Annotated in this window: 51 protein-coding genes (1 of these 51 running past the window's edge); 11 read left to right on the top strand and 40 right to left on the bottom strand. The window is 72.7% G+C overall.

Annotated elements, in window-relative coordinates; all coding sequences use genetic code 11:
• Positions 1-269 precede the first annotated feature (269 nt).
• On the top strand, positions 270-1514 hold the full coding sequence (locus ACH47X_RS24250) for a DUF4032 domain-containing protein (protein ID WP_020017978.1): 1245 nt from the start codon (positions 270-272) through the stop codon (positions 1512-1514).
• A 3-nt stretch (positions 1515-1517) separates the two neighbouring features.
• Here the strand turns inward: ACH47X_RS24250 and rlmB are convergent, their stop codons facing one another.
• The 4 genes from rlmB to ACH47X_RS24270 are packed head-to-tail and all read right to left on the bottom strand — an operon-like array spanning position 1518 to position 6521.
• Positions 1518-2507: a 23S rRNA (guanosine(2251)-2'-O)-methyltransferase RlmB gene (gene rlmB / locus ACH47X_RS24255; protein ID WP_397407665.1), complete on the bottom strand. Its 990-nt coding sequence runs from the start codon at positions 2505-2507 to the stop codon at positions 1518-1520.
• A 33-nt stretch (positions 2508-2540) separates the two neighbouring features.
• Positions 2541-3968: a cysteine--tRNA ligase gene (cysS, locus tag ACH47X_RS24260; RefSeq protein WP_397407667.1), complete on the bottom strand. Its 1428-nt coding sequence runs from the start codon at positions 3966-3968 to the stop codon at positions 2541-2543.
• Positions 3969-3987: 19 nt separating this feature from the next.
• Positions 3988-5268, bottom strand: a complete 1281-nt coding sequence (locus tag ACH47X_RS24265) for a low temperature requirement protein A (RefSeq protein ID WP_397407669.1) — start codon at positions 5266-5268, stop codon at positions 3988-3990.
• Between the two features lie 32 nt (positions 5269-5300).
• Positions 5301-6521 carry an amino acid deaminase/aldolase gene (locus tag ACH47X_RS24270; protein WP_397407671.1) on the bottom strand — a complete coding sequence of 407 codons (1221 nt, stop codon included), beginning with the start codon at positions 6519-6521 and terminating at the stop codon, positions 5301-5303.
• 56 nt (positions 6522-6577) lie between these two features.
• Between ACH47X_RS24270 and ACH47X_RS24275 the strand changes: the two genes are divergently transcribed.
• A complete protein-coding gene (locus ACH47X_RS24275) occupies positions 6578-7915 on the top strand; it encodes a D-arabinono-1,4-lactone oxidase (RefSeq protein ID WP_397407674.1) in 1338 nt (445 codons plus the stop codon).
• Between the two features lie 22 nt (positions 7916-7937).
• Here ACH47X_RS24275 and ACH47X_RS24280 read toward each other — a convergent pair whose 3' ends face one another.
• The 4 genes from ACH47X_RS24280 to ACH47X_RS24295 all read right to left on the bottom strand — a co-directional run bounded on the left by ACH47X_RS24280 (position 7938) and on the right by ACH47X_RS24295 (position 10377).
• Positions 7938-8534: a TetR/AcrR family transcriptional regulator gene (locus ACH47X_RS24280; protein ID WP_051432605.1), complete on the bottom strand. Its 597-nt coding sequence runs from the start codon at positions 8532-8534 to the stop codon at positions 7938-7940.
• The gene (gene ispF, locus ACH47X_RS24285) at positions 8531-9073 is read right to left on the bottom strand and encodes a 2-C-methyl-D-erythritol 2,4-cyclodiphosphate synthase (protein ID WP_397407675.1); all 543 of its coding nucleotides are present in this window, start codon (positions 9071-9073) and stop codon (positions 8531-8533) included. The genes ACH47X_RS24280 and ispF overlap by 4 nt, the downstream gene beginning before the upstream one ends.
• On the bottom strand, positions 9070-9786 hold the full coding sequence (gene ispD, locus ACH47X_RS24290) for a 2-C-methyl-D-erythritol 4-phosphate cytidylyltransferase (protein WP_397407677.1): 717 nt from the start codon (positions 9784-9786) through the stop codon (positions 9070-9072). The genes ispF and ispD overlap by 4 nt, the downstream gene beginning before the upstream one ends.
• Positions 9787-9894: 108 nt before the next feature.
• Positions 9895-10377: a CarD family transcriptional regulator gene (locus ACH47X_RS24295; RefSeq protein WP_020017968.1), complete on the bottom strand. Its 483-nt coding sequence runs from the start codon at positions 10375-10377 to the stop codon at positions 9895-9897.
• Between the two features lie 304 nt (positions 10378-10681).
• Here ACH47X_RS24295 and ACH47X_RS24300 point away from each other — a divergent pair, with 304 nt between their 5' ends.
• On the top strand, positions 10682-11215 hold the full coding sequence (locus ACH47X_RS24300; protein ID WP_397407679.1) for a hypothetical protein: 534 nt from the start codon (positions 10682-10684) through the stop codon (positions 11213-11215).
• A 70-nt stretch (positions 11216-11285) separates the two neighbouring features.
• On the opposite strand, the gene pstB is transcribed toward ACH47X_RS24300, so the two are convergent.
• The 7 genes from pstB to ACH47X_RS24335 form a co-directional block, all read right to left on the bottom strand.
• Entirely contained in the window at positions 11286-12065 is a 780-nt protein-coding gene (gene pstB, locus ACH47X_RS24305; protein ID WP_020017966.1) for a phosphate ABC transporter ATP-binding protein PstB, read from the bottom strand.
• Positions 12066-12110: 45 nt separating this feature from the next.
• Positions 12111-13070, bottom strand: coding sequence for a phosphate ABC transporter permease PstA (pstA, locus tag ACH47X_RS24310; RefSeq protein ID WP_397407682.1), 960 nt, complete (start codon positions 13068-13070; stop codon positions 12111-12113).
• Positions 13070-14074 carry a phosphate ABC transporter permease subunit PstC gene (gene pstC, locus ACH47X_RS24315; protein WP_036964068.1) on the bottom strand — a complete coding sequence of 335 codons (1005 nt, stop codon included), beginning with the start codon at positions 14072-14074 and terminating at the stop codon, positions 13070-13072. The genes pstA and pstC overlap by 1 nt, the downstream gene beginning before the upstream one ends.
• Positions 14075-14208: 134 nt before the next feature.
• A complete protein-coding gene (pstS, locus tag ACH47X_RS24320) occupies positions 14209-15276 on the bottom strand; it encodes a phosphate ABC transporter substrate-binding protein PstS (RefSeq protein ID WP_142043128.1) in 1068 nt (355 codons plus the stop codon).
• A gap of 236 nt (positions 15277-15512) precedes the next feature.
• On the bottom strand, positions 15513-16655 hold the full coding sequence (gene pstS, locus ACH47X_RS24325; RefSeq protein ID WP_397407684.1) for a phosphate ABC transporter substrate-binding protein PstS: 1143 nt from the start codon (positions 16653-16655) through the stop codon (positions 15513-15515).
• Positions 16656-16774: 119 nt separating this feature from the next.
• Positions 16775-17473 (bottom strand): response regulator transcription factor, encoded by a 699-nt coding sequence (locus ACH47X_RS24330; protein WP_020017961.1) that lies wholly within the window; start codon positions 17471-17473, stop codon positions 16775-16777.
• Positions 17470-18741 (bottom strand): sensor histidine kinase, encoded by a 1272-nt coding sequence (locus ACH47X_RS24335; protein ID WP_397407685.1) that lies wholly within the window; start codon positions 18739-18741, stop codon positions 17470-17472. The genes ACH47X_RS24330 and ACH47X_RS24335 overlap by 4 nt, the downstream gene beginning before the upstream one ends.
• A gap of 273 nt (positions 18742-19014) precedes the next feature.
• Here ACH47X_RS24335 and phoU point away from each other — a divergent pair, with 273 nt between their 5' ends.
• Positions 19015-19662: a phosphate signaling complex protein PhoU gene (gene phoU / locus ACH47X_RS24340; RefSeq protein ID WP_020017959.1), complete on the top strand. Its 648-nt coding sequence runs from the start codon at positions 19015-19017 to the stop codon at positions 19660-19662.
• A 106-nt stretch (positions 19663-19768) separates the two neighbouring features.
• On the opposite strand, the gene ACH47X_RS24345 is transcribed toward phoU, so the two are convergent.
• The 23 genes from ACH47X_RS24345 to dacB all read right to left on the bottom strand — a co-directional run bounded on the left by ACH47X_RS24345 (position 19769) and on the right by dacB (position 47466).
• Positions 19769-20509, bottom strand: coding sequence for a phosphoglyceromutase (locus ACH47X_RS24345; protein ID WP_036964059.1), 741 nt, complete (start codon positions 20507-20509; stop codon positions 19769-19771).
• A 92-nt stretch (positions 20510-20601) separates the two neighbouring features.
• On the bottom strand, positions 20602-21930 hold the full coding sequence (gene mshA / locus ACH47X_RS24350) for a D-inositol-3-phosphate glycosyltransferase (protein WP_397407688.1): 1329 nt from the start codon (positions 21928-21930) through the stop codon (positions 20602-20604).
• Complete coding sequence (locus ACH47X_RS24355) at positions 21930-22964, bottom strand: lactonase family protein (RefSeq protein ID WP_397407690.1); 1035 nt, start codon at positions 22962-22964, stop codon at positions 21930-21932. The genes mshA and ACH47X_RS24355 overlap by 1 nt, the downstream gene beginning before the upstream one ends.
• Before the next feature lie 112 nt (positions 22965-23076).
• The gene (locus tag ACH47X_RS24360; RefSeq protein WP_020017955.1) at positions 23077-23406 is read right to left on the bottom strand and encodes a histone-like nucleoid-structuring protein Lsr2; all 330 of its coding nucleotides are present in this window, start codon (positions 23404-23406) and stop codon (positions 23077-23079) included.
• Positions 23407-23580: 174 nt separating this feature from the next.
• Positions 23581-23763, bottom strand: coding sequence for a hypothetical protein (locus tag ACH47X_RS24365; RefSeq protein ID WP_036964055.1), 183 nt, complete (start codon positions 23761-23763; stop codon positions 23581-23583).
• Positions 23764-23801: 38 nt separating this feature from the next.
• On the bottom strand, positions 23802-25355 hold the full coding sequence (lysS, locus tag ACH47X_RS24370) for a lysine--tRNA ligase (RefSeq protein WP_397407692.1): 1554 nt from the start codon (positions 25353-25355) through the stop codon (positions 23802-23804).
• Positions 25356-25433: 78 nt separating this feature from the next.
• Positions 25434-26363: a carboxylating nicotinate-nucleotide diphosphorylase gene (gene nadC / locus ACH47X_RS24375; protein ID WP_397407694.1), complete on the bottom strand. Its 930-nt coding sequence runs from the start codon at positions 26361-26363 to the stop codon at positions 25434-25436.
• Complete coding sequence (locus tag ACH47X_RS24380; RefSeq protein WP_397407695.1) at positions 26360-29968, bottom strand: hydantoinase B/oxoprolinase family protein; 3609 nt, start codon at positions 29966-29968, stop codon at positions 26360-26362. Before ACH47X_RS24380 ends, nadC begins: the two co-directional genes overlap by 4 nt.
• Positions 29969-29983: 15 nt before the next feature.
• Entirely contained in the window at positions 29984-31657 is a 1674-nt protein-coding gene (locus ACH47X_RS24385; protein WP_397407697.1) for an L-aspartate oxidase, read from the bottom strand.
• Positions 31654-32160, bottom strand: a complete 507-nt coding sequence (gene panD / locus ACH47X_RS24390; RefSeq protein WP_142040562.1) for an aspartate 1-decarboxylase — start codon at positions 32158-32160, stop codon at positions 31654-31656. Before panD ends, ACH47X_RS24385 begins: the two co-directional genes overlap by 4 nt.
• A gap of 4 nt (positions 32161-32164) precedes the next feature.
• Positions 32165-33085 (bottom strand): pantoate--beta-alanine ligase, encoded by a 921-nt coding sequence (gene panC / locus ACH47X_RS24395; RefSeq protein ID WP_397407698.1) that lies wholly within the window; start codon positions 33083-33085, stop codon positions 32165-32167.
• Positions 33082-34056 carry a Rossmann-like and DUF2520 domain-containing protein gene (locus ACH47X_RS24400; protein WP_397407699.1) on the bottom strand — a complete coding sequence of 325 codons (975 nt, stop codon included), beginning with the start codon at positions 34054-34056 and terminating at the stop codon, positions 33082-33084. Before ACH47X_RS24400 ends, panC begins: the two co-directional genes overlap by 4 nt.
• A gap of 3 nt (positions 34057-34059) precedes the next feature.
• A complete protein-coding gene (locus tag ACH47X_RS24405; protein ID WP_397407700.1) occupies positions 34060-35616 on the bottom strand; it encodes a PH domain-containing protein in 1557 nt (518 codons plus the stop codon).
• Positions 35613-36104, bottom strand: a complete 492-nt coding sequence (locus tag ACH47X_RS24410) for a PH domain-containing protein (RefSeq protein ID WP_036964042.1) — start codon at positions 36102-36104, stop codon at positions 35613-35615. Before ACH47X_RS24410 ends, ACH47X_RS24405 begins: the two co-directional genes overlap by 4 nt.
• A gap of 34 nt (positions 36105-36138) precedes the next feature.
• A complete protein-coding gene (locus tag ACH47X_RS24415) occupies positions 36139-36624 on the bottom strand; it encodes a DUF3180 domain-containing protein (RefSeq protein WP_397407702.1) in 486 nt (161 codons plus the stop codon).
• 1 nt (position 36625) lies between these two features.
• Entirely contained in the window at positions 36626-39277 is a 2652-nt protein-coding gene (gene folK, locus ACH47X_RS24420) for a 2-amino-4-hydroxy-6-hydroxymethyldihydropteridine diphosphokinase (protein WP_397407704.1), read from the bottom strand.
• Positions 39274-40332, bottom strand: a complete 1059-nt coding sequence (gene folP / locus ACH47X_RS24425) for a dihydropteroate synthase (RefSeq protein ID WP_397407706.1) — start codon at positions 40330-40332, stop codon at positions 39274-39276. The genes folK and folP overlap by 4 nt, the downstream gene beginning before the upstream one ends.
• On the bottom strand, positions 40329-40952 hold the full coding sequence (gene folE, locus ACH47X_RS24430; RefSeq protein ID WP_397407708.1) for a GTP cyclohydrolase I FolE: 624 nt from the start codon (positions 40950-40952) through the stop codon (positions 40329-40331). Before folE ends, folP begins: the two co-directional genes overlap by 4 nt.
• Before the next feature lie 13 nt (positions 40953-40965).
• A complete protein-coding gene (gene ftsH, locus ACH47X_RS24435) occupies positions 40966-43005 on the bottom strand; it encodes an ATP-dependent zinc metalloprotease FtsH (protein WP_397407710.1) in 2040 nt (679 codons plus the stop codon).
• Positions 43006-43187: 182 nt separating this feature from the next.
• On the bottom strand, positions 43188-43742 hold the full coding sequence (hpt, locus tag ACH47X_RS24440) for a hypoxanthine phosphoribosyltransferase (RefSeq protein ID WP_020017934.1): 555 nt from the start codon (positions 43740-43742) through the stop codon (positions 43188-43190).
• 3 nt (positions 43743-43745) lie between these two features.
• Entirely contained in the window at positions 43746-44876 is a 1131-nt protein-coding gene (tilS, locus tag ACH47X_RS24445; protein ID WP_397407712.1) for a tRNA lysidine(34) synthetase TilS, read from the bottom strand.
• Positions 44877-44892: 16 nt separating this feature from the next.
• Positions 44893-45981: a zinc-dependent metalloprotease gene (locus tag ACH47X_RS24450; RefSeq protein WP_397407714.1), complete on the bottom strand. Its 1089-nt coding sequence runs from the start codon at positions 45979-45981 to the stop codon at positions 44893-44895.
• Between the two features lie 33 nt (positions 45982-46014).
• The gene (dacB, locus tag ACH47X_RS24455) at positions 46015-47466 is read right to left on the bottom strand and encodes a D-alanyl-D-alanine carboxypeptidase/D-alanyl-D-alanine endopeptidase (protein ID WP_397407716.1); all 1452 of its coding nucleotides are present in this window, start codon (positions 47464-47466) and stop codon (positions 46015-46017) included.
• Between the two features lie 257 nt (positions 47467-47723).
• Between dacB and ACH47X_RS24460 the strand changes: the two genes are divergently transcribed.
• Positions 47724-48224: an inorganic diphosphatase gene (locus ACH47X_RS24460; protein WP_020017930.1), complete on the top strand. Its 501-nt coding sequence runs from the start codon at positions 47724-47726 to the stop codon at positions 48222-48224.
• 158 nt (positions 48225-48382) lie between these two features.
• Here the strand turns inward: ACH47X_RS24460 and ACH47X_RS24465 are convergent, their stop codons facing one another.
• Positions 48383-49807, bottom strand: coding sequence for a C40 family peptidase (locus ACH47X_RS24465; protein ID WP_397407718.1), 1425 nt, complete (start codon positions 49805-49807; stop codon positions 48383-48385).
• A 421-nt stretch (positions 49808-50228) separates the two neighbouring features.
• Here ACH47X_RS24465 and ACH47X_RS24470 point away from each other — a divergent pair, with 421 nt between their 5' ends.
• The 6 genes from ACH47X_RS24470 (at position 50229) to ACH47X_RS24495 (ending at position 57357) form a co-directional block, all read left to right on the top strand.
• Positions 50229-51563: a bifunctional o-acetylhomoserine/o-acetylserine sulfhydrylase gene (locus ACH47X_RS24470; RefSeq protein ID WP_397407720.1), complete on the top strand. Its 1335-nt coding sequence runs from the start codon at positions 50229-50231 to the stop codon at positions 51561-51563.
• A gap of 77 nt (positions 51564-51640) precedes the next feature.
• A complete protein-coding gene (metX, locus tag ACH47X_RS24475) occupies positions 51641-52933 on the top strand; it encodes a homoserine O-acetyltransferase MetX (RefSeq protein WP_397407722.1) in 1293 nt (430 codons plus the stop codon).
• A gap of 40 nt (positions 52934-52973) precedes the next feature.
• Positions 52974-53411 (top strand): VOC family protein, encoded by a 438-nt coding sequence (locus ACH47X_RS24480; RefSeq protein WP_036964374.1) that lies wholly within the window; start codon positions 52974-52976, stop codon positions 53409-53411.
• Positions 53412-53469: 58 nt separating this feature from the next.
• The gene (locus ACH47X_RS24485) at positions 53470-54429 is read left to right on the top strand and encodes a zinc-binding dehydrogenase (RefSeq protein ID WP_397407724.1); all 960 of its coding nucleotides are present in this window, start codon (positions 53470-53472) and stop codon (positions 54427-54429) included.
• Positions 54430-54564: 135 nt separating this feature from the next.
• Entirely contained in the window at positions 54565-56247 is a 1683-nt protein-coding gene (locus tag ACH47X_RS24490) for a discoidin domain-containing protein (protein WP_397407726.1), read from the top strand.
• A gap of 114 nt (positions 56248-56361) precedes the next feature.
• Entirely contained in the window at positions 56362-57357 is a 996-nt protein-coding gene (locus ACH47X_RS24495) for a LacI family DNA-binding transcriptional regulator (RefSeq protein ID WP_397407728.1), read from the top strand.
• A 15-nt stretch (positions 57358-57372) separates the two neighbouring features.
• On the opposite strand, the gene ACH47X_RS24500 is transcribed toward ACH47X_RS24495, so the two are convergent.
• Positions 57373-57671, bottom strand: partial view of a restriction system modified-DNA reader domain-containing protein gene (locus ACH47X_RS24500; protein ID WP_397407730.1) — the end only. 1765 nt of this gene lie beyond the right edge of the window; 299 of the gene's 2064 nt are visible here — the last part of the coding sequence; its start codon lies off the right edge, out of view; its stop codon occupies positions 57373-57375.

The following is a 57671-nucleotide window of genomic DNA, read 5'->3' on the forward strand; positions in this document are numbered from 1 at the left end:
TCCGTCGCCATCCAGGCCGGCCACTCGCACGTGTTCTCCGCCACCACGGGCGAGCGCCTCGGCTGAACCGACGCCTGACGGCAGGCCCGGCCACATAGGCCAGGGCCTGCTCCCCCGGCTCGCCGGGGAACGGTGACATCCTCGGGGTGTGTTGCTCGGGGTAGACAATGTCTACTCCGAGCAACACACCCCGCAGGCCTTTCACGACTCCGCCCCCGGCGGACCCCGCCTGCCCGGCCGCCCGGCCGGCCCAGCGCAGAATGGTGCCCATGCCCCAGCAGAACCTCCAGATCACCGCGGTGGCGCCCGACCCCACTCTGCTGGACCTCCCGTGGGACGTCCCGCTGGCCGAGTGGCCCGACGAGGTCCTCGCCGCCCTGCCCCAGGGCATCTCGCGGCACGTGGTCCGGTTCGTCAACCACGGCGGCCGGGTCCTGGCCATCAAGGAGATCGGCGAGACCGTCGCCTACCGCGAGTACGCCCTGCTGCGGCAGCTGCACCGCATCGAGGTGCCCTCCGTGGTGCCCGTGGGCGTCATCACGGGCCGCAGCGCGCCCGACGGCGAGCGGCTCGAGGCCGTGCTCATCACCGAGCACCTGCCGTTCTCGCTGCCGTACCGCGCCCTGTTCAGCCAGGACCTGCGCCCCGATACCGCCACGCGCCTCATCGACGCCCTGGCGGTGCTCCTGGTGCGCCTGCACCTCGTGGGCTTCTACTGGGGCGACGTGTCGCTGTCCAACACCCTGTTCCGGCGCGACGCCGAGACCTTCGCGGCCTACCTGGTGGACGCGGAGACCGGCGACATGCACCGGCAGCTCACCGACGGCCAGCGCAACTACGACGTCGACCTGGCACGCACCAACATCATCGGCGAGCTGATGGACCTCGCGGCGGGCGAGCTGCTCGACGAGGACGTCGACGAGGTGTCCATCGGCGACGCCCTCGTGGAGCGCTACCAGGAGCTGTGGGCCGCCCTGACCATCTCCGAGGCGTTCGACCAGGAGGAGCGCTGGCGGGTGGCCGCGCGCATCGAACGGCTCAACGACCTGGGCTTCGACGTGGGCGAGCTGGAGATCACCACGGACATCGACGGCACCAAGGTGCGCATCCAGCCCAAGGTGGTCGACGCCGGGCACCACTCGCGCCGGCTGCTGCGCCTGACGGGCCTGGACGTCCAGGAGAACCAGGCGCGCCGCATGCTCAACGACCTGGACAGCTTCCGGGCCGCGACCGACCGGCAGAACGACCAGGAGCAGATCGTGGCGCACGCCTGGGTCCGCCAGGTCTTCCGCCCCACGATCGACGCCGTGCCCAAGGAGATGCGACGCAAGCTGGAGCCCGCGCAGCTCTTCCACGAGATCCTCGACCACCGCTGGTTCATCTCGCAGCAGGCGCAGCGGGACATCCCGCTGCCCGAGGCCGCCAAGTCCTACGTCGAGAACGTGCTGCGGCACCGCCCCGACGAGGACGCCCTGCTCGGCCTCGCACCGGGCGAGGCCGAGCAGCAGGCTTAGGGCCTAGCTCGCGTCCGCGCGCTGCTTGGCCACCTCGTAGAGCGTGATGCCCGCCGCCACGGCGGCGTTCAGCGACTCGGTCGTGGCCGCGATCGGGATCGACAGCACGGCGTCGCACGCGTCGCGCACGAGGCGTGACAGGCCCTTGCCCTCCGAGCCGACGACCAGCACCAGCGGGTCGTTCGCGTACGCGAGCTCGCCCACCGGCATGTCGCCGCCGGCGTCGAGGCCCACCACGAAGCAGCCGGACTTCTTCAGCTCGGCCAGCTCACGGGCCAGGTTGGTCGCACGTGCGACCGGCACGCGCGCGGCCGCGCCCGCGGACACCTTCCAGGCCGACGCCGTCACGCCCGCCGCGCGTCGCTCCGGCACCAGCACGCCGTGCGCGCCGAACGCGCCCGCGGACCGCAGCACGGCCCCGAGGTTGCGGGGGTCGGTGATGCCGTCCAGCGCCACGATCAGCGGCGGCTGGCCCGCCTCCGCCGCGACGTCGAGCAGGTCGTCGGCGTCCCGGTAGTCGTACGGCGGCACCTTCATGGCGACGCCCTGGTGCACCGCGCCGTCGGTGAGCCGGTCCAGGTCGACGCGGGACGCCTCGAACATCGGCAGGCTGCGCGCGTGCGCGATCTCCAGGATCTCCTTGGTGCGGTCGTCCGACTCCAGGCGCGAGGCCAGGTAGATGCCCTCGGCGGGCATCTCCGCGCGGAGCGCCTCCAGCACGGAGTTGCGCCCGGCGACCACCTCGGGCGCGCCGGCGCCCTTGCGTCCGGCACCGCGACCGCCCGGGCCGCCCGGCCGGCGCTGCCCCGTGGCGGCGCGCTTCTCCGCCGCGACCTTGCGCTGGTGCGCGGGGTGGTAGGTGCGGTCCTCCGCCTTGGGCGTCGGCCCCTTGCCGCGCAGCGCCTTGCGGCTGTGCCCGCCGGTGCCGACCTGCGCACCCTTCTTGGAGCCGGCCTTGCGCACCGCACCGGCGCGCTTGGAGTTGCCTGCCATCTTTGTGTCTCGTCTCTCAGCCGGGGTGTCAGATCAGGAGAGGGCCCAGCGGGCCCCGTCGGCGGAGTCCTGGACCTCGATCCCGGCGGCCGCGAGGCGGTCCCGGATCGCATCGGAGGTGGCCCAGTCCTTCGCGGCCCGCGCCTCCGCGCGGGCCTTCAGCTCGGCCGCGACCAGCCCGTCGAGGGCGGTCGCGTACCGGTCGTCGCCCGACGTCGACCACTGCGGGTCGGCCGGGTCCAGGCCCAGCACGTCCAGCATCGCACGCATCGTCACCAGCTCGTCGCGGACTGCGGCGTCGCTCCCCGAGGCCAGGGCCGTGTTGCCCGCCCGCAGGTGCTCGTGCACGACGGCGAGCGCCTGCGGCACGTTGAGGTCGTCGTCCATCGCGGCGGCGAACGCCTCGGGGAGCTCGGCCTTGGCGACCTCCTCCGCGGGGACGTCGCCCACACGCTCCGAGGCGCGCGTGACGAAGCCCGACAGGCGCTCCCACGTGGTGCGGGCCTCCTCCAGGGTGTCGGGCGCCCACTCGAGCATGGAACGGTACTGCACGGCCACCAGGGCGTAGCGGACGACGGGGGCGGGCGCCTGGGCCAGCAGCTCGCTGACCAGCAGCCCGTTGCCCAGGGACTTCGACATCTTGACGCCGGACTGCGTGACCCACGCGACGTGCATCCAGCGCTGGGCGAACTCGTAGCCCGCGGCCCGCGACTGCGCCTGCTCGTTCTCGTGGTGCGGGAACCGCAGGTCGAGGCCGCCGCCATGGATGTCGAACGTCTCGCCCAGGTAGCGGCGGGCCATCGCGGAGCACTCCAGGTGCCAGCCCGGCCGGCCGCGGCCGAACGGGGTGTCCCACGACGCCGACTCGGGCTCGCCGGGCTTGGGAGCCTTCCACAGTGCGAAGTCGTGCGGGTTCTTCTTGGCCGCGGCGGCGGTCCCTGCCGTGGCCTCGGCGCCCTCCTCGGGGCTGAGGTCCTCGACCCGCTGTCGGGTCAGCTCGCCGTAGGCGGGCCACGAGTGGACGTCGAACCAGACGTTGCCCTCGCCGGTGGCGTAGGCGTTGCCCTTCTCGACCAGACGCTCCATGAGCGCGATCATCTCGGGCACGCTGCCGGTGGCCCGCGGCTCGTAGGTAGGCGGGATGACGCCGAGCGCGTCGTACGCCTCGGTGAACACGCGCTCGTACAGCGCGGCGTGCGCCCACCACTCCCGGCCGGCGGCGGCCGCCTTGGCCAGCACCTTGTCGTCGATGTCGGTGACGTTGCGGATCAGGGTGACCTTCAGGCCCCGGCGGGTGAGCCAGCGCCGCAGCACGTCGAACGCGATGACGGGGCGCAGATGGCCTACGTGAGGGGGTGCCTGCACGGTGGCGCCACACAGGTAGATGCCGACCTCGCCCGGGGTGATGGGGTCGAAGTCGCGCACCTCGCGCGCAGCGGTGTCAAACAGGCGAATAGTCACCTGTCAAGGGTACCGGCGGTCAGGCACCCTTTTCCTGCCCGAGTTCCTGATCGGTCCCCTCCCCGAGCAGCCGGGCCACGTGCCGGTGCCCGCGCGCCTCGTACCCGACGACCGAGATCGCCGGCGCGAGCATCACCAGGAGCAGGGCCCATGCCATGCCGACGCCCGCCGCCGCGGCGCCGACCGCCACGGCGAGCATCGCGACCGTGCCGAGCACCAGGTACAGGTGCAGCGGGCTGACCGCCCGGCTGAGGATCCAGAACTGGACGTAGTCGGCCACCACGAACACCAGCACCGGCACGGCGACCGCCAGCACCGTCGCGAGGGCGCCGAGGTGCGAGTGCCCCTCCAGGTAGTAGCCGGCCACGTGCAGCCCGGCCCCTACGCCGGCGAGCGCCGCGAAGACCAGGATGTTGCCGTAGCCCCAGGTGAACGACCGCTCCCGGTGCCGGTGCAGGAGCTCGGCGTCGGGCGTGAGGTAGTACGTCCACCAGAGGCCGAACGTGAGGCCCGTGCCCGCGAGCGCCACGAGAGCGGCGTCGAGCGTCCACCCCGAGTGCTCGACGACGGCGGACAGCGACGCCACGGTGCCGATGACACCCTCGCCGAGCGTGATGATGGCGAGCAGCCCGTAGCGCTCCGCCATGTGGTGGGCGTGCCACGGCGTGCTCTTCTGGCCGGGGCCGGCCGTGCGGTACCGCTCGGCGACGTACGGTCCCGCCATCTCGGCGATCCCGAGCAGCACGCCGCCCGCGAAGAAGACCGGGACCGTCACGGGGGCGACCGCCAGCACGAGCCATCCGATCTGCGTGATGACCAGCGTGCGCACGTACGACATGCAGGTGGCGCGGTACTCGGGCGCCTGCCGGGCCGCGCGCAGCCACTGCACGAGCATGGCCAGCCGCATCACGATGTACCCGGCGACCATGACCTCGTTGTGCACGCGGTCGCCCTCGTCGAGGGACCGGAACATCTCGGGCAGCCCGAGCGCGAGGATCACGACGCCGATCATCTGCACCATCGTGGTGACGCGGTAGAACCAGTCGTCGGTGTCGAACGCGGAGGCGAACCAGGTGAAGTTGATCCACGCCCAGCAGATGGCGAACATCGAGAACGCGAACCCGACGACGCCGGACACGGCGTGCCCCTCGGCGAGCAGGTGCGCGCCCTGCTCGCCGGCCACCCCGAACGCGACCACGAACGTGAGGTCGAACAGCAGCTCCAGCGGGGTCGCCGTGCGCGACGGCTCGTGCGGGTCGCGACCCGTCATCGGCCGGTTGCGGTGGTGCAGTGTGGGCATGGGCTTGTTCTACCCGATCCCGCACCGGCGGCCTAGCCGAAGTTGCGGCCCTCGCCCCGGTACGTCGGCACGGTCTCGGTGATCTCGCTGCCCCGCACGAGGTGCACCTGGTCGAACCGCTCCATCATCTCGCCGGCCTTCGCGTGCCGGAGCCAGACCCGGTCCCCGGTGCGGAGCATGCCGCCGCCCGCCCGGGTGGCCTTGAGCGGCGTCTGGACCTCGCCCGCGCCCTCGGTCCCGCTCAGCGTGTAGCCGGGCGTGAACAGGCGCGGCAGCCGCAGCGTGCCGGCCTGGCCCGACGCCGCGTAGCCCCCCGCGAACGCCGTCACCCAGCCGGGAGCGGGCTCGCGGACCACGTCCAGGCCGAAGAACGCCGCCGGCCGCGCCTCGAACGAGCGGTAGCCGTCGAACAGCCCGGGCACGAACAGCCCGGAGCCGGAGGTCACCTCCGTCACTCCGGGCGCGCTGCCGCTCACCTCGATCGACCCGGTCCCGCCCGCGTTGACCAGCTCCACCTCGTGCCCGACGGCGTCGCGCACCGCCGCGAGGATCCGCACCCGGCGCTCGTTCACCTCGCGCATCGTGAGTCGCTTGACGACCCGGACCGCGGGGCTGGTGTCCGGCAGACCGGCCACCTGGGCCTCGTAGAACATCAGGCCGCGCACCGCGAGGCCCTTGGCCTGGGCCACTGTCGCCAGGGCGGCGACGTCGCCGGGCTCGCGCAGCGGCGAGCGGCGGACGCCCAGGTGCGCCACGAGCGGCCCGGCGCCGACCCGCAGCGAGCAGTCGACGTCCAGGCAGACCTGGACCGGCCGCGCGGCCGACGCGGCCGCCTCCGGCCCGCCCGCCCCGGCCCGCTCCTCGGCGGCGGCGATCAGGCCGAGGTGGGCCACGTCGTCGACCATCAGGGTGATCTCCGCGCGTGCCGTGGCATCGGCGGCCAGCGCGGCCAGCGCCTCCCGGTCCACCGTCGGGTACCCGACCAGCACGTCGTGCGTGCCCTGGCCGACCAGCCACAGCGCCTCGCGCAGCGAGTAGGCCATGACACCGGCGAACCCGTGCCCGAGCGCCCGGTCGACGAGGGAGCGCACCCGCACGGACTTCGACGCGACCCGCACAGGCATGCCGTCGGCCCGCTTGAGGATGTCGAGGGCGTTGGTGTCGAAGACGTCGAGGTCGACCACGGCGACCGGGGCCGGCAGGCCGGACGTGGCGGCGGAAAGCCGCGCGGCGGTGTCTGCTGCGGAGCTCATGCCCGAACGCTACTCCGGTTCTGTCCCCCTGAGCGGGCCCGTGGGATAGTGCTCCCGTGATCTGGACGAACTGGGCACGCAACGTGACCGCCACGCCCGCACGACTCGAGCAGCCGGCCTCCGAGGACGAGCTGTCCGACGCCGTGCGGCGCGCCGTCAAGGACGGGCACACGGTGCGCGCCGTCGGCGCCGGGCACTCGTTCATGCCGGCGGCGGCCACCGACGGCGTGCTGCTCAACCTGGACCACCTGGACGCCCTGCACCGCGTGGAGCGCGACCCCGACACGGGGCACGCCCTGGTCACGGTGGGCGCGGGCATGCGGCTGCACCAGCTCAACCGGCACCTCGCCGAGCGCGGCCTGGCCATGCAGAACCTCGGCGACATCGACCGGCAGTCGGTCGCGGGCGCCATCTCGACGGGTACGCACGGCACGGGCGCCCGGTTCGGCGGCCTCGCGACCCGTGTGCGCGCCCTGACCGTCGTGGGGCCCGACGGCGACGTCGTGCGCGCCGCGCCCACCGAGCGGCACGACCTGTTCGAGGCCTCCCGCCTCGGCCTCGGCGCCACGGGCGTGCTGAGCACGGTGACCATCGAGGCCGTCCCCGCGTTCGACCTGCTCGCCGTCGAGGAGCCCTGGCCCCTGGACCGCGTGTTCGAGGAGCTCGACGACCTCGTGGCAGGCAGCGACCACTTCGAGTTCTACTGGTTCCCCGCCACGCGCCGCGCCCTGACGCTGCGCAACACGCGGGTCGACGCCGGGACGAACGCCGGTTCCGGCCTGGGCCACGGCCTGCGCAAGGCGGCCGGCGCCGTCCGCTCGTTCATCGACGAGGAGGTGCTGTCCAACGCGCTGTTCGGCACCGTCAACCGAATCGCCACGCTCGTCCCGGCGGCGACCCCGACGCTGAACGCGATCTCGGCCCGCGCCCTGAGCTCGCGCCGCTACACGGCGCCGTCGCACGAGGTGTTCTGCACGCACCGGCGCGTGCGGTTCCGCGAGATGGAGTACGCCGTGCCCCGGGCCGCGGTGGTGCAGGTGCTCGACCAGCTCGACGCCTGGCAGCGGTCCACCGGCGAGAACATCCCGTTCCCGGTCGAGGTGCGCTTCGCTCCGGCCGACGACGTCTGGTTGTCGACCGCCTACGGCCGCGACACCGCGTACGTGGCCGTGCACCAGTACTGGAAGCTGCCGTACGCGCGATACTTCGACGCCGCCGAGCAGATCTTCACGGCCGTGGGCGGGCGCCCGCACTGGGGCAAGATGCACACCCGCGACGCCGGGTACCTGGCGGGCCAGTACCGCCGCTTCGAGGACTTCCGCCGGGCGCGCGAGGCAGCCGACCCCCAGGGTGTGTTCGCCAACCCCTACACCCAGCGGGTCTTCGCGGGATGACGCCCGGCCGGAGGTCGCCGGCTCAGGGCGTCATGTCGTCGAAGACGTCGTGCGTCAGGTCGGCGAACGCGGAGCGCGCGGCGGCGTCGTCCTGGTCGACCATCCAGGCCAGCTCGATGCCGTCGATCCGGATCGCCACCGTCCGCGACAGCGCGTCGAGGTCGGTCCGGTACTTGGCCTCGGCGACGTCGGCCAGCCTCTGCAGGTACTCCCGCGTCATCACGATGCTCTGCTTGAGGTGCGCCTGAGCGACCTCGCGCAGCACCGGCGTCCGCGCGCCCGAGACCGCGAACTCGAAGGTCAGCAGCCGCATGTGCTGGTGCTGCTTCAAACCCGTCAGCAGGGCGTCGACGGCGGTCTCGGCCAGCGTCGCGCGGTCCGGGCCCGCCGACAGCGCGGAGATCATGGGCTCCGACGCCCGCATGGCGATGGCGCGGCCCATGGCGCGCAGCATCGCGTCCTTGTCGTCGAAGCAGTAGTGCACCGTGCCCAGGGAGATCCCGGCCTCCTGGGCCACGCGGCGCACGGTCACGGACTCGACGCCCTCGCGCATGGCGACGCTCAGCCCGGCCTCGACGATCTCGGCACGACGTTCGTCCAGCGGCTTCCGCTTGTTCATGCCGCCGCCCTGCTGTCGGGCACGACGAGCGCGGTCGCGATGGCCGCGACCCCCTCGCCACGCCCGGTCAGCCCGAGCGCGTCCGTAGTGGTCGCGGTCAGCGAGACGGGCGCGCCCGCAGCGGCAGACAGCGCCGCCTGGGCCTCGTCGCGTCGCGTGCCGACACGCGGATGGTTTCCGATCACCTGAACAGCCACATTACCGATCATGTACCCGGCAGCCCGGACGCGCCTCGCGGCCTCGGCAAGAAGCGTGGTACCGGAGGCCCCCGCCCACTCGGGACGACCGGTCCCGAAGTGCGACCCCAGGTCGCCCAGGCTCGCCGCCGAGAACAGCGCGTCCGCGGCCGCGTGGGCGGCGACGTCGGCGTCGGAGTGGCCGGCCAGGCCGCGTTCCCCGGGCCAGTGCAGGCCTCCGAGCCACATCTCGCGGTCCGAGCCGTCCGGCGCGTAGGCGTGCACGTCGACGCCGATCCCCGTACGCGGCAGGGGGTACGGTGCCGCGACCGTGAGGTCGGGCGTGCTCGACGGGTCGGTCATGCGTTGCTCTCCTGCAGCACGAGGGACGCGAGCCACAGGTCGCGTTCGGTGGTGATCTTGAAGGCGGCGGCGTCCCCCGGCACGATGTGCACCGGCTCGCCGAGCACCTCGACGAGGCCGGCGTCGTCGGTCGCCGCCAGGTGCTCCGCGCGGGCCCGGGCGGCACCGGTCCTGTGCGCGCGCACCAGCAGGTCCCGGGCGAAGCCCTGGGGCGTCTGGACGGCGCGCAGCCGCGCACGGTCGGGTGTACCGGTGACGAGCTCGGCGTCGCCGTCCGGCCGCACCTGCTTGACCGTGTCGGTGACGGGCAGGCCGGGCACGACGGCGCCGTGGCCGCTGCGGACGGCGCCCACGACCCGCCGCACGAGGTCCGCCGGGACGAGCGGCCGGGCCGCGTCGTGCACCAGCACCACGTCGTCGCCGGACCGGGCGAGGGCCAGACCGGCGCCGACGGATGCCTGTCGCGTGGGGCCGCCGTCGGTCACCTGGACGGGGACCTGCACGTGCGGGTCGTTCGCCAGGAGGTCGGTCATGACGTCGGTCAGACCATCGGGTGCGGTGACCACGAGGGAGTCCACGACCCCCGACGCCGCCAGGCGGCGCGCCGCGTGGAGCACCAGCGGGAAGCCGTCCAGCTCCACGAGGGCCTTGGGCAGGTCACGTCCTAGTCGGGTGCCCGAGCCGGCGGCCGTCAGGATTGCAAGGGTCGTCATCTCGTCGCGGGTCCCCACAGGATCATGATTGAAGCGAAGGATCCCGTGGGGTGCGCGCGCCGGTGGCCCGGCCGGCCCGTCCGAGGTGGTGGGGACCCTGTGGGTAAGTCAGGAAGCGAGGACCTCGTCGAGAATGGCTTCCGCCTTCTCCTCCTCGGTGTGCTCGGCCAGCGCGAGCTCGGACACCAGGATCTGCCGTGCCTTGGCGAGCATGCGCTTCTCACCTGCGGAGAGACCACGGTCGGCGTCACGGCGGGACAGGTCGCGAACGACCTCGGCCACCTTGATGACGTCGCCGGACGCCAGCTTCTCGAGGTTCGCCTTGTACCGGCGCGACCAGTTGGTGGGCTCTTCGGTGTACGGCGCACGGAGCACCTCGAACACGCGGTCGAGACCCTCCTGGCCGACGACGTCGCGTACCCCCACGAGGTCGACGTTCTCCGCCGGGACTTCGATGGTGAGGTCGCCCTGCGCAACCTTGAGCTTCAGGTACATCTTTTCTTCGCCGCGAATCTTGCGGGTCTTGATCTCTTCGATCAGCGCCGCGCCGTGGTGCGGGTAGACAACCGTCTCGCCTACTGTGAACGTCATCTGCAGATGTCCCCTTTCCCTGAAACCAGGTTACCACGGCGTGATCTGGAGAACTTGCACCCTTGGGGTTCGCCCGGACCCGGAACGAACTGCGTTTGCGCAGGTCAGAGCGTTGCACGTGCCTGGATGGAGGGTGGTCACCACCCCTTCACCCCCGGTCGGATCGTTCCGCAGCCGTGACCGTTGCCACTCCCTGACCGGGTGGTTCGTCACCTTCGGCGATGCGCGGGCACGCCTGTGGGCCCACTAGGATATTGCGGGGATCCGCCCCCGCCCGAACCAGACGAACATCAGGGAGTTCACCGTGTCCCGTCGCGCCACCGCCGCCCGAGGCGCCCGCACCATCGCCGTCGCGGGGGTCTCCGCTGCGGGGGCCCTCCTCCTGGCGGCCTGCGCCCCGACCACGACGACGCTCAACTACGACCCGTCCGACGGCGTCGGGGTCTCCGTCCTGGGCGCGGAGAACACGGACCTGCGTGGCATCAACCTCCTGGTCGTGTCCGCCGCCGAGGGCGAGCCGGGCAACGTCCTGGGCGCCCTGTCCAACACCAGCGCCGAGGACGCCACGTTCACGCTCCAGTCGCCCGGCGCCGGCCCGCTGGTCGTCGAGGTCCCGGCCGGCGACACCGTGTACCTGAACTCCGAGGCGGGCGAGCCCGCCCTGATCGACCTGGTCACCGCGGCGCCCGGCGACTTCCTGGACGCGACCCTGAGCGTCGGCGCGGACAGCAAGGAGTTCCAGCTCCCGGTGTTCGACGGCACGCTGCCGGAGTACGCGGACTACGTCCCGGTCGACGTGGTCGAGGTCGTCGAGCCGTCGGCCTCCCCCACGGAGTAAGCACAGCAGGAACGACGAAGAGCCGGTGGGTCGGACCCACCGGCTCTTGTCGTACCCGCTCAGCGGACGCTCACCCGAAGCGGCCCGAGACGTAGTCCTCGGTGGCCTTCTCGGCGGGAGACGAGAAGATCGTCGCGGTGTCGTTCATCTCGATGAGGCGCCCGGGCTTGCCGGTGCCCGCGATGTTGAAGAACGCCGTCCGGTCGCTCACGCGGGCGGCCTGCTGCATGTTGTGCGTCACGATGACGATCGTGTAGTCCTTCTTGAGCTCCTGGATGAGGTCCTCGATCGCCAGGGTGGAGATCGGGTCCAGGGCCGAGCACGGCTCGTCCATGAGCACCACCTGCGGCTTCACCGCGATGGCGCGGGCGATGCACAGGCGCTGCTGCTGGCCGCCCGACAGGCCGGAGCCCGGCTTCTCGAGGCGGTCCTTGACCTCGTTCCAGAGGTTGGCGCCGCGCAGCGAGGACTCGACGAGCTCGTCGGCGTCGGACTTCGAGATCCGCTTGTTGTTCAGCTTCACGCCCGCCAGCACGTTGTCGCGGATGGACATCGTGGGGAACGGGTTGGGGCGCTGGAACACCATGCCGACGGTGCGGCGCACGGCCACGGGGTCGACGTCGTCGCCGTACAGGTCGACGCCCTCGAGCTCGACCGAGCCGTCGACGCGGGCCCCGGGGATCACCTCGTGCATGCGGTTCAGGGTGCGCAGGAACGTCGACTTGCCGCAGCCCGACGGCCCGATGAAGGCCGTGACGGACTTGGGGTCGATCGTCATGGACACACCCTCCACGGCGAGGAAGTCGCCGTAGTAGATGTTCAGGTCTTTCACGTCGATGCGCTGTGCCATCGGATCATTCCTTCGTGTGAGCTGCGGCTGAGGCGGGTCTGCGCGTCAGCGCAGCTTCGGGGAGAACCACCGGGTCACGAGGCGCCCGATGAGGTTGAGGAGCATGACGATGATGATCAGCAGGAGGGCGGCGGCCCAGGCCCGGTCGAAGTTGATGCCGACCAGGCAGTCGAGCGCGTCCTCCCGGCAGGGCACCGGTCCCTGTCGGTACTGGCTGAAGATGTAGACCGGCAGAGTCATCATGCGCCCGTCGAACGGGTTGAAGTTGATCGAGTCCGACACACCCGCGGTGATGAGGATCGGGGCGGTCTCGCCGATCACTCGGGCGATCGAGAGCAGCACACCCGTCGTGATGCCGGCCACGGAGGTGCGCAGCACGACCCGGACGATGGTGAGCCACTTGGGCACGCCCAGCGCGTAGGACGCCTCCCGCAGCTCGTTCGGGACGAGCTTGAGCATCTCCTCGCAGGAGCGGACCACGACGGGGATCATCAGCACGCTCAGTGCGACCGCGGCGATGATCCCGAGCTTGGCGCCCGGACCCAGGAAGATCGTGAACAGCGCGAACGCGAACAGGCCCGCGACGATCGACGGGATACCCGTCATGACGTCCACGAAGAAGGTCGTGGCCCGGGCGAGCGCGCCGCGGCCGTACTCGACGAGGTAGATCGCGACCAGCAGGCCGATCGGCACCGAGATGACCGTCGCGGTGAGCGTGATCATCAGCGTGCCCACGGCGGCGTGGTAGGCGCCGCCCATGTCCATGCCGCCGAAGACGCCGCGCATCGACGTGAAGAGGAAGTCGCCGTTGAACCGCTCGATGCCGTTGACGACGACCGTCCACAGCAGGGACACGAGCGGGATGACGGCGAGCGTGAACGCGCCGTAGATCAGGACCGTCATGGCCCGGTCGGTACGCCTGCGGCCGCTGTCGGCGGCGGTGAGCAGGGCGCGCGTGCGCTCGACGGCGCCGGCGTCGTCCGTGATCGAGGTCGTGGCGCTCATCAGTTGGCTCCCGAGAATTCCTTGCGCCGCGCGACGATCGCGCGGGCGCCCATGTTGACCACCATGGTGATGACGAACAGCGCGAGGCCGGTGGCGATGAGCACGTTCACCGCGAGCCCGCTGGCCTCGGCGAACCGCGACGCGATGAACGCGGCGATGGTCTGCTGCTGGCCCGAGTCGAAGATCTGGAACGAGTAGAGGATGCCGGGCGACAGGATCATCAGCACCGCCATCGTCTCGCCGAGCGCACGGCCCAGGCCGAGCATCGCGGCCGAGATGACGCCGGACCGGCCGAACGGCAGCACGGCCGTGCGGATCATCTCCCAGCGCGTGGCGCCGAGCGCGAGCGCGGCCTCCTCGTGCAGCGTGGGGGTCTGCAGGAAGACCTCGCGGGAGACCGCGGTGATGATCGGCAGCACCATCACCGCGAGCACCACGGACGCCGTCGCGAGCGAGCGGCCCGTGTTCGTCACGTTCACGGTCCAGAACGGCAGGAAGTCGAGCACCCCGGCGATCCACACCCACACGTCGCTGATGATCGGGGCCAGCGTGCGCCCGCCCCACAGGCCGAACACCACGGACGGGATCGCGGCCAGGAGGTCGATCACGTAGCCGATCACCGACGCGGCGCGGCGCGGCGCGTAGTGGGAGATGAACAGCGCGATCCCGATGGCGACCGGCGTCGCGAGCAGCAGCGCCATGGCCGCGGCCAGGAGCGTGCCGAACACGAGGGGGCCGACCAGGTCCCAGAGCGAGTTCATCCCGGTGGGCAGGCCACCCTTGCCGCTGAGCTCTTCCGGCGACGCCGTCAGCGCGGGCAGGCCGCGGGCGATGAGGAACACGGCGACGGCTGCCAGGACTAGCAGCAGGAACGCGCCGGACCCGGTGGTGATCCAGCGGAACACCCGGCTGAAGCCGCGTTCGGTGTCGCCGTGGTTGCGCCGTCGGGTGGGCGGCTTCAGCCGGCCGGGCTTGGCGTCCGGCGGGCTGTCGGTGGTGGTCACAAGAGCTCCTCGATGCTCATCGCTCGGTGTGGGGGATCAGTGACTGACAGGGCTACATGGCTGTGCCGGTGGTCGGACCGGCCGGCGCCGAGAGCGCCGCCGGTCCGGCCACCGGCCGGTGTTCAGCTGCTCGGTCAGCCGACCGTGATCGACTCGATCGCGGCGTTGACCTGCTCAGCGGTGGCCGCCGAGATGGGCGAGCTGCCCGCGGCGTCGGCCGCGGCCTGCTGGCCCTCCTCGGAAGCCTGGTAGGCGAGGAACGCCTTGACGAAGTTGCCCTGCGCCTCGTCCGCGTAGTTGGTGCAGGCGATGGCGTAGGAGACGAGCACCAGCGGGTAGGTGCTGGGGTCGGTCAGCGTGCGGTTGACCTCGATGGCGAAGTCGTGCTCGGCGCGGCCCTCGATGCGGTCGGACGCGTCGACCGTGGCGGCGGCGGCCTCGGCCGAGAACGGCACGAACTCCTCGCCGACCTTGATCGAGGCGGTGCCCAGGGTGCCGACCTTGGAGGCGTCGGCGTAGGTGACGGCGCCCTCGGTGTCGGTCACGACACCGACCACGCCGGAGGTGCCCTCGGCGGAGTCGCCGCCCTCGAGCGGCCAGACACCGTCGGGCTCGTCGGTCCAGGCCTCGGGGGCCGTCGCGGAGAGGTACTCCGTGAAGTTCTCGGTGGTGCCCGAGTCGTCGAGGCGGTGCACCGGCGTGATGTCGGTGTCCGGGAGCTCGGCGTCGGGGTTGTCCGCCTTGATGGCGTCGTCGTTCCACTTCTTGATCTCGCCGTTGAAGATGTTGGCGATGACCTCGGAGGAGAGGTTCAGCGAGTCGACGCCGGGCAGGTTGAAGGCCACGGCGATCGGGCTGACGTAGATCGGCAGGTCGATCGCGCCGTCGGGGCCGCAGACCTCGGCCGAGGCGGCGAGCTCCTCGTCGTCGAGCGCGGAGTCCGAGCCGGCCCACTGGACGCCGCCCGCGAGGAACTGCTCACGGCCTGCGCCGGAACCGGCCGGGTCGTAGTTGATCGTGGCGTCCGGGTTGGCGCTCTGGAAGCCGGCGACCCAGGCCTCCATCGCAGACTCCTGGGAGGAGGCACCCGCACCGGCGAAGTCGCCGGAGATGGCCTCGCCACCCGCCGCCTCGCTGGGCTCGGCGCCGGTGGTCGGGTCGGACCCGCAGGCTGCGAGGCTCAGCGCGAGCGCGCCCACCATGACAGCGGAGCCAACGCGGGGGAATCGGCTGATCTTCACGTGTCGTTCCATCCTGTTCAAGTCTTACGCGCGGCGAGCGCCGCGGCGTCAGTGGGGACGCTAGGGAGCGGGAATGACCTGATCCCCAGGACTAGGTAAACAGAAGGTGAACAAGCCATCACGGAGGGGGTGATCTGCAACACCCACACCATGGCACGTCATGGCTCGCCTCACCTGCCGGTCACCGACCGGGACCGTCAGCCCGCCTGCTCCTCCGGGCGCTCCTGGGTAAGGTAGATGGCCTTGGCGGCCGCCCCGATCCAGTCCTGCACGTCCGGCGAGATGACGGCGCTGCCCGCGGCCTCGGCGGCGCGTTCCTGACCCTCGGTGGACGCGACGTAGTCGACGAACTCCTTGACGAAGGTGCCCTTGGCCCGGTCCTCGTAGCGTGAGCAGACGACGAGGTAGGAGACGAGCACCATCGGGTAGGCGAAGGGCTTGTCGATCGTCCGGTCGAGGACGAACGCGAGGTCGTGCTCGTACCGGTTCTCGATCCGGGGCGAGACGTCGACGACGGCCGCGGCGGCGTCCGCGCTGTACGGCACGTACTCGTCCCCCACCAGGATCGCGGCGCGACCGAGGTCCGTGGTGCGCGAGGCGTCGGCGTAGGTGATGCCGCCCGGCGTGGACCGGACGGTGTCCGTGACTCCGCCCGTGCCCTCCGCGGCGAAGCCCTCCGGGAGCGGCCACACGCCGTCCGGTGTGTGCGGCCAGGCCTCGGGTGCGGTCGCGTGCAGGTAGTCGGTGAAGTTCTCGGTGGTACCCGAGTCGTCGGAGCGGTGCACCGGCGTGATCCCCAGGGCGGGCAGCTTCGCCTCCGGGTTGGCCGCGACGATCGCCGGGTCGTTCCACTGCGTGATCTGCCCCGTGAAGATCCGCGCGATCACGTCCGAGGACAGGTTGAGCTGCTCGACGCCGTCGAGGTTGAAGGCCACGGCGATCGGGCTGATGTACACGGGGAGGTCGATCGCGTTGCCGCCGTCGCAGGCGGGGCCGGACGCCGCCATCTCCTCGTCGCTCAGCGCGACGTCGGAGGCGCCGAAGGCAGTACCGCCCGCGAGGAAGGCCTCACGGCCGTCACCCGACCCGACGGGGTCGTAGCTGATGTCGGCCTCGGGGTGCTGCTCCTGGAAACCGGTGATCCACGCCTCCATCGCCGACTCCTGCGACGAGGCGCCGGCGCCCTGGAAGCTGCCGGAGACGACCACCCTCGCCGCGGAGGTGGGGGCGGCGTCGGCCTCCGAACCGGGCAGCCCGATCGCGGCGCAGCCCGCGAACGGCAGCACGAGGGCGCCAGCGGTGGCAGCGGAGACGAGACGGGTGTATTGGGGGGTGCTCACGTTTCGCGAAAATACTCATGGGCGCGGTCGCGCGAGCAAACGCCTGGTGAACGGAAGGTGGCCGGCGTTCGTGTTTCATCCGTGAGGTGCGCCACGCCGGCGGCGCACCTCAGCGGGGATCAGCCCTCGTCGTCGGCCAGCTTGTAGCCCAGCCCACGCACCGTGAGCAGGTACTTCGGCGTGCCCGGGTCCGGCTCGATCTTCGAGCGGATGCGCTTGACGTGGACGTCGAGCGTCTTGGTGTCGCCCACGTAGTCGGCGCCCCAGACCCGGTCGATGAGCTGGCCACGGGTCAGCACCCGGCCGGCGTTCCGCATGAGCAGCTCCAGCAGGTCGAACTCCTTGAGCGGCAGCGCGACGCTCTCCCCGCTCACCGCGACGGTGTGCCGCTCCACGTCCATCCGGACCGGCCCCACCTCCAGCACACCGTCCTCGTCCTGCTCGGTCGAGTCGTTGGGCTGCCGGCGGCGCAGCACGGCCCGGACGCGCGCCAGCAGCTCGCGGTACGAGTACGGCTTGGTCACGTAGTCGTCGGCGCCGAGCTCCAGGCCCACCACCTTGTCGATCTCGGAATCCTTCGCGGTCAGCATGATGACCGGCACGTCGCCGCGGGCCCGCAGCTCGCGGCACACCTCGGTGCCCGACAGCCCCGGCAGCATCAGGTCGAGCAGGACCAGGTCCGCCCCCTCCGCGTCGTACGCGGCGAGCGCCGAGTTGCCGTCCGCGGCCTCGACCACCTCGAAACCTTCACGGGTCAGCTGGTACGTCAGCGGGTCCCGGTACGACTCCTCGTCCTCGACCACCAGGATGCGCGTCACGCACCTACCTCCTCGTTGTTCGTGGCCACGGTGTCCGCGGCCTTGTGCTGGTCGTGCGGGTCCTGCTCCTCGCCCTCGCGGACGACGTCCGCGAGCGGCGGCGGGGTGACCCGGCCGGCGCGGCCGGCCCCGGCGGGCCGGTCGGCGGACGGGATCCGCAGGGTGAAGGTCGATCCCCGGCCGGGCTCGGACCACATCTGGACGTCGCCGCCGTGGTCGGCCGCGACGTGCTTGACGATGCTCAGGCCCAGGCCGGTGCCCCCGGTGTCGCGGGAGCGCGCCGGGTCGACGCGGTAGAAGCGCTCGAAGACGCGGTCCTGCGCGTCCTCCGCGATACCGACACCCTGGTCCACGACGGCGATCTCGACGAGACCTGCGCGCTCGTTGACGCCCACGCCCACCCGGCTGGCGGGCCCGGAATACGCAACGGCGTTGTCGACCAGGTTACGGACCGCGGTGACCAGGAGGTTGTGGTCGCCGTAGACCTCGGTGTCCAGGTCGCCGCCCATGGTGATCGCGATGTTCTTGGACTGGGCGGTGGTGCGTGCCCGGTCGACCGCCTCCTCCACGACCTCGCGGATCGGGACCGGCGTCAGCTTGGGCATGGCGCCGGCACCCTGGAGGCGCGACAGCTCGATGATCTCCTGCACCAGCGCGGACAGCCGGACGGCCTCGCGCTGCATGCGCTCGGTGAAGCGGCGGACGGCGACGGGGTCGTCCGCGGCGTCGGCCACCGTCTCCGCGAGCAGCGCCAGCGCGCCGACCGGCGTCTTGAGCTCGTGGGAGACGTTGACCACGAAGTCGCGGCGGATCGCCTCGACGCGGCGGGCCTCGGTGCGGTCCTCGGCGAGCACCAGCACCCGGTCCAGGCCGAGCGGCGCGACGCGCACCTGGAGAAGCACGGTGCCCTGGCCCACGGGGCCGCGGGGCAGCTCCAGCTCCTGCTCGCGGATCACGCCGTCGCGCCGCACCAGGGCGACCAGGTCGATGATGGCCGCGTGCACCAGCGCGTCGTTGCGCACCACGCCGAGCGCGTAGGCCGGCGGCGACGCGCGGATGACCTCGTCCTCGCCGTCCAGCACCACCGCGGCGGACCGCAGCACGGAGAGCACGCGGACGAGGCCCGCGTCGAGCTCGTCGGGTTCGGTCGGGGGCAGGGCGTGCTGATGCCGTTCGGAGACGCGGAACGCGATGGTGGCGACCACGCCGACGATCACGCCGAGAATTCCGGCGACCAGCACCGGTACCCCGGAGATGATTCCGTCCACGCCTCCAGGGTAGGTCGCCGTTTCAACCGCTGGCGGACGTGGGCGGGCGCTTCCAGGATCGCGTCGCCTACTGTTCATGTCAGGGAGGAAGAGCGTTAACCTCCCAGTACATCGCGCCGTTGAACCTAGGTGGGTGCGGGCGGTAGCTGTGCCGTGCACCGTCCGGGACGTGTCCGGACGGTCGGCCCGGCCGTGCGTCGGCCCCGCCCGCCCTCGTGGCGGCGCGACAGCGGACGCGAACCGTTCGCGCGCCCCGGATGCGAGAGGAAACCGATGCGACAGATCTTCGATGCCGAGCTCCAGCAGGTCGGCGAGGACCTGACCGAGATGAGCAGGCTCGTCGAGTCCGCCATCACCCGAGCCGGAACGGCGTTGCTGGAGGCCGACCTGCAGCTCGCGCAGGAGGTGATCGCCTCCGACAAGACCATCGACGCCATCGAGGACTCCCTCGACGAGCGGTGCGTGCACCTGCTCGCGCAGCAGGCCCCGGTCGCGACCGACCTGCGCGTGGTCGTGAGCGCGCTGCGCATGAGCGCCTCCCTGGAGCGGATGGGCGACCTCGCCCGGCACGTGGCCCAGGTGGCGCGCGGGCGCTACCCCGCGCAGGCGATCGTCCCCGAGGCGCGGGAGACCTTCACCAAGATGCACGACGCCGCCGTCCGCGTGGCGCAGCGCACCACCAAGCTGCTCGCCACGCGCGACCTCACGGTGGCCGAGGCGCTCGAGCGCGACGACGACATCATCGACGAGCTGCACCAGGAGACGTTCAACACGCTCCTGGCGCCGGGCTGGCAGGGCACCGTGCAGGAGGCCGTCGACGTGACACTCGTGGGCCGCTACTACGAGCGGTTCGGCGACCACGGCGTCTCGGTCGCGCGCCGCGTGACGTTCCTGGTCACGGGCGACTTCCCGGAGGAGTGACCGTCCTGCCGAGGTAGAGCTGTGGAGAGACAGGACCGGGGCGCAACCACGGATCGGTGGTTGCGCCCCGGTCCTGTCTCGCGACAGCTCTACCTCGGAACGGGGGTCAGCGACCCTGGTTGGCGACCGCCGCGATGGCGTCCTTGGCCGCCTCCGGGTCGAGGTACGTGCCGCCCGGCTTGACCGGGGCGAGCGTCTCCTCGTCCAGCTCGTAGACCAGCGGGATGCCCGTCGGGATGTTCAGCCCGGCGATGGCATCGTCCGAGATACCGTCGAGGTGCTTCACGAGCGCGCGCAGCGAGTTGCCGTGCGCGGCGACCAGCACGGTCTTGCCGGCCTTGAGGTCGGGGACGATCTCGCTCTCCCAGTACGGCAGGGCGCGGTCGAGCACGAGCTTCAGGGCCTCGGTGCGGACGACCGGGGCGTCCGCGTACCGCGGGTCGGCGTCCTGGCTGAACTCCGAGCCCAGCTCGATCTCGGGCGGCGGCACGTCGTAGGACCGGCGCCAGAGCATGAACTGCTCCTCGCCGAACTCCTCGAGCGTCTGCTTCTTGTCCTTGCCCTGCAGGGCACCGTAGTGGCGCTCGTTGAGACGCCAGCTGCGCTTGACCGGGATCCAGTGGCGGTCGGCGACGTCGAGCGCGAGGTTCGCGGTCATGATCGCGCGGCGCAGCAGCGAGGTGTGCAGCACGTCCGGGTTCACCCCGGCCTCCTTCAGGAGGGCGCCACCGCGCTTGGCCTCCTCGACGCCCTTCTCGGAGAGGGCGACATCCACCCAGCCGGTGAACAGGTTCTTCGCGTTCCACTCGCTCTCGCCGTGGCGGAGCAGCACGAGGGTGTAGGTCATGGCTCCATCCTGCCGCACTTCCCGGGGCGTCGACGAAGCCGCAGGCAGTGGTCTCAGACCCTGGACCTGCATGACCCCGGGCCGGGCGGCCCTCAGGCCCGGCGGGCCTCGGCGTGATGCTTGCGCGCCCGCTCGTACACGTCCAGCATCTCGTCGGCCGCGCGGTCCCAGCCGAACCGAGTAGCCGAGTGCCGGGCACCCGCGGCGAGCCGCGCGCGCAGCTCGTCGTCGTCCAGGAGGCTCTTGAGCGCGAGGGCCCACGTCTCGGGCTCGTGGTCGGGCACGAGGACTCCGGAGACGCCGTCATCCACGACCGTGCACAGTCCGCCCACCGCGGCGGCGACGACGGGCGTGCCCGAGGCCTGGGCCTCGGCCGCGACCAGGCCGAACGACTCGCTGTGCGACGGCACCGCGACCAGGTCGGCGGCGCGGAAGTAGTCGGCCAGCACCTCCTGTGGCACCGGCGGCCGCACGCGCACGTGGGCGGCCACACCCTCCTGGTAGGCGAGCGCCTCGAGCTCACGGACGGCGGTCGGCCGCCCGGACGCCCCGCCCAGCACCACGAGCAGCGGCGGCTGCCCGTCGCCCTCGGACCAGACCCGCTCCCCCAGCGCCCGGACCAGCACGTCCGGCCCCTTGAGCAGCTGCACGCGGCCCGCGAACAGCACGATCTTGCGGTCCGCGGGCAGCACGAGCCGCTCGCGCAGCTCGGCCTGCTGCCGGTCGCGCTCGGCCGGGTCCACCGCGCACCGCGGCGGCGCGAACACCCCGAGGTCCACGCCCGGCTGCACCACGCGCACCAGGGCCGGGTCCGCCCGGTAGTCGCGCACGAGATCGGCGGCCTCCTGGTCCGTGTTCGCGACCAGGGCATCGGCCTCGGCGACCACCTGCTCCTCACCGATGATCCGGCCCTGCGGCTCGGGCGCGTCGCCCGGGGCGAGCGACGCGTTCTTGACGCGCGCCATGGTGTGCATGGTGTGCACCAGCGGCACGTCCCAGCGCTCCGCCGCGATCCAGCCCACCTGGCCCGACAGCCAGTAGTGCGTGTGCAGCACGTCGTACCAGCCCTCGGGGCGGTGCGCCTCGGCGCGCAGCACGCCCGCGGCGAAGGCGCAGAGCTGCCCCGGCAGGTCGTTCTTGTCCAGCCCCTCGTACGGCCCGGCGGCCACGTGGATGACGCGGACGCCGGGTCCGGCGTCGGTCACCTTGGGCTGGGCGGACGACGTCGCCCGCGTGTAGATCTCCACCTGCGCGCCGCGACGGGCCAGCGCCTTGGACAGCTCCAGCACGTACACGTTCATGCCGCCGGCGTCGCCCGTCCCGGGCTGCTCCAGCGGTGACGTGTGCACCGAGACCATCGCGATCCGGAGCGGACGGGCGGCGTCCGGCTCGTCCAGATCGGGCGGCAGGCTGTCGCGCATCACGCCTCCAGGACGCACGCGGGCACGGGCAGCTCCAGCCGGTCGGTGATCTCACCCTGACCCGACGCACGGTCCAACCGGACCGCGAGCAGCTCGTCGGTGTTCTGCGCTGCGACGACGACGAGCTCGCCGTCGGCCAGCACCGCGTGGTGGCGGGGCCAGGCGCCCGCGCCGAGGTCGACGTCGGCGACGTTCTCGATGGCCAGGTCACCGGCGGCCTGGACCCGGAGCACCGACAGGACGTCCGGCCCGCGCACGCCCACGTGCACCAGGTCGCCCGCCACCGTGATGTGCGAGGGGTACCCGGGGGCGCCGTCGGCCATGGTGCGGGCGGTGATCGCCACCGAGCCGACGTGCTCCAGGCGGCCGGACCCCGCGGGGACCAGCACGTGCAGGCGGCAGTCCAGCTCGCCGGCGAGCAGGATCGTGCCGTCGGGCAGCTCGACCAGGTGGCGCGGGCCGGTACCGGGCGGCAGGACGGCGGCGACCTCGCCCGCGCCGGAGCCGTCCAGCGGGTAGGTGCGCAGCTCGTCGGTGCCGAGGTCGGCGACGAGCACGCGGTCGCCCCACACGTGCACGAAGTGGGCGTGCGGCCCCTCCTGCCGGTCGGTCACGGGGCCGGTGCCCGCGTGCGGGAAGGTCCGTGGCTCACCGAGGGCGCCGCCCTCGGCCAGCGGCACGACGGCGGCCACGCCGTCGCCGTAGTTCGCGACCCAGGCCGCGGCCGGCGTCGCCACGACGTGGCACGGGCTCGACCCGCCCGAGGTGACTGTCGCGACGGGGGTGAGCGCGCCGTCGTCGGCCACGTGGAAGGAGGTGAGCGTGCCCGGCTCGGTCTCGGTGACCGCGAGGAGGGTGCGTCCCGGGACGGCCGACGCCAGGAAGGACGGCGATGCGACCGGGGCGGCGAGCTCGCCGCCGGTGAACCGGCCGTCGGCGCCGATGCCGACGCGCCAGACGCCCTCACCGGTGCCCGGTGCGGCGTCGGACTTCGGATAGGTGCCGATCCACAGGGCGATGGTGGGGTTGCTCATGCGATCAGCCTAATGACGTGCGACGGATGCTCCTGCCGCGAAAGCACGGCGCCCCGGCCGCCCCTCGTCGAGGGGCGCCGGGGCGCAATCCAACGTCGTGCGTACGTCGGCGTCAGCCGTTCGCCTTCGCGTAGGCGTCCTGGACCTCGGCCGCGATCCGGCCGCGGTCGCTGACCGTGTAGCCGTTCGCCTTGGCCCATTCACGGACCGCGGCGGTGTCGCTCCCGGAGCGGGACCGCCGCGTGGTGGTGGTCCGCGCGACCGCGGACTTCACCTTGCGAGCGTGGCCGACCCACGAAGCGAGCGAATCACGCAGCTGGGCCGCGTGCTCGGCATTGAGGTCGATCTCGTAGGAGACGCCGTCGAGGCCGAAGTTCACGGTCTCGTCGGCGGCACCGCCATCGATGTCGTCTTCGAGAACAAGCTGAACCTTCTGAACCATACGGGTACTTCCCTTCCGCGCCACAAATTCCGGGGTTAGTTCGCGAGCATGCCGCACTCAATATTGACATGTCAATAATGGGCATGTGACACCGATCACGAAAACTTCACCCGGGTACGTGAAGTGCACGGATTTGATCCCGCAGGTCCGCCCCGATAATCTCGCCCGCCCGGATCAGTGCGAAGCGGAATTCCCGGTGTTTTCCGCCGCCGCTGCCATGGCCTCGCGATCCATTCGCTCGAGTGCCTCACGCTCGTGCCGGTCCGCCCGCAGGATCTTACGCATCGCAAACCAGAACAGCAGACCCACGCCGACTGAGGGCGTGAGCCCGGCGAGCACCGCAAGCGTCGTATCCATCACAAGATCCTCACAAACTCATCTGGGCGGTCGATATCTCAGGCCTGCGGCTTGACCAGCGGGAAAAGGATGGTCTCCCGGATTCCCTGGCCCGTCAGCGCCATGAGCAGGCGGTCGATCCCCATGCCCATTCCGCCCGAAGGGGGCATCGCGAATTCCATGGCCGTCAGGAAATCCTCGTCCAGCAGCATGGCCTCGTCGTCGCCCGCGGCGGCCATCCTGGCCTGCGCCTCGAAGCGCTGCCGCTGGATCACGGGGTCCACGAGCTCGGAATAGCCCGTGGCCAGCTCGAAGCCGCGCACGTACAGGTCCCACTTCTCGACCTGACCCTTTTCCGTGCGGTGGTCGCGCGTGAGCGGTGAGGTCTCCACCGGGAAATCCCGCACGAACGTCGGCGCGGTCAGGTGGTCGCCCACCCGGTGCTCCCAGAGCGTCTCGACGAGCTTTCCGTGATTGAGGATCTTCTTGTTGCCGACCTCGACATCCAGGCGCTCCGCGATCTTCTCGAGTTCCTCGACCGACGTGGCAGCGGTGATCTCCTCGCCGAGGCTTTCGGAGAGCGAGTCGTACATCCGCAGATTTGCCCATTCGCCGCCCAGCTCGTACTCCGAACCGTCCGGAAGGGTCACGAGGGTGGTGCCGAGAACGTCCTGCGCCGCGGTCTGCACCAGATCCTGGGTGAGCGCGCCGATGGTGTTGTAATCGCCGTAGGCCTCGTACGCCTCGAGCATCGCGAACTCCGGCGAGTGCGACGAGTCCGCGCCCTCGTTACGGAAGTTCCGGTTGATCTCGAAAACCTTCTCGACCCCGCCGACGACCGCCTTCTTCAGGAAGATCTCCGGCGCGATGCGCAGGAACAGCTCCAGGTCGTACGCATTCATGTGCGTCGAGAAAGGCCGCGCGGACGCGCCCGAGGCAATGGTCTGCAGCATCGGGGTCTCGACCTCGAGAAAGCTGCGGCGATAGAAGTTCTCGCGCAGGGAACGCACCACACCGGAGCGCAGACGCACCATGTCGCGGGCCGCGGGGCGCGCGATGAGGTCCACGTACCGCTGGCGGACTCGCGCCTCCTCGGACAGGTCCTTGTGCAGCACCGGCAGCGGGCGCAGCGACTTGGCCGCCATGCGCCACTCGTCGGCGAAGATGCTCAGCTCGCCGCGCTTCGACGCGCCGACGTGGCCGTGCAGGAAGAGATGGTCGCCCAGGTCGACGTCGGTCTTGAAGGCGGCCAGCGCCTCCTCGCCGAGCGCGGCCAGGCTCAGCATGCCCTGGAGGCGGTTGCCCTCGCCGTCCTGCAGGGTGACGAAGCAGAGCTTGCCGCCGATGCGGACGAACACGACGCGGCCGGCGACGCCGACGACGTCCTCGGTCTCCTGGCCCGCCTCGAGGTGGTCGTACTTCTCGCGGACCTCCGCGAGGGTGTGGGTGACCGGGACGCTGACCGGGTACGCCTCGGTGCCGTGCGCCAGGAGGCGCTCACGCTTCTCGCGCCGGATCCGCAGCTGCTCGGGCAGGTCATCGGTCGGCGGGGTCGCGGCGCTGGAGGCAGCGGGGTTCTCGGTCGTCACGGAGCCGATTCTATCGGTGCGCATCAGCCGCCGAGTTCTCTTTGTCCGCCCGGTTGGACACACCGGTCCTGGCGGATATCCAGGAATCGGGGGAGAAAAGGATCAGGCGCGCAGGTCGAGCGCCAGGTCCAGGATGGGCGCGCTGTGCGTCAGGGCGCCCACGGAGAGGAAGTCCACGCCCGCGGCGGCGACCGCGCGCGCCTTGCCGAGCGTCAGGTTGCCCGTGGCCTCGAGCTCGACGTGCGCAGGGACGCCGTCGTGCCCCTCTCGCTCGCGGACGGCGGCGACCGTCTCCGCGAGGCGGGCCGGGTCCATGTTGTCGAGCAGCAGGAAGTCCGCGCCCGAGGCCAGGGCCTCCAGCGCCTGGTCCGTCGTGTCGGCCTCGACCTGGATCTGGACGTCAGGGAACATCTCGCGGACGGCTCGGATCGCGGCCGCGACCGACCCGGCGGCGACCACGTGGTTGTCCTTGACCATGGCGACGTCGTACAGGCCCATGCGCTTGTTGGTGCCGCCCCCGGCGCGCACGGCGTACTTCTGCAGGGCGCGCAGGCCCGGCGTCGTCTTGCGGGTGTCGAGCACCTGGGCGCCCGTGCCCTCCAGCTCGCGGGCGAACGCGCGGGTCGCCGTGGCGACGCCGGACGCGCGGCTGGCCAGGTTGAGCAGGGTGCGCTCGGCCACGAGCAGCACCTGCGTGCGGCCCTCCAGGCTCGCCAGCACCTGCCCCGCGACGACGGCGTCGCCGTCCTGCGCGTGGAACACGACAGTCGGGGCGGGTAGCGCCAGCCGGGACGCGACCTGGTCCAGCACGTCCTGCACCACCACGAGACCCGCGACCACGCCGTCCTCGCGCGCCACGAGGTCGGCCACCCCGGTGGCCGACGGCGGGATGGTCGCCTGCGAGGTGACGTCCCGGCCCGGGGCGGTGCCCAGGTCCTCGTCGAGGGCGATCCGCACGGTGCCGGCGACCCAGTCGGGGTCGAGGCCCGGGGCGACCGTGGAGGGGGTGGCGAAGACGGGGAGGGTGCTCACGGGGCCACCGTATCCGGCCTGTGAGGGGCGCCGTAGCCACCCCCGCCGGGGGTCTCGACGATCAGGACGTCGCCTGCCCCGAGCTCGACGCGGTCGCAGCCGGCGAGGTGCTCGACGCTGCCGTCGGCCCGGCGCACCCCGTTGCTCCCGAGCGCTCCGGGGGCACCCCCGGCCATGCCGTAGGGCGGCACGCGGCGGTGGCCGGTGAGCAGGCTGGCGCTCATCGGCTCGCGGAACTCCAGTGCCCGTGTGACGCCGTCGCCCCCGTTCCACCGGCCCGCGCCGCCCGAGCCCGTGCGCACCGAGAAGTCCCGCACCAGCACCGGGAATCTCAGCTCCAGGACCTCGGGATCCGTGAGCCGTGAGTTGGTCATGTGCGTCTGGACCGCCGACGCCCCGTCGAACCCGTCGCCTGCCCCCGAGCCGGACGCGATCGTCTCGTAGTACTGGCGCGTCGCATCACCGAACGTCAGGTTGTTCATGGTCCCCGAGCCCTCGGCCTGGACGCCGAGTGCCGCGTACAGCGCACCTGTGATCGCCTGGCTCGTCTCGACGTTGCCCGCCACCACCGCGGCCGGGTACCGCGGGGAGAGCATGGTGCCGGGCGGGATCACGATGGTCAGCGGCCGCAGGCAGCCGTCGTTGAGCGGGATGTCGTCGGCGACCAGCGTCCGGAACACGTAAAGGACCGCTGCGGTGGCCACCGACGACGGCGCGTTGAAGTTCGTCGCGAGCTGGTCGGACGTGCCGGTGAAGTCGATGGTGGCGCTCCGGGCGGCCCGGTCGACCCTGACCTCCACCGCGATCGTGGCGCCGCCGTCGGTCAGGTACTCGACCCGGCCGTCGGACAGGGTGTCGATCACACGGCGCACCGCCTCGGCGGCGTTGTCCTGGACGTGCCGCATGTACGCCTGGACGACGTCGAGCCCGAACCGCGTCACCATCGCCCGGATCTCCTCGACGCCCTTGGCGTTCGCCGCCACCTGGGCCCGCAGGTCGGCGAGATTGGTGTCGATCCCCCGGGAGGGATGGCGGGCCGAGGCCAGGAGGTCGCGCGTCTCGTGCTCGCGGAAGTGCCCGCCCTGGACGAGCAGCCAGTTGTCGAGGAGCACGCCCTCCTGGTGGATGTCCGTGCTGTTCGCGGGCATCGAACCCGGGGTGATCCCGCCGATCTCGGCGTGGTGGCCGCGGGAGGCGACGTAGTACAGGATCTCGTCGGGCCCCGCGCCGGTCTCCGCGAAGACCGGTGTGATCACGGTGATGTCCGGGAGGTGGGTCCCGCCGTGGAACGGGTCGTTGACCGCGAAGGTGTCACCCGGCCGGATCGTCCCGTGCCTGCGGGCGATCACCTCCTTCACGGACGTGCCCATCGAACCGAGGTGCACCGGGATGTGCGGCGCGTTGGCCACCAGGTTTCCGTCCGGGTCGAACAGCGCGCACGAGAAGTCGAGCCGCTCCTTGATGTTCACCGACTGAGCCGTCGCCTCCAAACGCGACCCCATCTGCTCCGCGATCGACATGAAGAGGCTGTTGAAGATCTCCAGGAGCACCGGGTCGGCGACCGCGGACACCTCGTCGCGGGCTCGCGGCTCGGCCCTGCGGACGACCAGGTGGCCCGTGTCCGCCGCCTCGGCGCGCCATCCCGGCTCGACCACGGTGGTGGCGTTGTCCTCGACGAGGACCGCCGGCCCGGTCACGACCTGACCGGGCGCCAGGTCCTCCCGCCTGTGCAACGGGCAGTCGTTCCATGTACCGCCCGCGAAGATCCGAACGGTCTCCACCGGCGGCTCGGGAACGGCGCCGCCGAACCCCGCGGCGGCGGCGGACAGGTCGGGTTGCGGCGTGAGCGCGACTGCCTCCACGGAGATCGCCTCGACGACGAGTGCCCGGTCCAGGAGGAACGAGTACATGGTCCGGTGCGCGGCCTCGAACTCGGCCACCATCGCGTCGAGCCGGTCGAGCCGCACCACCACGGTGGTGTCGGTCCCGTCGTACCGCAGGTGCACCCGCCGCTTGACGACCACCTCGGCGCGGGCCGCCACACCCTGCGCCACGAGGTCCGCGCGTGCGGCGGCCTCCAGGGCACCGGCGGTCCGGTCGAGGCCGGACAGGGCCGAGGGCTCCAACGGGGCCTCGACCGCCTGCTCGCGCATGACCGTGGTGTCGGCCAAACCGATGCCGAGCGCGGAGAGCACGCCAGCCATCGGGGGCACCAGCACCGTCTCGATGCCCAGGGCATCGGCGACCGCGCACGCGTGCTGTCCGCCCGCGCCGCCGAACGTCGTCAGCGCGTACCGCGTGACGTCGTGCCCCTTGCGCACGGTGATCCGCTTGACCGCGCCGGCCATGTTCGCCACCGCCACCGCGAGGAAGCCCTCGGCGACCTGCTCGGGCGACCTGCCGTCGCCGATGACCCGCGTGAGCTCGGCGAACTTGCGCCGGACGACGTCGGCATCGAGCGGCTGGTCGCCCCGCGGACCGAACACCGACGGGAAGTGGTGCGTCTGGATCCGGCCGAGCAGCACGTTCGCGTCGGTGACGGTCAGCGGACCGCCGCCGCGGTAACAGGCCGGACCGGGGACGGCGCCCGCGGAGTCGGGGCCGACGCGGTACCGGCTGCCGTCGAAGTGCAGCACGGAACCGCCTCCTGCGGCGACGGTGTGGATGTCCAGCATCGGGGCACGCACCCGCACCCCGGCGACGTCGGTGTCGAAGACCCGCTCGAGCTCACCCGCGTAGTGCGAGACGTCGGTCGAGGTGCCGCCCATGTCGAACCCGATCACGTGATCGAGGCCCGCGAGCGCCGACATCCGCACCATGCCGACGATCCCGCCGGCCGGACCGGACAGGATCGCGTCCTTGCCGCGGAACCGGTGCGCCTCGGTCAGTCCTCCGTTCGACTGCATGAACTGGAGCGGCACCCCGGTCAGATCGCTCGCCACTCGATCCACGTAGCGGCGCAGCACCGGGGAGAGGTAGGCGTCGACCACTGTCGTGTCGCCGCGCGGGACCAGCTTGACCAGCGGGCTCACCTCGGCGGAGCGACTGACCTGGGTGAAGCCGGTCCGGGACGCCAGCGCCGCGACCGAGCGCTCGTGCTCCGGGTACAGATAGGCGTGGGCACAGACGACGGCGGCCGCGCGGTAGCCGTCGCGATATGCCTGGTCGAGCTCGACCGCCAGCGCGTCGAGGTCCGGCGCGCGCAGCACGGTCCCGTCCGCGTCGATCCGTTCGTCCACCTCGATGACCCTCGAGTACAGGGGCTCAGGGAGGACGATGTGCCGGTCGAAGATGCGCGGGCGGTTCTGGTACGCGATCCGCAGGGCGTCCCCGAAACCTCGGGTGATCACCAGGACCGTGGGTTCGCCCGCCCGCTCCAGCAGGGCGTTGGTGGCGACCGTGGTGCCCATCCGGACGGCGTCGACGGGCTCCGTGCCCGCCGGGCCCGCTGCCGCGAGGACGCGCTGGATGCCGGCCACTGCCGCGTCGGCGTAGCGGTCGGGGTCCTCGGAGAGCAGCTTGTGCGTCGTCAGCGCCCCGTCCGGGTGCCGCGCCACGACGTCGGTGAAGGTGCCGCCGCGGTCGATCCAGAATTCCCAGCCCATGGCGCTGATGCTAGGTCAGGCGACCGTCAGCACCCCGTCCCCGTCCAGCCACACCCGCACCCGGCGCCGCCAGGCGTCGTCCGGCCGCGGGAAGTCCGTGCGGTAGTGGCCGCCGCGGGTCTCCTCGCGCAGCCACGCCGCGCGGGTCAGCGCGCGCGCCACCATGTGCACGTTGGTGGTCTCCCACTCGGCGGCCTGGGGCTCGGCGACCACCTCGGCCGCGAGGTGCGCGTCGGAGCGGACGGCGCCCAGGCGCTCGTCGGCCTCGGCCAGCGAGCGGGCCGAGCGGATCACGCCGGCGCCCGCCGAGGCGACCTTCTGGATGCGCGACCGGGCGGCGGCCGCGACCAGCGCCGCGCCACCGGCACGTTCGGCGGGCTCGCCGCGGACGAGGTCGCCGGCGTCGGTCCGCGCCGCGATGTCGCGAGCCGCGCGGGAGGCGAAGACGATGCCCTCCAGCAACGAGTTGGACGCGAGCCGGTTGGCGCCGTGCACGCCGGTGCAGGCGACCTCGCCCACCGCGTACAGCCCGTCCACCGAGGAGCGGCCGTCGAGGTCGGTCACCACGCCGCCCGAGTGGTAGTGCTGGGCGGGCGCCACGGGCACGGGCTCCTCGGACCAGTCGATGCCGGCCTCCAGCAGCCGCGCGTTGATCGTCGGGAACCGGGTGCGCAGGAACTCCCGGCCCAGGCGGCGGGCGTCGAGCAGCACGTTGTCGGCCCCGGTGGCGGCGAGCTGCCGCACGATCGCGTGCGCGACGACGTCCCGCGGCGCGAGCTCGGCCATCTCGTGCACGCCCGGCATGAACCGGTGCCCGTTGACGTCGAGCAGCAGCGCGCCCTCGCCCCGCACGGCCTCCGAGATGAGCGGGAGCTGCCCCTTGGCGCCGGAGCCGAGCCACAGCACCGTCGGGTGGAACTGGACGAACTCCAGGTCGCCCAGCACCGCGCCCGCCCGGAGCGCCGCGGCGATGCCGTCGCCCGTGGCGCCGGCCGGGTTGGTGGACGACCGGAACACCTGCCCGATCCCGCCCGTGGCCAGCACGACGGCGGGGGCCAGCACGGCGCCGACGCCGTCGCGCGAGCCGGTGCCCCGCACGTGCAGGGTGGCGCCGCAGGCCCGGCCCGACGCCGTGGTCAGCACGTCCAGCACGAGCGCGTTCTCCACGACCTCGATGCCGGGGTCGTGCCGCACGGCCTCGATCTGCGCCACGAGCGCGCGGGAGATCTCCGCGCCCGTGGCGTCGCCGCCGGCGTGCGCGATGCGGTCGGCGTGGTGGCCACCCTCGCGGGTGAGCGCGATGTCGCCGTCGGCCGCCCTGTCGAAGACCGCGCCGCGGGCGACGAGCTCGCGGACCCGCTCCGGACCCTCGGTGACCAGCACCCGCACGGCCTCCGGGTCGGCCAGGCCACCTCCGGCGGCCAGCGTGTCCGCCAGGTGCGCCTCGGGCGAGTCTGACGGGTCGAGCGCGGCGGCGATGCCGCCCTGCGCCCACACGGTCGAGCCGGAGGACAGCTCGCCCTTGGTCACGAGCACCACGCGCGGCACGCGGGTGCGCAGCTCCAGCGCCGCCGTCAGGCCCGCGATGCCCGAGCCGACGACGATCGCGTCGGCCTCGACGGTCCAGCCAGGCGCAGGAGCCGCCAGGGACCGCGCCAGGCGAGGTCCCGGTCCGGGCGTGGTGCTCACGCCCGGCCCGACGCCGTGCGCACCAGGCCCGCGTGCTGGAACGGCTCGATCGGCAGGCCGCTCTCCTCCAGCCCGTAGCCGTCCGGCACGTGGCCGGGCTCGTCGTTGATCTCGACGATGCGGTTGTCCCCGTCGACGAAGACGACGTGCGGCAGGAACGTGCGCGCGTCGTGGTCCGAGAGCATGCCGTAGCCGATGAGGATGACGACGTCGCCCGGGCTGACCAGGTGGGCGGCCGCGCCGTTGATGCAGATCTGCCCGGAGCCGGGCTCGCCGGGGATCACGTAGGTGGTCAGCCGGGCGCCGTTGGTCACGTCGACGACGTCGACCTGCTGGCCGGGCACGAGGTCGGCGGCGTCGAGCAGGTCGGCGTCCACGGTGATGGACCCGACGTAGTGCAGGTCCGCCTGCGTCACGGTGGCGCGGTGGATCTTGGAGATCATCATCGGCCGCTGCAGCGAGGCGGGGCGGGCGACGGGCGGACGGTGCTCGGTGGTGCTCATGGTGTTACCTCTGGACCTCTGGCGAGACCTCGACGGCCTGGTTGTCGATCAGGCGGGTGGAACCCACCCGTGCGGCCACGAGCAGCAGCGCGGGGCCGGAGAAGTCGTCGGTGACCGCGTCCACGGTCACCGGGTCGACGAGCGCCAGGTAGTCGACCACGACGCCGTCGGCGCCGTCCAGCACTTCGCGCGCGTCGTTGATCACACCCGCCGCGCCACGGTCCGCGGCAGCCGCGCCGGCGCGGAGGGCGCGCGACAGCGCCAGGGCCCGCTCCCGCTCCTCCGGCGAGAGGTAGGCGTTGCGCGAGGACAGGGCCAGGCCGTCGGCCTCGCGCACCGTCGGCACGCCCACGACCTCGACGGAGACCTCCAGGTCGCGCACCATGCGGCGCACGGCCAGGAGCTGCTGGGCGTCCTTCTCGCCGAACAGGGCGACGTCGGGCCGCACCAGGTGCATCAGCTTGAGCACCACGGTGAGCACGCCGTCCAGGTGCCCGGGCCGGGACGCGCCCTCCAACACTTCCCCGATCCGGCCGGCGGACACGCGGACCACCGGGTCGCCGTCCGGGTAGACGACGTCGGGTGTGGGCGCGAAGACGACGTCGGCTCCGACCTCCGCCAGCTTGGCGACGTCGCCGTCCAGGTCACGCGGGTACTTCTCCAGGTCCTCGCCCGCGCCGAACTGGAGCGGGTTCACGAAGATCGTCACGACCACCTGGCCGGCCGGGCCGGCCTCCGCGCGCGCCCGGCGCACGAGCTCCAGGTGGCCCTCGTGCAGCGCGCCCATGGTCATCACGACGGCGCGCCGGCCGGGCTCGTCGCCGGCCTCCAGGGACCCCGCGAGGGCCCAGCGCATCTGCTCGTCGCGCAGCTCCTCACGGGTGCGGACCACGAGCGGGGTGCGCTGCGCGGGTTCGGTGCTCACTGTGTCTTCCTCTCGGCGGGCGACTCCCCGCTGGCGCCGTCCAGCGCGTCCAGCAGGGCCTGTGCGGCGGTGTCGCCGATGCGGTGGCTCGCCAGCGCGCGGCGCGTGGCCCCACGGGCGAGCTCGGTGTAGCTGTCGGGTACGTCGGTGGCGCCGCTGGCGGCCGCCAGGGCGCTGAGCTCGGTCAGGTGCCGGCGTACGGTGCCGACGTCGCCCCGGGAGACCGGTCCGGTCAGTGCGGAGATCGCTCCCGGCCCGACGCCGTCGCGCGCGTCCGCGGACCGGGTCGCCTGCTCCAGGGCCGCCGAGAGTAGCGGCGCGAGCACCCGGCCGGGCAGCTCCACGCCGGCCGCCTCCAGCGCCTGTGCGGCCTGGGCCACGAGCACCACGAGGTGGTTCGCGCCGTGCGCGAGGGCCGCGTGGTAGAGGCCGCGGGCGTGCTCGTCCACGACCACCGGCTCGCCGCCGATCTCGACCACCAGCGCCTGACCGATGGGCAGCACCGGCGCGGGCGCGGTCACGGCGAACGTGCAGCCCTCCAGGCGCGCCAGGTCCAGGCTGGTCCCGGTGAACGTCATCGCGGGATGGATCGCGAGCGGGATCGCCCCGCCCTGCCGGGCGGGCTCCAGCACGTCCGTGCCGTACCGGCCTGAGGTGTGGATCGCGAGCTGCCCCGGCTGCCAGGCCCCGGTGTCGGCGAGGCCGGAGACCAGGGGGCCCAGGGCGTCGTCGGGCACCGCGAGGAGCACCAGCTCGGCCCGCTCCAGGACGTCGGGCACCTCGAGGTTGGGCACTCCCGGCAGGAGCGTCTCGATGCGCTCCCGGGAGTCCTCCGAGATGCCGCTCGCGCCGACCACCGCGTGGCCGGCGGCGCGCAGCGCGTTGCCGAGCACCGCCCCCACGCGACCCGCTCCGACCACACCGACACCCAGCCGGCCGGGCCTGCGGCCCACCTCGTCGGGGTCACTCACCGGTCACTCCCCCTGTCTTTCCATCCATCGTTCGGGGCCCGCCGCCGCACGTGCGGTGCGGGCGCGCCGGGCCTGCTCGGTCATGAGCCGTGCCGCGTCGGCCGCGTCGAGGTGCGGCACCTCCGGGTGCACCGGGCCCTCCGTGGAGTGCACCTGGAACGAGGCCACGCCGAGCCTGCGCTGCCACGGGCCCTGGCTCAGGGCCAGCGACTGCGTGCGCTCGTGCGGCACCACGTCCAGGATCTTGACCATGCGGCCCCGGCGCATCAGCAGCGCCCGGCCGGTCACGGTGAACCCGTTGCGGCGCCACGCCACAGGGTCCAGTATGCGGGTGCGCCGGGGCGCTGTGACGTAGCCGCTCTCGTGCCGCGAGTCGCCGTCCAGACCCGCGTCGAGCACGCGGCGCGGCTCGTCGACGCCCAGGTCGGGCAGCACGAGGGAGAGCACCGTGAGGGCCTCCTCGCGGGTGCCCACCGGGAGCAGCACGCTGTTCTTCTCCTCGCTCTCGCTGCCGTAGCCGGCGACGTTGAGCTGGACGCGCCACCAGTCGCGGTCCCGCCAGAGCACGCTCTGCACCAGCCGGACGGCCTGCACGCGGCCGGGCGGGATGGTCTGGGAGCGGGTCTCCAGCATGCCGTGCCGCAGGCGGACGCCGTCGGGCGAGATGGCCACGCGGAAGTCGAACTCGCCCGTGACCCGGTTGAACAGGTAGCCGCCGGCGCCCAGCACCGCAGGCAGCGACGCGGAGATGACGGCGAACTCGCCCGTGACGATCATGACCACCACGACCCCGGCCGCCCACAGGAGCAGCGTGATCATGGCGCCGGAGCGCACCACCGAGGCGATCAGGCGGCCCAGTGGCACCGTGAGGACGGGCACCTGGGGTGCTTCGAGACTGGCCACCGGTAGCGGCTGCTCGGCGCCCGGCGCGACGGCGGGGTCCGCGGCCGGCGCACCCTCCTGGTCGGCGACGGCGTCGGACGGCGCCTGCGCGACCGCCGGGCGCCTGCCGGCGACCTTCAGGCCCGCGGCGCGGGCGAGCAGCTCGGCGCGCAGCTCGTCGGCGTCTGACCCCTTGAGGAACCCGATGGCGACGCCGGAGTCGGTGCCGCCCGCCGTCTCCAGCGTGAGCTCGCACAGCCCGAAGAACCGGGCCACCAGCGGCTGCCGGATGTCGACCGACTGCAGCCGGTCCAGCCGCGCGTGCCGCTGCTGACGGAACAGGATGCCGCGCCGCAGGTGCACGGTCTCCTCCCCGACGGCGAACGACGTCATGCGCCAGGCCAGCGCCGAGTAGCCCCAGCCCACGAGGGCGACGGCGCCCAGCGCGACCAGCAGCGTCCACCAGTAGCCGCTGGACACCAGCGTGATGAGGCCGCCACGCGGCCCGCCGTCAAGACTCTGCTGCCCCAGGATCACCACGGCCGCGCCGACCACGGCCCAGCCCCGCACCAGCGGGGTGATCGGGTGGACGCGCCGCCACTCGAGCTCCTCGGTGGCATCCGGGGCAGGCTCGCCCTGGGCCGGGGCCCGGTCGACCTCGTGCTCCGGCGTGCTCACAGCCCCGCCAGCCGGGCCTCGCCGCGGGACGCGAGGCGGTCACGCAGGCGCGCCGCCTCGTCCGGCGGCAGGCCGGGGATCTGGGCGTCCGTGCCCACGGACGCGGTGTGGAGCTGCACCTTGGCCAGGCCCAGCCGGCGGTCGAGCGGGCCCGCCTCGACGTCCACGTACTGCATGCGGCCGTAGGGCACCACGACCATCGACCGGAACATGACGCCCTTGCGGATCAGGAGGTCGTCGTCGCGCTCGGCGTACCCGATCGCCCGGACCTGACGCGGGACCAGGAGGATCGACCACAGCAGGAAGAAGGCAGGCACGCCGGCGAGGATCCAGAACCACGGGCTCACGGTGACCGCGAGCACGATCCCGGCGACCGCCGGGATCCCGAGGCTGATCGTGCCCGGGACCAGCCGGGCCGTCACGAGTCGCGGGGACACGCTGTTCCAGGTCACGTCATGCGGTTCGAATGGGCTGGTCATGCTCGCCATTGTTCCGCAGACCGGTTGCGCTGGGTAGCGGGCCTCAGGCCGGGGCCGGGGACTCGCCCTCCTCCGAGCTGGTGCGGTCCTTGTCGGACGGCGGCAGCTCGCAGAACTTCTCCACCACGAGACCGATCGCGGCGAGCACCACCGAGCACAGCACGGCGATGCCGGCGGCCACCGCCCGGTCGCGGCGCGGCTCGATCGCGAGGTCGCCCAGCACCACCAGCACCTGCGCCAGGTACCAGCCGCCGAGCAGGGCGCCCGTCAGGGCGGCGGCCTTCGCCAGGACGAGCGTCCGGGCGGCCCGGATGCCGTCGAGGGAGGGCCGCTTGCCCTTCTGGTAGGCCCGCACGGCCCACCCCATCCAGAACACCACGCCGGCCAGCGCCAGGATCGCCACGTCGACGAGCCACGGCACCACCGGCAGGTACACGCCCCGCGACTCGAGGGCCCGCAGCACGAGCCAGCCGACCACCGCGACTGCGACGAGGACTGCGATCAGGGTCCTGACGGGGGTTCTGCGCATCTCAGGCGTCGCGCCCCCGCTCGTCCCGGACCGGCACCCAGGAGGGCACCGAGTCGATCGGGCCGTCGGTCGGCGCGATCGACTGCTCGGTCGCGTAGCCCGGGACCCGGATCACGGTGTGGTCGTTGTCGTAGCCCGGGAGCTGCCCGTTCGAGTGGCCGGCGGACTGGCCGTTCACGTGCCCGTTCGAGGCCGGGTCCGGCGCACCCTGCGGGGGGTTGCCGACCGGGGCGAACACCGCCGCGGCGGGCTCCTGCGGGGCCCCGTTCACCGGCGGGAACACGCCGCTCTGCTGCCGCGACGGGTTGACCGGGGCGAACACCGGCTTGGCCGGCGCCGAGGGGGGCGACTCGTGCTCCGGCTCCTCGTGCGCCGTGTCCCGGACCGCGCGGGGTGCGATCGGCGCGGGGACGAGTGCCTCCTCCGGCGGGGGCACGACGGACCCGTTGGCGGGCACGCCGATCAGCGGGGCCGGCCGCGGGGGCACAGGAGCCGCCTGCGCCTGGTGCGGGATCGGCACTGAGCCGCCCGGGCCCGGCACCGGCCCGCTGGAGTAGGCCTGCGGGTGACCGCCCTGGTAAGGGTCCTGGGGGCTGCCGTTCGGGCCGTCGAGGTCCACGGGACCGCTGTGGTGCGTCTGCGGCTGACCGCCTCCGGGCACCTCGACCACGGGGCCGCCGGGCGAGGCCTGCGGGCGCCCGCTCGGCGGGAGCGACGGCGGCAGGGCCGGGGGCATCTCGACGGGGTGGGCGTCCTGCCCGGCGTCGTCGGGCACCGCGGGGTGGTTCGAGGCGGTGGTGCCGCCACCCCCCTGCTCGGGCTCGGGGTCCGTCAGCCAGTCGAGCGCGAGCCAGCGGATGCCGGTCCGGTCGGGCGCCGTCGCCGCGAGCTGGCCCACGGGGCCGCCGCCCAGACCGGGCAGCAGGGCCTCGGGGGCGATCTGCGACCAGGGTTCCAGGACGAAGGCGCGCTCGTGCGCCCGCGGGTGCGGGATCTCGATGTCCTCGGCGGAGTCCGTCAGGGTGCCGTAGGTGATCAGGTCGACGTCGAGCGTGCGGGCGCCCCAGCGCTCGTCGCGGGTACGGCCGTGCAGGTTCTCGACCTCCAGGCACGCGTGCAGCAGCCCGCGCGCCGAGAGCGTGGTGCGGGCCAGCAGCACGGCGTTCAGGTAGTCGGGCTGGTCCTCCGGCCCGCCGACGGCGGCCGTGCGGGCCAGCGGCGAGACGTCGGTGATCTGCACGCCCGGCACGCGGTCCAGCTCGGCGACCGCCGAACGCATGGTGGCCTGCGGGTCGCCGAGGTTCGCTCCGATCGCGATGACCACGTCCACGTACCCGGCGGGCATCTCGTCGAACCGGTCGCGCGGCTCGGCCTGGTACGGCTGCTCCTGCGCGAACGCCGCCTCCGGCTGCCCGACGGCGGAGTCAGGGACCGCCGCCGAGACGCGCGTGGCCTCCATGTCGCCCTGGTCGTACTGCTGCTCGAACATCTGGTCGTACTGGTTCGGCTGCGCGTCGCGCTGCGGCTGCTCGTACTGCGGCTGCTCGAACGACTGCTGCTCGAACGACTGCTGCTGGAACGCCGGCTGGGGCGGCTCGTAGGACTGCTGCGGCTCGAAGGCGTTCGGCTGGTCCTGACCTGGCCGCTGGTCGAGGCCCTGGAGGGACTCGTACTGCTGGACCGGCTCGAACGTGGGCTCCGGCTCGAACGCGGGCTCGGCCTTGAACTGCTCCTCGGGCTGGAACTGGTCGCCCTGCTGAAACTGGTCGCCCTGCTGAAACTGGTCGCCCTGCTGGAACTGGTCGCCCTGCTGGAACACGGGCTCCTTGGCGGGGCGCTGCTCGGCCTCCGCCGGGGCCTCGGCCTGCAGCTCCCATGCCGCGGGGATGACCTGCAGCGGCTCGGGGGCGATGAGCTCGGGCACCGGGAGCGGCTCAGGCTCCTCGGCAGGGGCCTCGGCGGCCGGGGCGGACGGGGCGCGCTCGACGAGCGGCTCCGCCTCGAAGGCCTCGTACTTCTGGGCGCCGAACTGCTCGGAGCCGAACGGCTCGGCCGCGAACTGCGCCGGCTCGGCCGGCTGGTAGGGCTCGTACGGCTCGGGCCGGAACGGCTCCGGCTCCTCGGCGACCGGGCGTGCCACGGGCTCGAAGTCCTGCGGCTCGGGCTGGGCCGGGACGGCTTCGACCTGCTGCTCCGGCGCGGGGTGCGCGGCGAGCAGCCCTGCCGGCACGGCCACGACGGGCATGCGGACGCGGTCGCGGCGGATGGCCACCTCGACGTCGGCGAACGGCACCGGGATGGGCGCGTGCGGCTTGTGCACGCGCACGTCCACCGCCTCGATCAGCGGGCGGGCCAGCACCGCGGCGGCGATCCGCTCCGCGACCGTCTCGATGAGGTCGGCGGGGTCGCCCTTCAGGATGTCGTGGACGTCGGCCGCGACATCGGCGTAGCTCACGGTCTGTGTCAGGTCGTCACCGGCGGCAGCGGGGCGCGTGTCCATGTACAGCACGACGTCGGCCCGGAACTCCTGGCCCGTCTGCCGTTCCGACGGCAGCACACCGTGGTACCCCCGCGCGCTCACGCCGCTCAGCTGGATCTGGTCCAGCGCGCGGCCGTCCGGGCCTGTGACGCCCGTTCCGAACGCTGTGGTCACCGTGGTCCTCCCCCATCGTCGTTGCGTGCACCGGAATCCTGCCAGGTTGGCATGTCTTGTCCCCCGGCCGTCCACGATTCTGTGGTCAAGGCCACGGTGGAAGTCAATGCCTCCGGTGCGGATGGGGAGGATGAGGAAGAGGTACCCGGCGACCCTACCCGGGGTGCGCCCTCCGCGGCGGACCACGCGGCGGCGACCTTGACGGCGTCCACGCTCGCCCGCGCCGTGTGCACACGCACGCACCAGGCGCCCGCGGCCGCCGACAGCGCGGAGATCGCGGCCGTGGCGTCGTCGCGCGCCCGCGGAGGCGCGGTACGGCCCGCCGGGTCCGCGAGCAGGTGGCCCAGGAACCGCTTGCGGGAGGCTCCCACCAGCACCGGCCGCCCCAGCTGGTGGAGCGCGTCGAGGTGGGCCAGCAGCGGCCAGTTCAGCACGCCGGCCTTGGCGAAGCCCAGGCCCGGGTCCAGGATCAGTTGGTCCGGCCGCACACCGTCGTCGTGCAGCGCGGCCATGCGGGCCGCGAGCTCGTCACGCACGTCGGCCACGACGTCGTCGTACACCTCGAGGTCGTCCATGACGTCCGCGTGCCCGCGCCAGTGCATCGCCACGTAGGCGGCGCCGGTCTCGGCGACCGCGCGGCCCATCTCGGGGTCGGCGAGGCCACCCGAGACGTCGTTCACGATGCGCGCGCCGGCGGCCACCGCGCGCTCCGCGACGGCAGCGCGCGTGGTGTCCACGCTCACGACCGCGCCGCGCGCGGCGAGCTGCTCGATCACGGGCAGCACCCGGGCCAGCTCCTGGTCCTGCGGCACGCGCACCGACCCGGGCCGGGTGGACTCGCCGCCCACGTCCAGGATGTCCGCGCCCTCGCCGAGCAGCTCCAGCCCGTGCGCCACGGCGGCTGACGGCTCGAACCACTCGCCGCCGTCCGAGAACGAGTCCGGGGTGACGTTGACCACACCCATGACGAGGGTACGGCCTGCCCCGGAAAGCTCGGGCAGGCCGTGCACCCGGGCGTCCCGGGCGGTGTGGGGCGGGACGGCGGACACCGTCACTTCCCGAGGATGAGGCTCATCGCCTCGGCTCGCGTCGCACCGTCCCGCATGACGCCGCGCACCGCGGAGGTGACCGTCCGGGAGCCAGGCTTGCGCACGCCGCGCATCGACATGCACAGGTGCTCGCACTGGACCACGACCAGGACGCCGCGCGGTTCGAGAATCTCCACCAGGGAGTCCGCGATCTGCGTGGTCATGCGCTCCTGCACCTGCGGCCGGCGCGCGTAGACCTCGACCAGCCGGGCCAGCTTGCTCAGCCCGGTGATGCGGCCGTCCACGTTCGGGATGTACCCCACGTGCGCCACGCCGTGGAACGGCACCAGGTGGTGCTCGCAGGTGGAGTACACCTCGATGTCCTTGACCAGCACCATCTCCTCGTGCCCGAGGTCGAAGGTGGTGGTCAGCACGTCCTCGGGCTCCTGCCGCAGGCCCGCGAAGATCTCCCGGTACGCCCGGGCGACGCGGGCCGGCGTCTCACGCAGGCCCTCGCGCTCGGGGTCCTCGCCGACGGCGAGGAGAAGCTCGCGTACTGCCGCCTCGGCCCGTGCGGCGTCGTACGGCGGGACGTCCGTCGCACGCCGCACGGGCGTGGACAGGGGTGTGATGGACCCGTCGGTCATCGTGGTGCTCCGGTCAGTTCGACTGGTCGGGGTGTGCGTCGTCCGACGGCGTCGGAGCATCCACCACGGCCTCGTCCTGCGGCACGACGGCGGGGTGGCCGTTCTGGGCCGCCAGCTCCTTGGGCGTCAGCACGGGGCCGCGCGTGTGCACGGTGCGCTGCTCGCTGGAGAGCCAGACGTCGCGCGCGGCGCGCTTCTCGACGGGCGCGAAGACGTCCGCGAGCTCCTTCTGGTTCAGCGTCTCCTTCTCGAGCAGGCGCAGCACCAGGTCGTCGAGCACGTCGCGGTACTGGGTCAGCACCTCCCACGCCTCGTCGTGCGCGGCCTCGACGAGCTTGCGCACCTCGTTGTCGATGGTGCCGGCCACGGCCTCGGAGTAGTCGCGCTCGTGCCCGTAGTCACGACCCAGGAACGGCTCGCCCGAGCTGGTGCCGAGCTTGATGGCGCCGACGCGCTCGCTCATGCCGTACTCGGTCACCATCTTGCGGGCGATGGCCGAGGCCTTCTCGATGTCGTTCGAGGCGCCCGTGGTGGGGTCGTGGAACACGATCTCCTCGGCCACGCGGCCACCCATGGCGTACGCGAGCTGGTCGAGCAGCTCGTTGCGGGTGGTCGAGTACTTGTCCTCGAGCGGCATGACCATCGTGTAGCCCAGGGCCCGGCCGCGCGGCAGGATCGTCACCTTCGTGACGGGGTCCGTGTACCGCATCGCGGCGGCCACCAGGGCGTGCCCGCCCTCGTGGTACGCGGTGATCTTCTGCTCCTTGGACTGCATGACGCGCGTGCGCTTCTGCGGGCCGGCCACGACGCGGTCGATGGCCTCGTCCAGCGCGCGGTCGTCGATGAGCTGGGCACCGCTGCGAGCGGTGAGCAGCGCGGCCTCGTTGAGCACGTTGGCCAGGTCGGCACCGGTGAAGCCAGGCGTACGGCGGGCCACGGCCGCGAGGTCGACCTCGGGGACCATCGGCTTGCCCTGCGCGTGCACGTTCAGGATCGCCTCGCGGCCCTTGAGGTCCGGGGCCTCCACGGCGACCTGACGGTCGAAGCGGCCCGGCCGCAGCAGCGCGGGGTCCAGGATGTCGGGGCGGTTCGTCGCGGCGATCAGGATGACGTTCGTCTTGACGTCGAAGCCGTCCATCTCGACGAGCATCTGGTTCAGCGTCTGCTCGCGCTCGTCGTGCCCGCCGCCCATGCCGGCACCGCGGTGGCGGCCGACGGCGTCGATCTCGTCCACGAAGATGATCGCCGGCGAGTTCTGCTTGGCCTGCTCGAACAGGTCACGCACACGGCTCGCGCCCACGCCGACGAACATCTCGACGAAGTCGGAACCGGAGATCGAGTAGAACGGCACCCCGGCCTCACCGGCGACGGCGCGTGCGATCAGCGTCTTACCGGTTCCGGGCGGGCCGTACAGCAGCACGCCCTTGGGGATCTTGGCACCCACGGCCTGGAACTTGGTGGGCTCGGCGAGGAACTCCTTGATCTCCTGGAGCTCCTCGACGGCCTCGTCCGCACCGGCGACGTCGGCGAAGGTCACCTGCGGGGTGTCCTTGCTGACCAGCTTGGCCTTGGACTTGCCGAAGCCCATGACCCGGTTGCCGCCACCCTGGGCCCGCGACAGCAGGAACCAGAACACGACACCGATCAGGAGGAACGGGATCAGCACCGACAGCATGGAGGACCAGAAGCTGGGCTGCGGCACCTCCGAGTCGAACCCGCCGGACGGGTCGGACTTCACGATGGCGTCCTCGACACGGTCGCCCTGCGGCTGCGTGTAGAAGAACTCGACCGTCTTGCCGTGGTCGACCTCCTCGGCGGCGTCGCCCTTACCCTCGGTCGACTTGTACGCCTTGGTGAGCTCGAGCTCGACCCGCTGCTCGCCGTCGACCATGAGGGCGTGCTCGACTGTGCTGCCTTGCAGCAGCTCGATCCCCTGTGACGTCTCGATTCGCGAGACATTGGGCTGGTTCAGTGCCGAGATGGCCAGCGTCACCACGACCAAGGCGACCAGGATCCAGATGACAGGCCCACTCAGAAGCTTCTTGATGTTCATCGGCGACGGGGACTAGGCCCCGTTTCCCTCCGCTCGCGCAGTATGTATCCGTCGAAACTACATGGTCTCCCTGAGAGGAGCCCCGAGTGTTCGCCCAGAGCATGTGACTCCTGGACCACACTCGCCCAGACGCGACGAACCGCCAGGGACGGGCATCTCGCGGCGCCTCGTGGACTGAGAGGTCAGCCCCCGTAGACGTGCGGTGCCAGGGTGGCAACGAACGGCAGGTTCCGATAGTTCTCCGCGTAGTCCAGGCCGTAGCCCACGACGAACTCGTTCGGGATGTCGTACCCGAGGTACTTCACGTCCACGTCGGCCTGCGCGGCGTCCGGCTTGCGGAGCATCGAGGCGATCTCGACCGACTCCGGCCCACGCGAGCGCAGGTTGGAGACCAGCCAGGACAGCGTGAGACCCGAGTCGATGACGTCCTCGACGATGAGCACGTTGCGCCCGGTCAGGTCGGAGCGCAGGTCCATGAGGATGCGCACCACCCCGGACGACTTGGTGCCCGAGCCGTAGGAGGAGACCGCCATCCAGTCCATCTGCGCCTTGTGGTGCAGGCGACGGGACAGGTCGGCCATCACCATGACCGCACCCTTGAGCACACCGACCAGGAGCAGGTCCTTGCCCGCGTAGTCCGCGTCGATCTGCGCGGCCATCTCGTCGAGCTTCTTGCCGATCTGCTCCTCGGTGAGCAGCACCTCTGCGAGGTCGGGTCCGACGTCGGACTGGTCCACGAGTCACTCCTGAGTTGTGGTGGGGGGTCTGACGCCGGTCCAGCCGTCCGAGTTCCCGGTCGGCGCGGCGCGCAGGAAAAGCCTGCCACACGCGCGCCGTGCCCGTGTCCCGCCCGGGAGCTGGGCGGGACCCTGACCGGTCCAGGACACGACGAGCGCGTCCAGCGCGTCGACGTGCCGCGTCGTGGTGTCGGTGGGCCGGGAGCCCGCCGCGAGCGCCGCGAGACGCAGGGCCCGGCGGCGCAGGGCGGGGTGGGCCCGGGCGAGCACCTCGGCGTCGAGCGCCTGTTCCCCCTCCTCGGTCTCGGCGTTCCCGACCTGCGCCCGCGCCAGCAGGTCCGCCGCGAGGGAGTCGAGCAGGTCGGCGTCGTCCCGCAGCTGGTCCGCGGTGCGCGCGAGCGCCTCGGCCACGCCGGGCCCGAGGGTGTCCTCGAGCACGGGCAGCGCCCGGCCCCGGACCACCGAGCGCAGGGGCGTGAACCCGCCGGGCTCGGCCCCGGCGCCGGACCCGGCGCCGGGCAGCAGGTTGGTGGGGTCGGTCCACCATTCGAGGCCCGACGCCGCGCACACGGCCTCGGTCTGGGCGCGGCGCAGGCCGAGGAAGGGCCGGCGGAGGATCCCCCGCTCCCGCGGCATCCCGGCGAGCGACCGGGCGCCGGCCCCGCGCGCGAGGCCCAGCAGCACCTGTTCCGCCTGGTCGTCCAGGGTGTGCCCGAGCAGCACCCGCGCGGCCCCCGTCCGGGCGGCGGCCTGCTCCAGGGCCCGGTAGCGCGCGGTCCGGGCGGCGCCCTCGGGCCCCTCGGTGTCGAGCGCCGTGCCCGACCAGTCGGCGGACCGGACCAGCACCGGGTCGAGGCCGAGCGCCCGGCACTGCTCGGCCGCCCGCGCGGCGACGTCGCCCGACCCGGCCTGCAGGCCGTGGTCCACGAGCACCGCGCCGGCGCGGACGGCGTAGCCGCGCGAGCGCACCGAGCGCCCCACGCGGCGGGCCTCGAACGCCGTCGCCGCGGCCAGCGCGAGGCTGTCGGCGCCGCCCGAGCAGGCGACGAGCACCAGGTCGTCGGGGCCGAGGCCCGCGAGCGCCGCCCGCACCGCATTGCGCGCCGCGGCGACGGCGGGGTCGACGCGGGCCACGGTCAGGTGCCCCCGCTCATCCGTGCACCCGGCGCACCCACGCGCGGGCGTCGGCGATCTCCCGGGCGTTCGGCAGGTTCTCGGGCCCGGCCCACACGGCGTTGAGCCCGTCTCGGCCGACGGTCCGCTCCACGGTGCGCACGAACGCGGCGCCGTCGCGGTACTGCGCGAGCTTGGCCTCCATGCCCAGCAGCTTCTGCACCACGACGTCGAAGGTGCTGCGCCCTTCGCCGTCGCGGCGCCGCTCGAACTTGGCGCGGATGCGCCGCACGGACGGCACCACGCGCGGCCCGACGGCGTCCATCATCACGTCCGCGTGGCCCTCCAGGAGGGCCATGACGGCGGTGATGTCGGCGAGCTCGGCCTTCTGCTCGTGGGTGAGCATGCCGTCCACGAGGGTGCCGCCCTCGCCCCGCAGGGCGCCGAGCACGCTGCGCCCGATGACGGCGAGCTTGCGGTCGAACCGGGCCTTGGCCAGCTCGGCGGAGGTGCGGGCCATGCCGGAGACCAGGCCCCGCGTGCGTCCGCTGAGGTGGCCGGCGAGCCAGGGTGCCGCGGCGAACTGGAGGGCGTGCGTCTGCTCGTGCAGGCAGACCCACAGCCGGAAGTCCTGCTCCGGGACCTGGAGCGCACGCTCGGCCTGCAGCACGTTGGGGGCCACCAGCAGCAGCCGGCCGGAGCCGGAGTAGGGGTCGAACTGGCCCAGCACGCGGCCGCTGAGCAGGGCGAGCACGGCTCCGATCTCGGCGGCGCCGGCCATCTGGGCGCCGGCGGAGGTGGCGCTCCGGGAGATCTCCGCGACCGCCGTGCCGATCCCGTCGGTCATGACGGCCATCGACTGGGTGTTCGCACGGGCCCAGCTCGCGCGGTCCACCACCGCGATCGGGCTCAGCCCGGCGCCGTCGGCCCCGTTGGTGCCGGCCGGCGTCATCCGCGTGGTCTCCAGCACGTGCCCGACGGCGTCCCCTGCCGCCGTCCGCAGGCCGGCCACCAGGGCGGCGAGCTCGTCCCGCCCGGCCACGGGTCCGGGCGCGGCGAGGCGCGCCGCGATCTGCGCCGCTGCCGACCAGTCGACGATCTGTGGGGATACGGAGGCCTGGGTCACCGCACCACGGTAACGGCCCGGGGTGGTGACGCGTCAGCCCTGGGTGGAGTACGCCGCGAGGTCGCCCACGAACCCGTCGTAGATGGACGTGGCGCCCGCCGTCTGCTTGGCCGGGATCGAGTCCGCGAGCACGGAGAAGACGAGCAGCCGGTCGTCAGCCGTGACCACGGTCCCGGCGAGCGCACGCACCTTGGGCAGGCTGCCGGTCTTGGCCCGGGCCAGGCCGCGGGCGGGGTTGGCCCCCGTGAAGCGACCGTGGGACACGTCGAGCGTGCCGGTCAGGCCCGCGATCGGCATGCCGACGGCCTCGCTGCGCAGCTCGGGGCGCGCGGGGTCGACCATGACCCCGAGCAGGTCCACGAGCTGCTGCCCGCTGAGGTACGAGCCGTCGCCGAGCCCGGAGCAGTCCCGCAGGCGGGCACCGGTCATGTCGACGCCGAGCCGCTTGGCCTGGGCGATCACGGCCTGGGTGGCGCCGTCGTTCGAGCCGGGCAGGCCGGCGTCCACCGCGACCAGGCGCCCGAGCACCTCGGTGATGGTGTTGTCGGAGTACTGCATCGCGAAGCCGACGACCTCCGCCAGCGGGGCGGAGCTCACCTCGCCGAGCACCCGCGCGTCGTCGGGCGCGGTCTCGTCGATCACGGCGCCGGCCGTCGTCAGCCCCTCCTTCTCCAGGGCCGCGGAGAAGGCTTCGGCGGCGTACTTGCCCGGGTCCGAGGCACGGGGCCCGTTGTCGGTGTAGTCGTCGCCCAGCAGACCGACGTTGATGCCGAGGGACGAGACGGGCGCGATGTAGCCCGCCGCGATGTCCGGGCTGGCGACGGTGGGGGCGATCTCGTCGCCCGTGAAGAGCGTGTCGTCGAGCGCGACCCGCACCTCGGTTGCCCCGGTGACCTTGATCTTGGCGGCGACCTGCCGGGCGAGATCGGCGAGCCCGGCGCGACCGTTAACCGCGTTTGGGTCGCCCTTGCCCTCGGCCAGCATCATGTCGCCGCCACCCACGAGCACCACCGTGTTGTCGTCGACCAGCACCGCCTTGGTCTGCAGGGTGCTGTTCGCGATGGACGACGAGAGCGCGGCGACGCCGGTGAAGAGCTTCTGCGTGGAGGCGGGGGTCATCAGCTTGTCCGGGCTGGACGAGCCGAGCACCTGACCCGACGCGCCGTCGGCCACGACCACGCCGACGCGCGAGCCGAGCCGCTTGTCCTTGGCCAGGTCGCTCACCAGGCGCTGCATCTCCACGCTGTCCGGCACGGGGGCGTCGGCCGGCAGGTCGCTCAGGAGCGCGGCGGGCTCTGGCCCGTCGACGGCGCCCGGCGCGGACGGGAACGGACTCGGCTCGGGCCAGGGTGCGGCGGTGGTGAGCATGCCGGGGACGACGTCGTACGCGTCCGCGACCAGGTACCCACCGAACAGTGCGACGACCGCGGCGACGGCAGCGCCGGAGCGCAACCCCCACTCCATGGGCATCCTCTCGATCGTCACGTGAAAGCCATAGCCAACTCTAGTCGCGGCAAACGACGTGGCGCGTACGACGACGGCCGTTCACGGGAAATTTCACCCACCTGTGCCGCAGATTCCCGCGCGCGTCGCGCACGTTGCGAATTATGCCGAACACCGGCAGTGGTTCTGACCACAGGTAACGGTCGGGACACAAGACACATGGCACACTGGACAGGCGCAAGACCGCCGCCGCGGTAAGACACTTCGGCGACCATCATCGAGAACTGGAGCACATCGGCGTGGAGTTCGACGTCACGATCGAGATCCCCAAGGGTCAGCGGAACAAGTACGAGGTGGATCACGAGACCGGACGCATCCGCCTCGACCGCATGCTCTTCACCTCGACGCGCTACCCGGACGACTACGGCTTCATCGAGGACACCCTCGGCGAGGACGGCGACCCGCTGGACGCCCTGGTCCTCCTGGAGGAGCCCACGTTCCCCGGCTGCCTGATCCGGTGCCGCGCCCTGGGCATGTTCCGCATGCGCGACGAGGCCGGCGGCGACGACAAGGTGCTGTGCGTGCCGACCGGTGACCAGCGCGCGGCGTGGCGCCAGGACATCGACGACGTCTCGGACTTCCACCGCCTGGAGATCCAGCACTTCTTCGAGGTCTACAAGGACCTGGAGCCCGGCAAGTCCGTCGAGGGCGCCCACTGGGTGGGCCGCGCCGAGGCCGAGGCCGAGATCGTCCGCTCGATCCAGCGGGCCAAGGACACGGGCTACTACGACAAGCACTGACCTCGCCGCAGCAGAACCCTGCGAGTAGAACCGGGGCGGGACAGAACGCCGGCGAGGTAGAGCTGGGGCGGAGCGACCGGTCGGTCGCTCCGCCCCAGCTCTGCTTCGCCCTGGTCCTGCTTCGCCGGAGATCTGTCTCGCTGCGGTGCCGTCCCGGCTCAGGGGCGGCCCGCGTACGGCATCGCGTTCGAGAGGCGCAGCGGGTTCTCCGAGAGCGGGTGGCCGGGCAGCGTCGCCTCGATCATCATGCCGCCGCCCGTGTACATGGCCACGTGGTAGATCGACGACGGGTCGCTCGGGTTCGAGCCGTAGAAGATGAGGTCGCCGGGCCGCAGCGCGCCGTAGCCCACCTTGCCGACGGCCAGGTACTGCGACCGCGACGTCCGCGTGATGTCGACGCCCTGGCTCGCCCACGACATCATCGTCAGCCCCGAGCAGTCGTACGACGACGGACCCGCGGCACCGAGCAGGTACGGCGCGCCGATCTTCGTGCGGGCCCAGGCCACGGCGCCGACGCCGCGGCTCCCCGACCCCACGGTGACCCCCGACGTGGGCGGCACGGCCGGCGTGGGCGGGCTCGCCGAGGTCGCGCCGCCCCCGCCGGAGCTGCCGGAGCCGCGCGAGCCGCCAGAACCACCCGAGCTGCCGCCTGATCCGCCGCCCGAGCCACGCTCCGCGGGCGCGGCCTCTGCCTCACCCGCCGCCGCCTCGGTGGCCTCACGCGCCGCCTGCTGCCGTTCGAGCTCCGCCCGCGCGGCCGCCTCGCGGGCGGCCTCAGCGGCCGCGGCCTCGGCGGCCTCCCGCTCCCGCTCGATCCGCACGCTGGTCTGCCGCAGCTCCGCGAGCCGCTCCACCAGCGCCTGCCGCTCGGCCTCGGCCGAGCGGGTGCGCGCCTCGAGGTCCGCGGCGGCTGCCTGGGCGGCGGCATACGCGGACTCGGCCCGCTCTGCCGCCGCGTCGAGCTCCTCCTTGGCCGCCGACCAGCGGGCATCGGCGGACTCCGAGGCGGCGCGCGCGTCCTGGTACCCGGCCAGGGCGCCGCCCACCTTGCGCTGCACCGCGCGCTCGGCCGCGCTGCGTCCGACCAGGTCGGGCACCGAGTCGGCACGCAGGGCCACGCCGAGCGGCCCCAGGCCGTCGTCACGCGACGACGCCCGGTATACCTCGGCCAGGCTCCCCCGCGCCGCCACCTCGCCCCGGTGCGCCTTCGCCGCGGCCTTCCGGGCCGCGGCGACCTCCGCCTTCGCCTGCTCGACCGCCTGCTGCGCCTCGGCGTAGTCGGCGCCGGCCACCTGGACGCGGACCTGCGCGGCCTCGAGCTCCGCGCGGAGGTCCACCAGGGCCGCCTCGGCCTGGTGCACGTCCAGCGTCCCGGCAGCCACGGCGTCGCGGGCGTCCTGCACGTCCTGGGCCGACGGCGCGGACGGCGGGTCAGCGGGAGGGTCCGCCTCGGCGCCGGGCCCCCAGGGGAACACCAGAGTGAAGGCGAGAACCGCCGAACCGAGGGCACGGACCACCAGCACGCCGCCGTGCCGGTGCCGCTCCGACCCGGCGGACTCGTCCAGAGCTCGGATCCGTTGCATGATCCCCCTTCCGATCCGCGCCACTCCGGCGTGTCGCCTTGCGCAGATCCTGTGAATCACTCCGTTGTTACGGGATCAAATGTGCCCCGAGCCTCCGAAGTGCGCATCCGGAAGGCAAAACGGCGCATACGCCGACACGGGTCCAGAGTCGCCCACCCTGTCTCATTTCTGCATCTCACGATTCAAGACATGGCTTTCGCCCTCGCCCGCGGCCGTCTACGGTCGCACCATGACTCGTCGAATGTGTTGTTGCTGATCCAGCGCACGTTCGCCTGCCCTCGGCCGCCCGGCCGACCTCCGCGTGCGCGCCCTCAACCCGCCGCGGACCCCTCCTGATGCGCAGGCCCCACGGGGCATGCCGCGGCTCAGCTCGGTCAGTTCAGCCAGAAGCACGCCACCCCGCACAGGAAGCAGGAGAGCCATGACGCAGCCCCAGTGGTCGTTCGAGACCCGCCAGATCCACGCCGGCCAGGAGCCCGACCCCACGACCGGCGCACGCGCCCTGCCGATCTACCAGACCACCTCGTTCGTGTTCCCCGACGCCGGGGTCGCGGCCGACCGGTTCGCCCTGAAGGACCTGGGGCCCATCTACACGCGCATCGGCAACCCGACGCAGCAGGTCGTCGAGGACCGCATCGCCAGCCTGGAGGGCGGCGTCGGCGCCCTTCTGGTCGCCTCCGGCCAGGCCGCGGAGTCCCTCGCGATCCTGAACCTCGCGCAGGCGGGCGACCACGTCGTCGCCTCCGCGAGCCTGTACGGCGGCACGTACAACCTGCTGCACCACACGCTGCCCAAGTTCGGCATCGAGACCACGTTCGTGGACGACCCGCACGACCTCGACGCCTGGCGCGCCGCCGTGCGGCCCAACACGAAGGCGTTCTTCGGCGAGACCATCCCGAACCCGCGCGCGGACGTGCTCGACATCGAGGGCGTCGCGGCCGCGGCCCACGAGGCCGGCGTCCCGCTCATCGTGGACAACACGGTGGCCACCCCGTACCTGATCCGCCCGTTCGAGCACGGCGCCGACATCGTGGTGCACTCCGCGACGAAGTACCTGGGCGGGCACGGCAGCGCGATCGGCGGCGTGATCGTCGACGGCGGCCGGTTCGACTTCGCGGCCGACCCCGAGCGGTTCCCCGGCTTCAACACCCCGGACCCGAGCTACAACGGCATCGTCTTCGCCCGGGACCTGGGCGTGGACGGCGCGCTCGGCGCCAACCTGGCCTTCGTGCTCAAGGCGCGCGTCCAGCTCCTGCGCGACCTCGGCGCGGCGATCTCGCCGTTCAACGCGTTCCTGCTCGCCCAGGGCCTGGAGACGCTGTCGCTGCGGATCGAGCGGCACGTCGCCAACGCCGAGCACGTCGCCGGGTGGCTGGAGGCCCGGGACGACGTCCGCGGCGTGCACTACGCCGGCCTGGCGAGCTCGCCGTGGCACGCCAACGCCCAGAAGTACGCGCCCAAGGGCGCCGGCGCGGTGCTCGCCTTCGAGCTCGACGGCGGTGCGGACGCGGGCCAGGCCTTCGTCTCGGCGCTGCAGCTGCACTCCAACGTGGCGAACATCGGGGACGTCCGGTCGCTCGTGATCCACCCCGCCTCGACGACCCACTCCCAGCTCACGCCGGACGAGCAGGCGCTGTCGGGCGTCACGCCCGGCCTGGTGCGCCTGGCGGTCGGCCTGGAGAACGTGGAGGACATCCTGGCGGACCTGGAGCTCGGCTTCACCGCCGCCAAGAACCTCCTGGGCGAGGAGAGCTGATCGTCCCGTCCGTACCTGGAGCGGGCACCGGGGAACCCTCCGGTGCCCGCTCCGCACCCCGAGCCGTAGGAGAAGCCATGGCCGTCACCACCCCGAAGGCCGAGCACGGCACCCCCGAGCAGACCCTCCGCACCGCGAGCGTGCCGTTCTCCGTGTCGGACGACGCCCACGGCGCAGGCCGGCGCGAGAAGGGCGACGTCGCCCCGGCGGGACCCGCCGGGACCTCGCGCGCCCGGAGCAAGCCGCCGGTGCCGGCGAGCGGTGCGTGGCGGGAGGGCGACGACCCGGGACGGCGGCAGTTCGCCGACGTCGGCTCCTTCGAGCTCGAGGCGGGTGGGCGCCTGCCCGCCGTCCGCGTGGCCTACGAGACGTGGGGCACGCTGAACGCGGACGGCTCGAACGCCGTGCTGGTGCTGCATGCCCTGACGGGCGACTCGCACGTCACGGGCGAGGCCGGCCCGGGGCACGTCACCAGCGGGTGGTGGGCACAGATGGTCGGCCCGGGGCGGCCCATCGACACCGACCGGTACTTCGTCGTGGCGCCCAACGCGCTCGGCGGCTGTCAGGGCACCACGGGACCGTCGTCGACGGCGGACGACGGGCGGCCCTGGGGCGGCAGCTTCCCCTACATCACGACCCGCGACCAGGTGGCCGTGGAGATCGCGCTGACCCGGGAGCTCGGGATCAGGTCGTGGGACCTGGTGATCGGCGCCTCGATGGGCGGGCTCCGCGTGCTGGAGTGGGCACTGCTCGGCCCCGAGTCAGGCATCGCCGTGCGGAACGTCGCCGCCATCGCGACGACCGCGCAGACCGGCGGCGACCAGATCGCATGGGCGCACCCGCAGCTCGCCGCGATCCGGGTGGACCCGCGCTTCCGCGGCGGCGACTACTACGACGCGGCCGACGACGACGGCCCGCACACCGGCCTGGGCATCGCCCGGCAGATCGCGCACACGACGTACCGCACGGGCTACGAGCTCGACCAGCGGTTCGGCCGGTTGCCGCAGGGCGGCGAGGACCCCTTCGCGGGCGGCCGGTTCGCCGTGCAGTCCTACCTGGAGCACCACGGCGACAAGCTGGCCCGCCGGTTCGACGCCAACTCCTACCTGGTGCTCACCGAGTCGATGCTGTCGCACGACCTGGGCCGCGACCGCGGCGGCGTCGAGGGCGCGCTCAGCCAGATCACCGCGCGCGCCCTGGTGGTGGCGGTGGACAGCGACCGGCTGTTCCCGCCCACCCAGTCCGCGCGGCTGGCGCGCTGGATCCCGCGGGCGGAGCCGCTGCGGATCGTGACCAGCGACGTGGGCCACGACGGGTTCCTGGTCGAGGCCGACCAGATCGGCCCGATGGTCAGCGAGTTCCTCGGGTAACCGCCGCGCGGACCGCGCGGCCCAGGCTTAGCGTGGCCGTATGGCAAAGCTCAACCCGTACCTCAGCTTCAAGTCCGAGGCCAAGGAAGCCCTGGACTTCTACCGGTCCGTGCTCGGCGGCGAGCTCACCGTCAGCACCTTCGGCGACACCCCGATGGAGGGGATGCCGACCCCCGACGAGGACAAGGACCTCGTCATGCACGGGCAGCTCGACGCCCCGGGCAACCTCACGATCATGGCGTCCGACACGCCGTCGTTCATGGAGTACGTGGCGCCCACCAGCGGCGTCACCGTCTCGCTGACCGGCGGCCCGGACGACCACGACTACATCAAGAACGCCTACGAGAAGCTGTCCGACGGCGCGACCCCGGGCCAGCCGCTCGAGCTCGCGCCGTGGGGCGACTACTACGGGGCGCTCACCGACAGGTTCGGCATCTCGTGGATGTTCGACATCGGGACGGAGCAGTCCGCCGGGTGACCTCTCGTCGTCCTGCCCGGCTCCGGTGATCGCCGCCGGGGCCGGGTAGGTTGAACGGATGCTTGCCGCCTACGTGACCCGATTCTCGCCCGACAGCCCGCTCGACGGCCTGGAGGTGGGCGACCGCCCCGAACCGGAGGCCCCGGAGCACTGGACCACCGTGGAGGTGCGGGCCGCGAGCCTGAACCACCACGACCTGTGGTCGCTGCGCGGCGTCGGCCTCAGGGAGCAGCAGCTCCCGATGATCCTCGGCACCGACGCCGCGGGCGTGGCGCCGGACGGCACCGAGGTGATCGTGCACGGCGTGATCGGCGCCGACGGGCACGGCGTCGGTCCGGAGGAACCGCGGTCGCTGCTCTCCGAGCGCTACCCCGGGACCCTCGCCGAGCGGGTGGCGGTGCCGGCCGCGAACCTGGTGCCGAAGCCCGCCGAGCTCTCGTTCGAGGAGGCGGCCTGCCTGCCGACGGCGTGGCTGACCGCCTACTCCATGCTGTTCACGAAGGGCGGGCTGGCGCCGGGCGACCGCGTGCTGGTGCAGGGCGCCGGCGGCGGCCTGGCGACGGCGGCGGTCACGCTGGGTGTGGCGGCCGGCCTGGAGGTCTGGGTGACGTCGCGCTCCGCGGAGAAGCGGGAGCGGGCCCTGAAGCTCGGCGCCGCGGGTGCCGTCGAGACCGGGGCCCGGCTGCCGGCGCGCGTGGACGCCGTGCTGGAGTCGGTGGGCCAGGCCACGTGGGCGCACTCGATCCGCTCCGTGCGGCCGGGCGGATCGGTGCTGGTGTGCGGAGCGACGTCGGGCGACGCTCCCCCCGCCGAGCTGACCCGCATCTTCTTCCAGGAGATCCGGGTCCAGGGGGTCACCATGGGCACCCGCGAGGACCTGGGCGCGCTCGCCCGGTTCTGCGCGCGTACCGGCGTGCGCCCGGTGATCGACGCCGAGGTGCCGCTCGCCGAGGCCGCCGAGGGCCTCGCCCGCCTGCACGAGGGCGGGCAGTTCGGCAAGGTCGTCGTCCGCCCCTGACCTCCTGCGCTTACAGGCCGGTCAGCAAACTTCGCCGAAAGTCTTGACCGGAGTCCGGAATGTCCGCGACAGTGTGAGAGAGCGCTCTCTCACACTGCCCGAAGTGCCAGACCGACGTTCGAAGGAGCACGTCAGATGCGCAGACACCTCCGCCTGCTCGCGGCGGCGACCACCGCCGCGACCCTCCTCGCCCTGGGTGCGATCACCCAGGTCACCACCGCATCGGCCGCCGCAGAACCGCTCTCCCAGGGCCGGCCCGTCACCACGTCCAGCACCGAGTTCGGCTGGAGCACCGGCGCCGCCGCCGTCGACGGCGACCCCGGCACCCGCTGGTCCAGCGCCGCCGCCGACAACCAGTGGATCCGCGTCGACCTGGGCTCGGTCCAGGCGATCGACCGGGTAGTCCTCGACTGGGAGGCGGCGTACGCCTCCGGCTTTCGCATCGAGACCTCCGCCGACGGCGCCGCGTGGTCCACCGTCTACTCGACCACGACCGGCACGGGCGGTGACCAGAACCTCGACGTCGACGGGACCGGCCGCTACCTGCGCCTGTGGGTGACCCAGCGCGCCACCCAGTGGGGCGTCTCGCTGTGGGAGCTGCAGGTGTTCGGCGCCGGGGGCGGCACGCCCACCGATGCCTCGCTGCTCTCCTACGGCAAGCAGGGCAGCGCCTCCAGCTCGCAGAACGACGGCAACTGCTGGCTCTGCTCCCCCGACAAGGCCTTCGACCTGGACCCGGCCAGCCGCTGGGCCGTCAGCCCCGACACCGGCTGGGTGGACGACGGCTGGATCGCCGTCGACCTCGGGGCAGCCGCGCACGTGACCAGCGTGGTGCTGCAGTGGGACCCGGCGTTCGCGACGGCCTTCGACATCGAGGTGTCCGACGACGGCACCACGTGGCGCACCGTGCACAGCACCACGAACGGCACCGGCTTCAAGCAGACCGTCCCGCTCGACGCCGACGGCCGGCACGTGCGCGTGCACATGCGCGACCGGAGCGGTCCCTACGGCTACTCGCTCTGGGAGTTCCAGGTCTACGGCACGGGTGGCGCGCCCACCGCTCCCCCGGCCGAGCCCGCCGACCCCGACTTCGACGACCTCGACCTGGTCTGGAGCGACGAGTTCAACGGCCCCGCCGGTGCCGCGGCCGACGGCTCGAGGTGGACCATCGACGCCGGCCTGCCGCAGAACAACGAGCAGCAGGTCTACACCCCGAGCGGCAACGGGTTCCAGGACGGCCAGGGCAACTTCGTGCTGGAGGCACGGCGGGAGGACCGCGACGGCCGGCAGTACACGTCGCACCGGATGAACACCTCGAACAAGTTCCACGCGCAGTACGGCCGGTTCGAGGCCCGAGTGAAGGTGCCCGAGGGCCGCGGCCTGTGGCCCGCGTTCTGGATGATGGGCTCCGACTTCCTCGACGGCCGCCCGTGGCCGTACAACGGGGAGATCGACATCATGGAGTTCATCGGCCAGAACCCGACCCAGGCCCACTCCACCCTGCACGCCCCGGCTTACAACGGTGGCGGGGGCTACGGCGGGGCCTACGCGCTGCCCGACGGCTCGAAGATCTCCGACGGCTTCCACACCTGGGCCGCGGAGTGGGACAGCGAGGGCATCCAGTTCTCGCTGGACGGCCGCGACGTCTTCTACGCGGACCGGGACACCGTGGAGTCGACGCGCGGGCCGTGGGTCTACGACCACGAGTTCTACCTGATCCTCAACCTCGCGGTGGGCGGTGACTGGCCCGGCCCGCCGGACGCGAGCACCCCGTTCCCGTCCCGCATGCTCGTCGACTACGTCCGCGTCTACCAGTGACCCGCTCGTCGGGTGCCGGGTCCCCGCGCAGGCAGGAAGGCGGAGACCCGGCTCCCGGCGGCAGGTGGGGACGGGTATAAAGGGCGGGTGCCAGCTCGTCCTACGTTGGAGGTCGTGGCCTCCGTTGCCGGGGTGTCGCGCGCGACCGTGTCGCGCGTGATCAACGAGGTACCCACCGTCGACCCCGAGATCGCCGAGGTCGTGCGGCGGGCGATCGAGCAGACCGGCTACGTGCCCAACCTCGCGGCCCGCACGCTCGTGACGCGACGCACGGGCTCGGTCGCCCTCGTGGTCTCGGAGCCGCCCGAGCAACGCTCGCCACTGCCGTTCCTCGAGCGGCTCTTCACCGACCCGTACCTGGGACGCGTGACGGCGGGTGCGCAGGACGTGCTGCGGCCCCGCGACATCCACCTCGCGATCATCCCCGCCGACCCGCCCGCCCACGACCAGGTGGTCCGGTACGTGCGGCAGGGGCACGTCGACGGCGTCCTGCTCATCACGTCCAGCTCGGCCGACCCGCTGCCGGGGCGGCTCGCCGGCCTCGCCGTGCCGCTGGTGCTGTCCACCCGCACCGACCTGGCGGACGTCGCCTGGGTCGACCTCGACCAGACCGCCGGCGGATGGCTGGCGGCCGAGCACCTCGCGGGCGCGGGCCGCACCCGGCTCGCGGTGGTCGCCGGGCCCACCGACGCCCCGTTCGGGCACGCCCGGCTCCAGGGCTTCCTCGACGGCGTGCGCGCCGCGGGGCTACGGGAGCCCGAGGTGGTCCCCGCCGACTTCACACGGCCCGGCGGCGAGGCCGCCGCCCGCGCCCTCCTGGCCGTCCGGCCCGACGTCGACGGCGTGTTCGCCGCGAACGATCTCATGGCGGACGGCGTCTCGACCGCCCTCCGGGCCGCCGGCCGGGACGTGCCGCGCGACGTCGCCGTCGTGGGCTTCGACGACTCGAGCGTCGCCGCCCAGGCGCACCCGCCGCTCACGACCGTGCGCCAGCCCGTCGAGGACATGGCCAGCGCCATGGCACGGCTGCTGCTCGCCGCCCTCGACGGCGAGGCCCCCGGCGGGTCGGCGACGTTCGTGCCCGAGCTCGTGGTGCGTGCGTCGGGCTGACCCTTGCCGGCCGGCTCAGGCGAACCGGCGGGAGAACTCCTCGACCAGCGTGGGGCCCGTGTCGCCGAGGCGCCACACGCTCCAGCCGTCCGCGGTGTACGAGCCCGACGCGGCGGTGGCCGCCGAGTCCGGGTGCCGGTAGCGCGCGCCGTTGGCCAGCTCGATGGCACCGTCCGGCAGGAGCATCGCCTCGAAGTGCTGGTTGCGCCGGGGGCGCGACCACACGATCCGGGTGGGCGTGCCGATGCTGCGGGCCAGTGCCTCCAGGTCGGGGTCGTCCTCCTCCTCGAAGAGCATGGGGGTGCTGGCCCGGA

This window comes from Promicromonospora kroppenstedtii (assembly GCF_044389675.1).
Lineage (GTDB): Bacteria > Actinomycetota > Actinomycetes > Actinomycetales > Cellulomonadaceae > Promicromonospora > Promicromonospora kroppenstedtii.

What these genes read in the sequence shown, in the direction of transcription:
- folE (WP_397407708.1), bottom strand. Translation starts at nt 40,952, where the DNA reads ATGACCGACGGGTCCATCACACCCCTGTCCACGCCCGTGCGGCGTGCG.
- ACH47X_RS24280 (WP_051432605.1), bottom strand. Translation starts at nt 8,534, where the DNA reads ATGAACAAGCGGAAGCCGCTGGACGAACGTCGTGCCGAGATCGTCGAG.
- metX (WP_397407722.1), top strand. Translation starts at nt 51,641, where the DNA reads ATGGCCGTCACCACCCCGAAGGCCGAGCACGGCACCCCCGAGCAGACC.
- panD (WP_142040562.1), bottom strand. Translation starts at nt 32,160, where the DNA reads ATGAGCACCACCGAGCACCGTCCGCCCGTCGCCCGCCCCGCCTCGCTG.
- ACH47X_RS24360 (WP_020017955.1), bottom strand. Translation starts at nt 23,406, where the DNA reads ATGGTTCAGAAGGTTCAGCTTGTTCTCGAAGACGACATCGATGGCGGT.
- ACH47X_RS24365 (WP_036964055.1), bottom strand. Translation starts at nt 23,763, where the DNA reads ATGGATACGACGCTTGCGGTGCTCGCCGGGCTCACGCCCTCAGTCGGC.
- ACH47X_RS24345 (WP_036964059.1), bottom strand. Translation starts at nt 20,509, where the DNA reads ATGACCTACACCCTCGTGCTGCTCCGCCACGGCGAGAGCGAGTGGAAC.
- ACH47X_RS24265 (WP_397407669.1), bottom strand. Translation starts at nt 5,268, where the DNA reads ATGCCCACACTGCACCACCGCAACCGGCCGATGACGGGTCGCGACCCG.
- rlmB (WP_397407665.1), bottom strand. Translation starts at nt 2,507, where the DNA reads ATGGCAGGCAACTCCAAGCGCGCCGGTGCGGTGCGCAAGGCCGGCTCC.
- pstA (WP_397407682.1), bottom strand. Translation starts at nt 13,070, where the DNA reads ATGAGCGCCACGACCTCGATCACGGACGACGCCGGCGCCGTCGAGCGC.
- pstS (WP_142043128.1), bottom strand. Translation starts at nt 15,276, where the DNA reads ATGGTGGGCGCGCTCGCGCTGAGCCTCGCAGCCTGCGGGTCCGACCCG.
- ACH47X_RS24470 (WP_397407720.1), top strand. Translation starts at nt 50,229, where the DNA reads ATGACGCAGCCCCAGTGGTCGTTCGAGACCCGCCAGATCCACGCCGGC.
- ACH47X_RS24465 (WP_397407718.1), bottom strand. Translation starts at nt 49,807, where the DNA reads ATGCAACGGATCCGAGCTCTGGACGAGTCCGCCGGGTCGGAGCGGCAC.
- ispF (WP_397407675.1), bottom strand. Translation starts at nt 9,073, where the DNA reads ATGACCGACCCGTCGAGCACGCCCGACCTCACGGTCGCGGCACCGTAC.
- mshA (WP_397407688.1), bottom strand. Translation starts at nt 21,930, where the DNA reads ATGCGCGACAGCCTGCCGCCCGATCTGGACGAGCCGGACGCCGCCCGT.
- ACH47X_RS24410 (WP_036964042.1), bottom strand. Translation starts at nt 36,104, where the DNA reads ATGGCGAGCATGACCAGCCCATTCGAACCGCATGACGTGACCTGGAAC.
- ACH47X_RS24295 (WP_020017968.1), bottom strand. Translation starts at nt 10,377, where the DNA reads ATGACGTTCACAGTAGGCGAGACGGTTGTCTACCCGCACCACGGCGCG.
- ACH47X_RS24380 (WP_397407695.1), bottom strand. Translation starts at nt 29,968, where the DNA reads ATGGGCTGGGAATTCTGGATCGACCGCGGCGGCACCTTCACCGACGTC.
- ftsH (WP_397407710.1), bottom strand. Translation starts at nt 43,005, where the DNA reads ATGAACATCAAGAAGCTTCTGAGTGGGCCTGTCATCTGGATCCTGGTC.
- ACH47X_RS24485 (WP_397407724.1), top strand. Translation starts at nt 53,470, where the DNA reads ATGCTTGCCGCCTACGTGACCCGATTCTCGCCCGACAGCCCGCTCGAC.
- ACH47X_RS24355 (WP_397407690.1), bottom strand. Translation starts at nt 22,964, where the DNA reads ATGAGCAACCCCACCATCGCCCTGTGGATCGGCACCTATCCGAAGTCC.
- phoU (WP_020017959.1), top strand. Translation starts at nt 19,015, where the DNA reads ATGCGACAGATCTTCGATGCCGAGCTCCAGCAGGTCGGCGAGGACCTG.
- ACH47X_RS24490 (WP_397407726.1), top strand. Translation starts at nt 54,565, where the DNA reads ATGCGCAGACACCTCCGCCTGCTCGCGGCGGCGACCACCGCCGCGACC.
- lysS (WP_397407692.1), bottom strand. Translation starts at nt 25,355, where the DNA reads ATGCGCACCGATAGAATCGGCTCCGTGACGACCGAGAACCCCGCTGCC.
- ACH47X_RS24480 (WP_036964374.1), top strand. Translation starts at nt 52,974, where the DNA reads ATGGCAAAGCTCAACCCGTACCTCAGCTTCAAGTCCGAGGCCAAGGAA.
- pstB (WP_020017966.1), bottom strand. Translation starts at nt 12,065, where the DNA reads ATGGCACAGCGCATCGACGTGAAAGACCTGAACATCTACTACGGCGAC.
- ispD (WP_397407677.1), bottom strand. Translation starts at nt 9,786, where the DNA reads ATGACGACCCTTGCAATCCTGACGGCCGCCGGCTCGGGCACCCGACTA.
- ACH47X_RS24415 (WP_397407702.1), bottom strand. Translation starts at nt 36,624, where the DNA reads ATGCGCAGAACCCCCGTCAGGACCCTGATCGCAGTCCTCGTCGCAGTC.
- ACH47X_RS24250 (WP_020017978.1), top strand. Translation starts at nt 270, where the DNA reads ATGCCCCAGCAGAACCTCCAGATCACCGCGGTGGCGCCCGACCCCACT.
- ACH47X_RS24270 (WP_397407671.1), bottom strand. Translation starts at nt 6,521, where the DNA reads ATGAGCTCCGCAGCAGACACCGCCGCGCGGCTTTCCGCCGCCACGTCC.